Below are 57,026 nucleotides of genomic sequence, written 5' to 3' on the forward strand. Positions count from 1 at the left end.
GGCACCAGCCGGAAACCGGACGACACGATCAACAAGGGCGAATATCTGGATTTCAAATTCGGCAACCGTCACGGCCTCGTGACCGGGGCCACCGGCACCGGCAAGACCGTGACGCTGCAGATTCTGGCGGAGAGCTTTTCCAATGCCGGCGTGCCTGTTTTCTGTGCTGACGTGAAAGGCGACCTGTCCGGCATCGGCGCCATCGGCGAACCGAAGGACTGGGTGACCAAGCGGGCCGAACAGATCGGCTTCACCGATTTTGCCTTCCAGGAATTCCCGGTGATCTTCTGGGATCTCTATGGTGAAAAAGGCCACCGCGTGCGCACCACCATGTCGGAGATGGGGCCTTTGCTGCTCTCCCGGCTGATGAACGCCACCGATGCCCAGGAGGGCGTTATCAACATCGCCTTCAAGATCGCCGACGAAGGCGGGCTGCCGCTCTTGGATCTCAAGGATTTCCAGGCGATGCTCAACTACATGGCCGAAAATGCCTCGGCACTTTCGGGCAAATACGGGCTGATCTCCAAGGCCTCGGTCGGCTCCATCCAGCGCGAACTGCTGATCCTCGAGCAGCAGGGCGCCAAGAATTTTTTCGGCGAACCGGCGCTCAAGGTGTCCGATATCATGCGCACCACCCGCGACGGCCGCGGCGCCATCTCGGTTCTGGCTGCCGACAAGCTGATGATGAACCCGCGCCTCTACGGCACATTCCTGCTCTGGCTGATGTCGGAACTGTTCGAGGAACTGCCCGAGATCGGCGATCCCGACAAGCCGAGACTGGTTTTCTTCTTCGACGAAGCGCATCTGCTGTTCAACGATGCACCGAAGGTTCTGCTGGAGCGCATCGAGCAGGTCGTGCGCCTGATCCGTTCCAAGGGCGTCGGCATCTATTTCGTCACCCAGAACCCGCTCGACGTGCCGGAAACCGTGCTGGCGCAGCTCGGTAACCGCATCCAGCATGCGCTGCGCGCCTATACTCCGCGCGAACAGAAGGCCGTGAAGACGGCGGCTGACACCTTCCGTCCCAACCCGGATTTCGACTGCGCCACGGTCATCACCAACCTTGGCACCGGCGAGGCTTTGGTCTCGACGCTCGAAGGCAAAGGCTCGCCATCAATGGTCGAGCGCACGCTGATCCGCCCGCCGTCGAGCCGAGCCGGCCCGCTGACCGAGGCCGAACGCGCCAACATCATGAGCATCAGTCCCGTCGCGGGCCAGTATGACAAGGATGTCGACCGGGAATCGGCCTATGAGCTTTTGGCCCAGCGCGCCGCCAAGGCAACACAGCAGGCGGAGGATACTCGGGAGACTTCGGAAGCTCCGCCGCCAGCCGCCCCCGGCGGCAGCCGCTGGACCCTGCCCGGCTTCGGCGATGACGATGCGCAGGCGCCGTCACAACCCAAGCCGAAGCCCCGCGCCGGTTATCAGCGCGAAACCGTCGCGGAAGCGGCAATGAAATCGGTTGCCCGCACCGTCGCCTCCTCACTCGGAAGGGCTTTGGTGCGCGGCATTTTGGGAAGCTTGAGGCGATAAACGCCGCATCGGCTTGGAACGCAAAACGGCGGCCCCGATGTGGCCGCCGTTTTTTATTTGTCCGATCCTGCCTCGCGTTAGGCGAGCTTGGCCGAGATTTCGGTCGAGGTGCGGAGCGCATGGCTGTAGGGGCAAACGATATGGGCTGCAGCGACGAGCTTTTCGCCGACTTCGCGATCGACGCCCGGCAGGCTGACGGAGATCGACGGGCTGATGTAGAAGCCGGTGCCGTCTTCGCGCGGACCGATGCCGACCGTTGCGGTGACCGTTGCGTCTTCCGGAATCTTGACCTTTTCCTTGCCGGCGACAAATTTCAGCGCGCCGAGGAAGCAGGCGGAATAGCCGGCTGCAAACAGCTGTTCAGGATTGGTGCCGGTCGCGCCATCGCCGCCGAGTTCCTTCGGAACGGTGAGCGTCACATCGAGAACACCGTCTTCACTGACGGCATGGCCGGCGCGGCCACCGGTTGCGGAAGCTTTGGTTGTGTAGAGAATAGGCATGTCTGTCTCCTTACTGTCTCAGCGGGTTGATGGCGGGGCAAAGTGTTGCCTGATTTTTAAATAGCGCATAATTTAATTGTACGCAATATAATTTTGCAAATTGCAAAATGGTGCACGAACTGCGAAAATGGCATTATGACCAATGATCAAGACATGCGTAAGGACGATCTGAAAGAGGGCGATGCTCTGGCGCTTGGCCAGCAGCTCTGTTTTGCCGTCTACTCGGTGGCCCATGCCTTCAACCGGACCTACAAGCCTCTGCTTGAAAAGTTCGGCCTGACCTACCCGCAATATCTGGTGCTTCTGGCGCTCTGGCAGCAGGATCGGATGACGGTAAAGGGGATAGGCGAGGAACTGGGGCTGGATTCAGGCACGCTCTCGCCGTTGCTGAAGCGGCTGGAAACCGCCGGATTCGTCAGCCGTATTCGCGATAAAGGCGACGAGCGTCAGGTGATCGTGACGCTGACCCCAAAGGGCCAGGCGCTGAAGACCGATGCTTTCGGCATCCTGACGGAAATCGGCAAGGCGACGGGATGCAGCATGGCGGAAGCCGCAGCCCTGCGGTCAGCGCTGCATGGCCTCAGCAATCATCTTGGTTAAAACCAGCAATCCTGAGACGGCAATCCGCCACCGTGCAGGATTTTCAGATCACCAGGATCGGTGCCTTGTCGCGCACGCGATCATAGAGATCGATGACATCCTGGTTGATCAGACGGACGCAGCCGGACGATACGGCCTTGCCGATCGACTGCCATTCCGGCGACCCGTGCAGGCGGTAAAGCGTGTCTTCGCCGTTCTGGAAGATATACATCGCCCGCGCGCCGAGCGGGTTGTCGAGCCCCGGCGCCATGCCACCGTTGGCAATCGAGTATTTTTCCAGATGCGGCTGACGCGCCACCATCTCGTTCGGCGGCTTCCAGCGCGGCCATTTCTGCTTCCACTGGAGGACGCCCCTGCCCGACCAGGCAAAGCCCTCGCGACCGATACCGACGCCGTAGCGCATCGCCGAGCCGTTGGAGAGGATGAGGTAAAGAAAACGCTCGCCGGTATCGACGATGATTGTGCCGGGCTTCTCGCCGAACGTGTTGTCGACCTGCTGACGGTAGAAGCGGGCATCGATCTGTTCGTAAGGCACCGCCGGGATATTGAAGCCACCATCGAATTTGGGGCCGTACATTTCGGCATAATAGGCCGATTGCAGAGGCAGGCCCGTCGGGGTCATGCCATTGCCAACCGGACCTTCCAGCTCGGCGCCGTAGCGCGGATCGGCAAAACGGCCCTCCTGGGACGGGTCGCGAAAATAGGGCGCTGTTTCGGCGCGGAAACGGTCGGTGTTCATCGAAGATGCACAGCCCGCAAGGCCAGCGGACGCGACCGCAAGCCCGGACATATTGAGGAACTGCCGGCGGGAGAGAGCTTTTGAAAGGGTCATTGAACTCTGTAATTCCGTTGACGCATATGGCGAAGACGCGGCCGGTGGCCACGCAGGCATTCTATCCCGGCAGCAAATACCGATCTCTTGCCACAAGTATGGCAATTGCGGCTGGATCGGGGCTTGCGGCCGCTCGATGCCATCACGACTGCGAGAGGAAACGCCTGCGATGCAAAAACGCCACAGGAACCCCCGCCGGGTCTACTTCGCCAACAGGGAAACAAAGGCCGCCGGAGCGACCGGGCGGCTGAAGAAATAGCCCTGAATATCGTCGCAGCCGCTGGCCGCCAGGAAATCCACCTGGTCCTGCGTTTCCACACCTTCGGCAATGACCTGCATCTGCAGCTTCTGCGCCAGCGAGATAATCGCGCCGGTAATCGCCCGGTCGTCGGCGTCACCCGGAATATCCTGGACGAAGGAGCGGTCTATCTTCAGGCGGCGGACGGGAAAGCGCTTCAGCGCACTGAGGCTGGAATATCCGGTGCCGAAATCATCGATGGCCAGATGGACGCCAAGCGCTTCCAGCTCGTGCATGGTGGCAACCGCAGAGGCGACATCCTGCATGATCAGGCTCTCGGTCAATTCCAGCTCAAGATAACAAGCCTCCAGTCCGCTCTCCTCCAGCGCTTCGGCGACCTTCGACACCCAGTTGCGCTCCTTGAACTGACGCGCGGACACATTGACGCTGACGACAATTGGCGGAAGGCCGGCATCCTGCCAGGCCTTGTTCTGCCGGCAGGCTTCGTTCAGCACCCATTCGCCGATCGGCACGATCAGGCCGGTTTCCTCGGCCAGCGGAATGAAGTCGCCCGGCGAAATCAGGCCGCGCTCGGGGTGCTGCCAGCGCAGCAGCGATTCCGCGGCAAAAACGCTGCCGGTCTTCAGGTTCATCTGCGGCTGATAGTGCAGCACGAATTCGGCGCGGACGACCGCGTCGCGCAGCTCTTCGTGACGCCGCAGGCTCTCATGCGCCTTGGCCGCCATCTGGGCGTCGAACACCTGCAAATTGTTACGGCCGACCTCCTTGGCCCGGTACATGGCGGAATCGGCATTGGCGAGCAATTCGGCCGCGATCGCACCATGTTCGGGATAACAGACGACGCCCATCGAACAACTGACCTGCAGGCTGCGCCCGGCGAGCACGACCGGCGCACCGATCGCTGCGCGGATCGCCTCCAGACGGGATAGGACCACCGCGTTTTCCGGTGGGAGACCATTGAGTAGAATGATGAACTCGTCGCCACCCACCCGCACGATCATGTCCGACTTGCGCACGCAGGACAGCATCCGCCGCGCGACCACCTGCAAAAGTTCATCCCCGGCGTGGTGGCCGAGCGTATCATTGATCAGCTTGAAATTATCCAGGTCGAGAAAGGCCAGCGCCACCCACTGGCCCGTCATGCGGGCCTGCTCCAGGGCTCTGGCGACGCGCTCATCGAACATCGCCCGGTTCGGCAAGCCGGTCAGGGCGTCGTGATGCGCCATGAACTGGATGCGCTCTTCCGATTGCTGCCGTTCAATGGCAATGCCGGCAAGATGCGCCGCCATCGAAATGAGGTCAGTCTGCTCTGCCGAAGGCGTTCCGGGTTGATGCGAATAGAGGGCGAACGTGCCGAGCACCTTCCCCTGGTAGGAGAGGATCGGCATCGACCAGCAGGACCGATATGCGAATGGCCGGACCATGTCTGCATAATCTTCCCAGAGCGGATCCGACTGGATGTCGGAGACGAACACCGCCTCGCCACGAAAAGCTGCCGTGCCGCAGGAGCCGACTTTCGGACCAATGGCGATGCCATGGATCGCGGCGCAGTAGGCATTGTCAAGCCCCGGCGCTGCGCCGGTCAAAAGATGCCGCTGGTCTGGAGACAAAAGCAGGATCGAGCCGATAATGCCGGGCAAATGCGCTTCGATCATCAGGATCAGTTCGTTGAAGAACTCGGAGAGCGGCGTGCTGGTGGCAATCAGCTCCAGAAGACGCGCCTGGCCGAGGAGAAGACGTTCTGCCCGCTTGCGATCGGTGATATCGCGCGAAATACCGACAATGCCGATGGTTTTCCCCTGCTTGTCGCGCAGCGGTACCTTCGATGTCATCAGCCAGCGCTCATCCTTGCTGACCGCATTCAGCTCCTCGATGCCGAACATCGGTTCGCCGGTTTCGATCACCCGCCGCTCGGCCTGCTCAAAATGGCGGGCATTGTCCAAAGTATGGATATCGTAGTCGGTCTTGCCGACGATCTCATGGGCTTCGCGAAACCCGTTTTCGGTAACGGTTGCCCGATTGGCTACAAGAAAGCGGCCGTCGAGATCCTTGGCATAGATGTAGTCAGGGATGTGATTCATCATCGTTTCGAGCCAGTAATGGCGATCGGCGATGTCAGGTTCGGGGCCGAACATGCGCGAGACCTCTGCCGCAAGCCGCTGGCTTGCCGCGATCAATCGCTGGGTGTCATCATTACTGGCAATTCGTGCTCCGCCGTCCCTTCGATAGCGGTCCAAACCCTTCGTCACGCAAGCCTCCAAGGACGGATGCACCGTTCCAGCCGTCTCTTCCCTGTTCCCCAACCCGATTTCTACCAGCCATAAGTTATTCTTCCCTAAACACAACTTTCTAAAATAAACGCATCACGCCCCAAACTCCTCCGGCGCTCAACCAGAAAGAGTGAGAATACGGCAGCAGCCGTGCCATTTCGACACACTCCGCGCTGGCATGCTCTATGCATGGAGCGTGGAAAGGATTCGCCATGCTCACCAGACGCCTGCTCCTGTCTTCGATCGCCTCCCTGGCCTGCCTGGAGGCCATCGCCGCCGCCCTCAAGCCGGCTCAGACTGGCCTGCGAGGCACCATCGATATTTCCGGATATGGGGTCAGGCCGGGCAAAACCGGAGATCAAAGCAAGGCGCTCGACCGGCTCTTCAAAGAGGCTGCCGAAAAGGGATTGCCGGTTTTTTTGCCCGCTGGTGATTACCATCTGTCGGGGGTCTCCCTGCCCGACAACCTGTGGCTCAGCGGTGTCCCGGGCCAGACCCGGCTGATCCATGCCGGCGGCGGCAGCTTCATCTCCGGTGAAGCTCTCACGAGGATTACCCTGTCGGACCTTGCTTTCGACGGTGGCGGTAAATCCCTTGGGGACGACGTGCAGGGGCTTCTCAATTTGCGCGGCGTCACCGATCTCAAAATCGAGAACTGCACGATCACCGGCTCCGCCAGACACGGCATCAACGCCGAGCGCTGCGGTGGCCGCATCACCGGCAACAGCATTTCACAGGCGGCCTTTTCCGGCCTCTACGCGGTGGAAAGCGAACGGCTGGCGATCACCGCCAACACGGTATCGGACTGCGGCAATGGCGGCATTCTCGTGCATCGCTGGGAGCTGGGCGAAGACAACACGATCGTCAGCGGCAACCGCGTGTTCAAGATTGGTGCAAAGGATGGCGGCACCGGCGAAAATGGCAATGGGATCAGTGTTTTTCGCGCCGGCAATGTGATGATCATGGACAATCACATCTCTGACTGTGCCTTCTCCGCCATACGCGCCAACGCCGCCACCAATGTGCAGATTTCCAACAACAAGTGCCTGCGTTCCGGTGAGACAGCGATCTATTCCGAGTTCGGTTTTCAGGGCGCCATCGTCTCCGGCAATCTGGTCGATGGCGCCGCCAACGGCATCCTGATCGTCAATTTCGACGAGGGTGGCAGGCTTGCGACTGTCAGCGACAATATCATCCGCAACCTGCATCCCGATGGGCCCTACATTCACGATGGTGCCGGTTTCGGTTTCGGCATTGCGGCGGAGGCGGACACGGTGATTTCGGGTAACGTCATCGAAAACGCACCGAAATGGGGCCTGATGCTCGGTTGGGGGCCCTATATGCGCGGCATCGTCGCGACCGGCAATCTGGTGCGCGACGCCGGTGGCGGCTGCGCGGTTACGGTGGTCGAAGGGGCCGGCACCGCGCTCATCGCCAACAACCTGTTCCTGGACGTCAAGGACGGCGCGGTGTTCGGCTACCGCTGGAACGAGAAATCCACCGGTGATCTTCTGGTGGGGGGAAGCGAGGCCTTCGCGCACCTGACCCTCACCGGTAACCGCATGGCCTAAAACCGCTCACATCAAAAGATTTCATGTCAGATATCACCGCTCTGCGCTTCAAGCCCCGATCCGCTTGGAATAGTTTGCTACGAAAATCAAACGGAGGGACAGACATGCTGACAATCTACGGCGTTTACTGCTCGCGGGCCTCGCGCAACTACTGGATGGCGGAGGAACTCGGCATTCCCTTTCAGTCCGTGCCGGTGATCCAGGCACGCAGGCTGGCCGATCCGCTGGCCGCAGACGCGCAGATGAATACGAAGTCGCCCTCCTTCCTCGCCGTCAACCCGATGGGGCTGATCCCGGCGATCGAGGATGAGGGACTGGTCCTGGCTGAATCGCTTGCCAACAATCTCTATCTCGCCCGCAAGCACGGCGGCCCGCTGGCCGGAGCAACCGTGCGCGAAGAGGGCGAAATGACCGCCTGGACCCTGTGGGCGGCAACCGAGGTCGAACCGCATACGGTGAAGATCGTGCTGACCTACGACAACAATCAGGAAAACACCCCGGCCGGCAAGGCACTGATCGAATCCTGCGTGAAGGGGCTGGAGCGTCCACTTGCACGGCTCGAACAGCACCTGCTGACAGCGAACTATGTCGTCGGCAACCGTTTCACCGTCGCCGATCTCAATCTGGCAGAAGTGCTGCGTTATGCGATGAGCGAGACCTACCTGTTCGATAGATACCCCGCCGTCAGGGCCTGGCTTACCCGCTGCCATGCACGGCCGGCATTCGAGGCAATGATGGCCGGACGGCGCAGAGAAACGCAGGCCGCCTGACACCTATTCGAAACCCAGACGCCGCATGCTTCCGGCAATTTCGTCACGTACCCATTGCTTGAAGGCCAAAACCGTCTTGGTTTCGCGGCGCGAGGGCGGCGTGACAAAATAATGCGCGAACCCTGTTGCCGCCCGCAGGGGAAAAGGCATGACCAGCCGCTTTTCGATCAGGGAATAGGCGGCCAGCGTCTGCCAGGCAAGCATTACCCCCTGCCCGGCAATCGCCGCATCAAGGCAGAGAGACGCATCGTTGAAGACATGCCGCGTCACCATCTGCTCTCCCGAGAGCCCCACCTCGCGCAGCCACATCTCCCAACTGAGGGTGGAATGACCATCGATGATGGCCGGAATTTTCAGAATATCCGCCGGCTCCTTCAGTTTTTCTGCAATGGCGGGAGAGCAGACGGGAAAGACCTCCTGTGCCAACAGAAGCTCAGCCTTGACGCCCGGCCAATCGCCGGCGCCGACGCGGATGCCGATATCAACGCCGGCGCTTTCCAGATTGACCAGCGCTGTCGTCGCATCGATGCGCAGCCGGATATCCGGGTGCTTTTCGGTAAACCGGTCCAGACGGTGGACCAGCCACCGAGCGGCGAAAACCGGAGCGACCGAGATCGTCAGGATCGTCTCGTCCCGCCGCCTTGCCGAGGCGACGGCCTGATCCAGCACTTCGAAGCCGCTGGTCAGGCTGGGCAGAAAACTTTCCCCAAACGGGGTGGCTACCAGGCCGCGCGGGCTGCGCTCGAAAAGGATGCGGCCAAGCTGTTTCTCGGTCTTGATGATCTGCTGGCTAACGGCACCGATGGTGACGCCAAGTTCGTCCGCGGCCGCCTGCAGCGAGCCGAGGCGGCCGGTCGCCTCAACCGCCCGCAATCCATTCAGGTGAATGCTGTTGAGGTCCTTCATATAGTTTTCCTATAACCACTGCGGCACAATCTCAATTGAAATTGCTGAGAACAAGGAGGATCATTGCACCATTGAACAAGGATGGTGATGCCATGTTGAAGATTTTCTCGATACTTGAGCACCTGCTTCCGGCACCGGCAGACGATGACGCACAGGCAAGCTGGGGTCGCGACCTGCTGCGTCATCCGGACATTGCCCGGATGGATACGCGTGAACTGGGCGACCTGCCCTTTCCGGGCAATCCCGTGCGGTTATCACCGAAGCTGCCCTGCGAGGCATGCCGGGCCTGAGCCACATCTGGAGGCTTGAACCGTGTGCGGTTTCAGCAGACAGTGATCTGTCCCGGCGGGCAGGATCATGACCGGCAATCAGGACACGGATTTCGAACGCGTAACGCGGCTCGCCACGGCGGCGGGCCTGCCAGAGATTGCGCCGGGGACCTCCTATGGAACGCCAGCACTTCTGGTGCGGGGCAAGATGTTCGTGCGCATCAAGGAAGCAGGCATCCTGGTCGTCATGTGCGCGACTGAGGAAAAGGCCATGCTGATGGAGTTGGCGCCGGAATTCTACTTCGAAACCGATCACTACAAGGGCTGGCCGGCCATGCTGGTCCGGCTTGACGTCATCGGCGACCGGGATTTGACGCAGCGACTGATCAGCGCCTGGCGGCAGAAGGCGCCGAAGCCCTTGCCGCCAGTTTTACTGCGCCTGCGGCGCCTTGGCCTAACCGCCAGTGACGGATAGAACCTTTTTCACGGCAGGACGTTCAGCCATGCGCAGGCTGTGTTCGTAGACTTTCGGGAAGCGCCTGGGATCGACACCGTCGCCTTCCAGCCAGCTCGTAAAGGTAAACAGGTATGGGTCAGCGATCGAAAAGGTTTCCCCCATCACCCAAGGCCCGGAAAACATGGTGGTTTCGATCAGATCGAAGCACTCACTCATATTGCTGGCCACCTTCAACGTCATAGCCTCTATGACCGCCGGATCATCGGCCCAGCGGCTGCCACGGCGCTTGTGAGCGTGCGCGACATGCACAGTCGAGCACAGATAGGCATTGAAGGACTGAATGCGCGCAAACTCGAATGGATCCTGCGGGACACCGATCGGCGTACCTGCAAAGCTTTGGCCTATATAGGCAAGGATGGCGGGAGATTCAGTAATGACACCGCGATCCGTCACAAGGGCCGGAACGCGGCCCTTCGGATTGAGGCGCAGGAATTCGGGTGCGCGCTGCTGCTGCTTGCCGAAATCGATCCTTTCGGCCTCATAAACCGCGCCGGCTTCTTCCAGGGCAATATGCGATGCCTGCGAGCAGCTTCCGGGCGAAAAATACAGCTTCAACATGCAGGCTCTCCATTCATCCACCGGCGGCAGGCCGGTATGCTCCAGCGGGAAACATACCAACCACGCCGAATGTTCGCCAGTCATTTGCCAGTGATCATGCCCGTATGGTCACGGCACAGCCCGGAACATCCTCGAGCCGGAAATAGACCGGAATGCCGCGCTCGCGGGCAATCCGCACGTCATTGTCGGCACCCTTGCTTTCGCCCGGCAGGCGCAGGACAGCCTCGCACAGCTGCAGAAGCCGTCCGGCGACGGGATGGAATATCTCCTCGTAGAGTTCGTCGCCAACTTCACGTCCGCCCGCCGCATGCCAGATCGGCAACGCCACCCATTCACCGATCATCGGCACGTGGCCCGCCTGAAACAGCGCATGCGACGGCGCTTCCAGACGCCTGAGGTTTGCCGCCATCTTTTCCGGATCGTCGCCGGTGCCGGACCGGTAGGGACCCGCAATCAAGATCAGCATGATCATCTCCATAAATTGCACGATATTTCCATATTATTCTGGATATTTCACGATAAATCATGCAATATCGTGCATAGTCAAGATATGATTTGGAGACAAAAATGCTGACGTCCCAACGGCGGGCACTGATCTCGGCACGGCTGGCCAGCGACGGGCAGATCGTAGCCGGCGAACTGGCGCAAGAACTCGAGCTGTCGGAAGACACGATCCGGCGCGACTTGCGTGACATGGCGGCGGCCGGTCTGTTGAAGCGGGTGCATGGTGGCGCTTTACCGGTGACGCCGCCGCTGCCGGATATCGAAACCCGCCAGACGATGTCTCCCGACATCAAGAAACGGCTGGGGCGCAAGGCAGCGGAACTGGTGCGGGCGGGGCAACTGGTCTTCATCGATGGCGGCACGACCAATGCCGAACTGGTGCGCGCCCTGCCGCGTGAAATGCCGCTGACAATCGCGACGCACAGCCCGGCAATCGCAGCGCTTTTGGAAAAGAACCGGGCCGAGGTGATCCTGATCGGCGGCCGGCTCTACAAGCACTCGATGGTCTCGACGGGCGCGACGGCCCTTGCGGCAATCGGCATGATGCGCCCCGACATCTTCTTCCTCGGCGCGACGGCCATCCATCCGGCGCGCGGCCTTTCGACCGGCGATTACGAGGAAGCCGCCGTCAAACGCGCCATTGCGGCACGCTCGGCAGAAACGGTGGCATTGCTGACGGAGGAAAAACTCGGCACCGTCTCACCGCACCACATCACCGGCATCGAGGACATGTCGGCCCTCATCATACCCGCCGGCATGGCACCCGAGACCAGCGCGCCCTACCGGCAGACGGCGATGCGGATCATTGAGGCGTGAGGTTCAGGCAAAAGCGCCGGTGACCCTGACATCGCCGACATGGATGCCGTTCCAGTTTTTCATCGAATGGTTGGCCTGCGCCATCAGGCTTTGGTGCAATTCCGGTTCATCGTTGAAGAAGCGCGCGAGCGTGGCGGCGACCATCGCTTCGGCGGCGCGGGTGGTGCCATCCTCGCATTTCAGCGCGATCGCGATGCCCTTTTCCGGGATGGCGGCGCAGAACACGCCTTCGGCACCGGTCTTGGCGAAGATGCGACCGGGTGCCGTCTGCATCAGTCTTGTGCAGGCGCGCTTGCTGCCCGCGACATAGAAGGGCTCAGCCATGCAGGCTTCGATCAGGCGCTTTGAGGCTTTGGCGCGCAGCGGTTCAAGGCCAGTGCCCGTTGCCATTTTGGCAAAGCCATGGGCAAGGCCCTTCAAAGGCACGGCGTAGGTCGGGATCGAGCAGCCATCGGTGCCGCAATTGTCATGGGCAAGGACCGCGCCCGTCAGGCTTTCCATGACACCGCGGATTTCGCGCTGCAGGGGATGATCATAGGTGACGTAGCCGGTGGGCTCCTCGCCGCTATGGCAGCAGGCACAGATGAAGCCGGCATGTTTGCCGGAGCAATTGTTGTGCAGCGCCGAAGGATGTTCCAGCGCCCGCGCCTGGCTGATGATGGTGTCCTGATTGAACGACCAGTGGGCGCCGCATTCGAGCGTCGAGACGTCCCTGCCCGCTGCCGACAGCATTTCTGCGGCGAGCGCCACGTGTTCCGGCTCGCCATTGTGCGAGGAGCAGGAGAGCGCCAAGGCCCGCTTGTCGAAACCGTAGGCATCGGCTGCCCCCGTTTCCATCAGCGGCAGCGCCTGCATGGCCTTGCAGGCCGAGCGCGGGAAGACGCCAACGTCGGTATCGCCGAGCGAAAACACGGTCTTGCCATCCCCATCGACGACGATGACCATGCCGCGATGGCGGCTTTCGACCAGATTACCACGCGTGACTTCAACAAGAACCGGGTTCGACATGGTTGTGCCCTCAAAAATCCAACATCTGCCCTGTCTTTAGACCAAGACAGAGCAACGCAAAACCCGGACGGACCCATGAAATTTTTCCGCAAGCTGTTTCTTGCCATCCTGTTCGTCTATCTGCTGCCGGCGCTCGCCTCCGCAGGCTGGTGGTATGTCAAGGAAAGGCCGGAAAACTGGCGCGAGGCGGACTGGACCTCCGCCCATATCCTGCCGAAACCGCAGGACGATCCGGATGCGGCGATCTATATCTTTTCCGCCACGACAGGCGGCATGAAGGGGGCAGTTGCCAGCCATTCCTGGATCGTCACCAAGGGACGCGACGATACGGCCTATAATCGTTACGACAAGGTCGGCTGGGGCTCGCCGATCCGCCGCAACGGCTATCCGGCCGATGCGCGTTGGTACTCCAACACGCCGAACCTGGTGACCAGCGTCAGAGGCGACGAGGCCACCCGCCTGATTTCGAAGGTCGAGCAGGCAATCCAGTCCTACCCCTATGCGACATCAGGCGCCTACCGGATCTGGCCGGGACCGAACTCCAACACGTTCGTCGCCCATGTGCTGCGCTCTGTGCCTGAACTCGGCGCGGTTCTACCGCCGGATGCAGTCGGCCGCGACTACCTGCCGGAGGGCAAGCTATTTTCGATCGATGCCGACGGAATGGACATGCATGCGACGCTGTACGGACTGCTCGGCGTTTCAGCCGGCGTTCGGAGCGGGCTTGAGGTCCATTTCATGGGATTGGTGGCGGGGATTGATGTAATGCGCCCGGCCGTGAAGATACCGGCACTGGGGCGGTTCGGGGTTTAGAAGACAAACAAAAAGGGCCGCTTCACAGCGGCCCTCCATGAGTTTTGGCCAGGTAAAAGGCCCGGACCGTATCTTCTCAGAGACACGACCCGCAGGAAGGCGGGTTCAGATCGAGGGCTGCCTCGTTCCGATCACTACAACTCCCATGCCCTTTACGAGGTTTAAAATCTCATTAGACACTGGATCACCTTCCTTTCGTTCAATTGAAGATAAGTTAAAGGTAGTCCGATTCTTGCCGATTGCAAGAGCAGTCCGGATAAGACTTTAGAAGGTCATGACGATCTTGCCGATATGATCGCCGGCCTCCATCAAACGATGTGCTTCCGCGACCTTGGTGAACGGCACGATCGCGTGCATCACCGGCGCAATGTCGCCGTCTTCCAGAAGCGGCCAGACATTGTCTTCAAGATCGTCGCGGATCGATTCCTTCTCGGAGGCCGTGCGTGGACGCATGGCCGAGCCCATGATGTGCAGGCGCTTGCCAAGAATGGCGGCGATGTTGGCTTTTTCGACGGTGGCACCTCCAAGAAAAGCGATGATCGACAGGCGGCCATCCTTGGCGAGTGAGCCGATGTTACGATCAAAATAGGGACCACCGACCATGTCGAGAATGACATCGACGCCCATGCCGCCGGTTTCCTCAAGAATGACCGCCTTGAAATCCTGCTCGCGGTAATTGATCGCCCGCTTGGCACCCAGCGAAACGCAGGCATCGCATTTGTCCTTGCTGCCGGCCGTCACGAAGACTTCGGCGCCGAAGGCGCGGGCAAGCTGGATGGCGGTGGTGCCGATGCCACTCGAGCCGCCGTGAATGAGAATCTTTTCGCCTTCGACCAGATCGGCCATCTGGAAGACGTTGGCCCAGACGGTGAAGAAGGTTTCCGGCAGGGCCGCCGCGCGCGCCGCATCGTAGCCTTTCGGCCAGGGCATCGCCTGCGTTGCCGGAAGGGCGCAGAATTCGGCATAACCGCCGCCATTGGCAAGGCCACAGACCTTATCACCGACGATGAACCCTTCGGCGCCCTCGCCCATGGCCACGACTTCACCGGCCACTTCCAGCCCAAGGATCGGGCTTGCGCCCGGCGGCGGCGGATAATTTCCGAGCCGCTGCAGCACATCCGGCCGATTGACCCCTGCCGCCTCGACACGGATCAGGATGTCGCCGGGCTTCAGATCCGGCAATGGACCGCGGGCCAGAACCATCTTTTCCGGTCCACCGGGGGACGGAAGGTCGACATAGGTCATTTCGCTCGGCAGGGTCACGGTGTTCTCCTTGATAGATGCTGACCGGTTATCTAGCGCGCCGGTTAAAAACGGCAAAGCAATTCAAACTGCTGACAAACGCATTTTCTACGGCAAAGCCGCTGTCTTGGCATCCGCTATCCACATCGCTCCGACTTGAGGGGCATTGAGCGTCAAACGCTGCGCTGCATCGTGGCAAAATTAAGCCTGCCACTCCCCTGCAAACATTAAGTTTCTTTAATTTGAAACCACCCAAAACCCGGCTTAGCCTCGCAGCCGAACCGGGAGCCACCGGCGGTCCCCACCGCGACGCGACGGACTTCTGACGGTTTGCGATGACCGGTCCCGATGCAGGGACCAAATAAGGACGACACCATGCGTGCCCTTCTGACCTCGTTGACGATCCTTTCCGCCATCTCCCTGTCTTCTACCGCCTTTGCGGCAAGCACCACGACCGGCACCATCCGCGCCTATGACATGAAGGCGATGACCGTGACCTTGAAGAACGGCACCCAATACATGCTACCTGCGTCATTCAAGAATCCGGGGCTCAAGGTCGGTGAAAAGGTGACAATCGCCTATGAGACGATGGGCAAGAAGCATCAGGCAACATCAGTGACGCCTGTCATGAAGTGACGCCTACACCGTCCGCATGAGCGTACCCGATCGCGGCTAGACGCTTCGGGATCATGCAGAAGCGGGCTGGAACCCATGATGGGTTTCAGCCCGTTTTTTCGTTTTCAGATGATGAAGGAAAGAGGATCAGGCCGCCTCGCCGAACAGATCGAAAACCAGGCCGTCATCGCTTTCCTTGGCCCGGCTCTTGATTTCGGCAATACGGGCGCTGACGGCCTGGGCGTCGGAAAAGACAAAGCCTTCCGGCAGGATCAGCACGGCGACCGAGCAGCGCATCAACGGAAAGATGGTGGGCTCGCCGCTGCGTCCATGGCCGGTCATGTAACCCGCCTGCTGGTGCTCTGCCGAATAGAGTTGGCGCACGTCGCTGCGGAATTCCGCAAGAACACGAGAGAGAACGGTCGCAACCTCCTCGCGCGTCCAGCCGCTGACGCCGATGAAGAAATCGTCGCCGCCGACATGGCCGAGAAATTTTTCCTCGCCAATGAAGTGGCGGCGCATCAGGGCGGCAAACAGCGAGATCGCCAGATCGCCCTTCTGGAAGCCGTAGTGATCGTTGAACGGTTTGAAGCTGTCGAAATCGCAGTAACAGAAATAGCGCGCCTCGTCGGCGTCAAGCACGGCGCCCTGGACATAATCGCGAATGGCGCGATTTCCCGGCAGGCCGGTCAAGGGGTTTTGTTCCTGCGCTGTCTTCAGCTGCTTTTCGCTGATGATCTTCAACAGCGACGCCGCCGACAGGATGCCGGCATAGCGCATGTTCTCGGTCAGGATCACGCAATCGCTGCCATCCATGCCGGCAAAGATCTTCAGCATCTCATCGGCCGGCGTCTCGAGATCGGCGATCGGCGCCGGGCTGACGAAATGCGAGATATGACGCTGATAGAGATGGTTCTTCAGCAGATCGCGTCCGAAGGGGTGATAGATCATCTCCTTGACGTGATATTCATGCAGCACACCGCGCGGCTCGCCATTGGCATTCAGCACCGGAAAGAAGCTGCGCTGTGGCGAGCGGCGGAACAGCTCGAACACAGAATCCAGATCGTCGTTTTCGCGCAAAGCCGGCACCTGCTCCACCTGCTTGCGGATGAGGATGCTATCGAGCGAGCTCGACTGACGCCGGGTGCCGGCGGTCTGTTCCAGATGCGGATAGGCCGGCTGCAGATCGGCAAAATGTACGGTTGGGCGGGCAACGAAATAGCCCTGGACGAGATCGCAACCCAGATCGCGGCAGGTGGCGAACTCGGCCTCGGTCTCCACGCCTTCGGCGATCACCCGTGTGCCGAGCACATGGGCAGTGTTGACCGTGTGGCGGACCATGTGGCGCTTGCGGGGACTGGATTCGATGCCCGAAATGAAATGCCGGTCGATCTTCAGATAGTCGACCGGCTGATCGCAGAGCAGTTTCAGGCCGTTGAAGCCAACGCCGAAATCATCGATCGCCAGTTTGAAACCCGCCAGCCGCAGGCGTTTCACCAAGCCGGAATAATCCGGCATCTTGCCGCTGTCGAACCGCTCCGACAGTTCGAAGCAGATCGACGATGGCGGAATGTTCGATCGCTTCAGGTGCTTGCCGAGCCGCTCGACAAGATCGCCTTCGTGGCCGATCAACCGGCTATCGAAATTGACGAACAAGGTTCGTGCAGAAAAATCCGGCAGGCTGGCAAAGCCGGCAAAGGCGCGGGTATTGACCATGTGCTCCAGCGCCAGAAGCTGCCCCGCCTCTTCTGCCTTGTCGAGCAGCTCGATCGGCGACTTGAAACCCAGCCGCTCGAAACCGCGCATCAGCGTTTCGTAGCCGAACACGGCCCCGGTGGCGATCTCGGCGATCGGCTGGAAGGCATTTTCGATCGCAAGCTTGGCCAGCGTGACGATCTGGTCGTCACCGAAACGGCGCAGGGACAGCATTTCGGCGGGGGCAGCGGACATGGGGACTCCGGAGGCGATATCAGATCGCGCGGAGGATCGTCCCGGAAGCCTGAATTTTCCGTTTCCCCAACATGACAGTTTCATGAAAGTTCAATGACTGCCGGGAGTTAGCAGCATCTCACAACCGCCTTCCTGCCAACAGAAAACCAGTCGCTACCCTTTGGCAAGCACGCCGAAGGCGATCAGGGCGAGGCCCTGCATGACCAGATCGATCGCCAGGAACAAGCCGAGGATCCAGAGGCTATTGACCGGCCAGCCGGCGGCGATGATCAGGCCCGCGAGCAACGTGACAAGACCGCCAAGAGCGATCCATCCCCAGCCTGCCAGCGGCCGCAGCTTGAACGCCGTCCATATCCGAAGAACACCGGCAACGATCAGGGCAACGGCCATCATCAATGTCAAGGCGGCAGAGGCAAGCATTGGATTGAGAAAGGCAAAGACGCCGGCGATGGTGTAGCAGGCACCACTGAGGATCCAGTAGAACACACTTTCCCATTTCTTGACCCGGAAGGCCTGCGCCAGATGCAGTATGCCACCGATCAACATGAGCATGCCGACAAAATAGACCGAGGCCGCAGTCGCTGCCATGACATTGCCGAAGGCGATACCGCCAACCATGATCAGCGCCACGCCAAGCGCAACAAACCAGCCCCATTTTTCGCCGAGCGGCGGCCTGAGAGCAATGCCGGAATTCTGAACCATGATACAACCCTCAATTCAACAATGTGAACATTATGTAATCCAAGATAGAATAACAACATTTTAACATGTGAGATCCCGGTTGCGAACCTGCTCTAGATTTTCAGCGCCAGCAGCACCGCACCGCCACCGACCATGCAGACACCAAGCCAATGGGCTGGAGAAAGCCGCTCGCCGAGAAAAAACACGGCGAAAAGGGCGACCAGCACGACGCTCAGCTTATCGACCGGCGCAACCTGGGCCGCATTTCCCATTTTCAGCGCCCGGAAGTAGCACAGCCAGGACGCGCCGGTCGCCAGCCCCGAAAGCACGAGAAACAGCCAGCTCTTGCCCGACACCGACGCCGGCGCCTGCCAGTTGCCCGTCAGGAACAGCATCAGGCCGATCGCAAGCAGGATGACGATCGTACGGACGAAGGTCGCAAAATCCGAATTGACGTTCTCGATGCCGATCTTGGCGAAGATGGCCGTGAGTGCCGCAAACGCAGCGGACAGAAGTGCCCATGCCTGCCAGGAGGAAAACAGATATTTCATAGGCATGGTCCTCTTGCTCTGCCGCGTTCAGCAGCCACTGCCAGTTGAAGCCGAGGCTCGTTTCGATGGCAAGAAAATCCTTTGGCCACAGCCTTCGTTTTTTATTGATTGATGGATCAATCAAAAATACACTGCCGACAACAGGGGAGGAATGATGCCAAAAGTCGGAATGGAACCGGTGCGCCGCAAAGCGCTTGTGGACGCGGCGCTGCATGTGATCGGCGATCAGGGCACGCTGTCGGTCACCATGTCCGACATCGCGCGGCAGGCCGGGGTTTCGGCGGCGCTGGCGCATCATTATTTCGGCAGCAAGGAACAGTTGCTGGTCGAGACCGTACGTTCCCTTCTGAAACAGTTGCGTGACGATACGGTGAAGGCCCTCATGGCCGCTGCAACGCCCCGCGAAAAACTGTCGGCGCTCGTGCGGGTCAGCTTCCAGGCGGATCAATTCGCGCCGGAAACCATCGCGGCCTGGCTGGCCTTCTACTCCGAGGCGCAGCGCTCGGAGGAGACGCGCCGCTTCCTGGTGATCTATGCACGCCGGCTGCATTCCAATCTCGTCGCCAACCTGAAGCAGCTCTGTGTCGCAGATGATGCGCAGCGTATCGCAGAGGGCACCGCAGCAATGATCGACGGGCTTTATATTCGCCGGGCGCTCGGCTCCTCGCCGGTGACGGCGGGCGCCTCGATCGCGCTGACCGACGACTACATCACGCTCAATCTCCATGCCCGCCAGCCACAGGAACATGCCGCATGACCCGGCCGAACATCCTCATCATCATGGTCGACCAGCTGAACGGAAAGTTCTTTCCGGATGGCCCGGCAGAGTTTCTGCACGCGCCGCATATGAAGGCGCTGGCCAAGCGTTCGGCGCGCTTCCGCAACAATTACACCTCCTCGCCGCTCTGCGCCCCTGCCCGCGCCTCGCTGATGGCCGGACAATTGCCGAGCCGGACGCAGGTCTATGACAATGCCGCCGAATATGTCTCGTCGATCCCGACCTATGCCCACCACCTGCGCCGCGCCGGTTATTACACGGCCCTGTCGGGCAAAATGCACTTCGTCGGCCCGGACCAGTTGCATGGTTTCGAGGAGCGGCTGACGACGGATATCTATCCGGCCGATTTCGGCTGGACACCGGATTACCGCAAGCCGGGTGAGCGGATCGACTGGTGGTATCACAATCTCGGCTCCGTCACCGGTGCCGGCGTGGCTGAAATCACCAACCAGATGGAATATGACGACGAGGTGGCGTTTCTGGCCAACCAGAAGCTCTATCACCTCAGCCGCGAACACGGCGATGAGGCCCGCCGTCCTTGGGCGCTCACCGTCTCGTTCACCCATCCGCACGACCCCTATGTCGCACGCCGCAAGTTCTGGGATCTCTACAACGATTGCGATCAGCTTCTGCCGGAAGTCGGCGATATCCCGCTTGCGGAGCAGGACCCGCATTCGCAGCGGCTGATCCATGCCTGCGACTACCAGAATTTCTCCGTCACCGAGGAGAACGTCCGCCGATCGCGGCAGGCCTATTTCGCCAATATTTCCTATCTCGACGAAAAAGTCGGCGAACTCGTCGATACGCTGACCCGCACCCGCATGCTGGACGACACGCTGATCCTGTTCTGCTCGGATCATGGCGACATGCTTGGCGAGCGCGGCCTCTGGTTCAAGATGAACTTCTTCGAGGGCTCGGCCCGCGTGCCGCTGATGGTGGCCGGCCCAGGCATCCCCGCCGGCCTGCATCTGGCACCGACCTCCAATCTCGACCTCACCCCGACGCTCTGCGATCTCGCCGGGATCTCGATGGACGAGATCATGCCCTGGACCGACGGCGAAAGCCTGGTACCGGTGATCAACGGCACTGAGCGCATCGCGCCGGTGCTGATGGAATATGCCGCAGAAGGCTCCTATGCGCCGCTGGTCGGCATCCGCGAAGGCAAGTGGAAGTACGTTCACTGCGCGCTCGATCCGGACCAGCTCTACGATCTCGACGCCGACCCTCTGGAACTCAATAATCTTGCAACGGTTGCCGCCCATGCGCCGACGCTGCGCGCTTTCCAGGCGATGCGCGACAGCCGTTGGGACATGGACGCCTTTGATTCCGCCGTGCGCGAAAGCCAGGCGCGCCGCTGGGTGGTCTACGAGGCGCTCAGGAACGGCGCCTATTATCCGTGGGATCATCAGCCGCTGCAAAAGGCATCCGAGCGCTACATGCGCAACCACATGAATCTCGACAATCTCGAAGAATCCAAACGCTTTCCGCGAGGGGAATGACATGAAAGCCCAACCGCCAGCCTCCCATTTCATCGACGGCGAATATGTCGAGGATATCAACGGCGCTGCCTTCGACAGCATTTACCCGGCGACCGGCGAAGTCATCGCCCGGCTGCATGCCGCCACCCCGGCCATCGTCGACAAGGCGATCGCCAGCGCCAAGCGCGCGCAGGGCGAATGGGCGGCGATGAGCCCGACGGCCCGCGGCCGTATCCTCAAGCGCGCCGCCGATATCATGCGGACACGCAACCGCGAACTGTCGGAGCTTGAAACGCTCGATACCGGCAAGCCGATTCAGGAAACCATCGTCGCCGATCCGACCTCGGGTGCCGATGCGTTCGAATTCTTCGGCGGGGTTGCCGCAGCCGCGCTGAACGGCGACTATATTCCGCTCGGTGGCGATTTTGCCTTTACCAAGCGCGTGCCGCTCGGCGTCTGCGTCGGCATCGGCGCCTGGAACTATCCGCAGCAGATCGCCTGCTGGAAGGGCGCTCCGGCGCTGATTGCCGGCAATGCCATGGTCTTTAAGCCGTCCGAGAACACCCCGCTCGGCGCGCTGAAGATCGCCGAGATCCTGTTTGAGGCCGGCCTGCCGAAGGGGCTTTACAACGTCATCCAGGGCGACCGCACGACCGGGCCGCTGCTGGTCAATCACAAGGACGTCGCCAAGGTTTCGCTGACCGGCTCGGTCGAGACCGGCCGCAAGGTGGCGGGGGCTGCAGCCTCGAGCCTGAAGCACGTGACGATGGAGCTTGGCGGCAAGTCGCCGCTGATCGTCTTTGACGACGCCGATCTGGAAAGCGCCATCGGCGGCGCCATGCTCGGCAATTTCTATTCGACTGGCCAGGTCTGTTCGAACGGCACCCGCGTCTTCGTGCAGAAGGGCATCAAGGACAAGTTCCTTGCCCGTCTCAAGGAGCGCACCGAAAAGATCATCATCGGCGACCCAATGGCCGAGGAAACCCAACTTGGGCCGATGGTCTCGCGCGCCCAACTCGACAAGGTGTTTGCCTATATCGAAAAAGGCAAGGCTGAGGGGGCGACGCTTCTGACCGGCGGCGGCATTCCCAATTCAGTGTCTGCCGAGGGCACCTACATCCAGCCGACCGTGTTTGCCGATGTCACCGACACCATGACCATCGCCCGCGAAGAAATCTTCGGGCCGGTCATGTGCGTACTTGATTTCGACCACGAGGACGACGTGATCGCCCGAGCCAATGGCACCGAGTTCGGGCTTTCGGCCGGTGTCTTCACGGCGGACCTTACTCGTGCGCACCGTGTGGTGGACCGGCTGGAGGCAGGCACGCTGTGGATCAACACCTACAATCTCGCCCCGGTGGAAGTGCCGTTCGGCGGATCGAAGCAATCCGGCTTCGGGCGGGAGAACTCGCTGGCGGCGCTCAATCACTACACGGAACTGAAGAGCGTCTATGTGGCGATGGGACCGGTGCAGTCGCCGTATTAATTTAAGAGGTGTTTCGTGTCAGTCGTAGTGTCGAGGTATCGGGCGTTTATTCGCCGCCCTGCGCAGGCGTTCATTGTAGCGCGCAAGGAAGATGCCGATGGGGACGCATACGGCACACCAGAGTGTCAGAGACCAGCCTGTTTGGAAGTGCAGGAATATCGCAGAAAAGAGAGCAGCCCCAAAAAAGAGCTTCTTCCTGTTTTGTCGTTTGAAAGGCTCGAGAATTTTCCCGTTTTCGTTGTCCCGCATATCGCGGTAGACATTGACGGTACTGGCAAACTTCTCTTCCCGACTGTTTTCCGCCTGCTGGCGACTATTCCTCGCGCGCTCAAGACGCTTGAACATTCTACGACTAAAAGTCTCGGAAGCCACGTTTCGTAAACCTCTAATATCCCTCACCAACGATGTGTCACTTATTGTGGCGTTGCTCAAGACGATACAACCATTCCGGTTAATAAACCCAACTATAACTGTCGGATCGCCCCATGCAGAACGCAGCAGACTTCGTCATCATCGGCTCGGGCTCCGCAGGCTCCGCACTCGCCTACCGCCTGTCGGAGGACGGCAAGAATACAGTGCTGGTGCTGGAATTCGGCGGCAGCGATTTCGGGCCGTTTATCCAGATGCCGGCGGCGCTGGCATGGCCGATGAGCATGAGCCGTTACAACTGGGGTTATCTCTCCGAGCCCGAGCCGAACCTCAACAACCGGCGGATCACCGCGCCGCGCGGCAAGGTGATCGGCGGGTCGTCGTCGATCAACGGCATGGTCTATGTGCGCGGCTCGGCTGAGGATTATACCCGCTGGGAAGACGACGGCGCCAAGGGATGGGGTTATGCCGATGTGCTGCCCTACTTCAAGCGGATGGAACATTCGCATGGCGGCGAAGAGGGCTGGCGCGGCACCGACGGGCCGCTGCATGTGCGGCGCGGGCCAAACAAGAACCCGCTGTTCCATGCCTTTGTCGAGGCCGGAAAACAGGCAGGCTTCGAGCTGACCGACGACTATAACGGCTCCAAGCAGGAAGGTTTCGGCCTGATGGAGCAAACGGTGCACAACGGCAAGCGCTGGTCGGCGGCATCCGCCTACCTGAAGCCTGCGCTGAAGCGCCCGAATGTCGACCTGATCCGCTGCTATGCGCGAAAAATCGTCATCGAGAATGGCCGGGCTGTTGGCGTCGAGATCGAGCGCGGCGGCAAGATCGAGGTGGTGAAGGCCAACCGCGAGGTGATCGTCTCGGCCTCGTCGTTCAACTCGCCGAAGCTTTTGATGCTGTCGGGCATCGGTCCGGGCGCGCATCTGAAGGAGATGGGCATCGAGGTGAAGGCCGACCGGCCGGGCGTCGGCGCCAATCTACAGGACCATATGGAATTCTATTTCCAGCAGGTCTCGACCAAGCCGGTGTCGCTCTATTCCTGGCTGCCCTGGTTCTGGCAGGGGGTTGCCGGCGCGCAGTGGATGTTCACCAAATCCGGGCTTGGCACCTCCAACCAGTTCGAGGCCTGCGCATTCCTGCGATCGGCGCCGGGCGTCAAGCAGCCGGATATTCAATATCACTTCCTGCCGGTGGCGATTTCCTATGATGGCAAGGCGGCGGCAAAGAGCCACGGCTTCCAGGTGCATGTCGGCTACAATCACTCGAAATCACGTGGCGCGGTGACGCTGCGCTCGCCGGACGTGAAAGCCGATCCGGTCATCCAGTTCAACTATATGAGCCATCCGGAAGACTGGGAGAAATTCCGCCACTGCGTCCGCCTCACCCGCGAGATCTTTGGCCAGCAGGCATTCGATCAGTATCGCGGCCCAGAGATCCAGCCCGGCGAGAACGTCCAGACCGACGACCAGATCGACGCCTTCCTGCGAGAACATCTGGAAAGCGCCTATCACCCCTGCGGCACCTGCCGGATGGGCGATGCCCGCGATCCGACGGCGGTGGTCGATCCCGAAACCCGCGTGATCGGCGTCGACGGATTGCGCGTTGCGGATTCATCGATCTTCCCGCATGTCACCTACGGCAATCTCAACGGCCCCTCGATCATGACCGGCGAAAAGGCTGCCGACCACATTCTCGGCAAGCAGCCCCTGCCCCGCTCGAACCAGGAGCCGTGGATCAATCCACGCTGGGCGGTCAGCGACCGGTAAACCCTGGCAGCAAGCTGCACCCCGCGGCAAAACGGCTTGGCCTTCAAACCTCCGGCGCGGCTTTCCTGCGCCGGACGAGATTGCACAAATCGGGGCTTTCTGGCTACGAAACGTGCATAATCCTAAAGTACAACTTATAATTTAAGCATTTTTAATCTTCGATTGTTAATTTTGTTGACAGAGCGGACACTTGGCGGCGGCCCATGATGGGACATCGCCCTCTGTTTCCGGTGTCGCGCCCGATCGTCATACCCACCTTGCCAAGGCCAGTCGTTGACGAATGCCGTCGCTTTCTTGCGCCGTCATCGCATGCGGACGCGTGCCTTGCCGGCAACCGAGAAGTAGATTCATGACAATCAAATCACGCCTGCTCACCTGCCTGTTTCTGGTCGCTCTTTCCATGGTCGTCTTGATCGCGACGGCTTTCAGCGCGATGAACTCCATTTCCAAGCGCACCGAATCGATCGTCGCCGACCGGCTGGTACCGGTGGCGCAGCTGAAGACCGTTGCCGACATGTATGCCGTCAATATCGTCGATACCGCCCACAAGGTGCGCAGCGGCGCACTCGACTGGAATACCGGCGCCAAGGCCGTTACGGATGCCCTTTTGACCATCGAGGTGAAATGGTTTGCCTATGAGGCAACCAAGCTGACGGAAGCGGAAAAATTGCTGGCCGATGCGTTCGATACCGCACGCGCCGCCAGTGCCGCTGCAATACAGAACCTGCTTGATATCATGCAGCGGCGCGACGGCCCGGCGTTCGAACATTTCATCGACAAGGAACTCTACACCGTTATCGACCCGCTTAGCCTGCGGATCGGCGAACTGATCGAACTGCAGCTAACAGAGGCCAACCGCGAACTGCTGGCTGCCAAGGCGGAGAAGGACAGTCTCGTCCTGTCGAAAGCGGCCATTGCCGCCTTCGCGATGGCGGTGCTGGCGGCGACCGTCTGGTTCGTTATTGCCGGGGTCTTCAAACCGTTGACGCGGTTGCGCGAAGCCATGCGCCAGCTGGCAGGCGGCAATCTTGGCGTGGCGATCTTCGGCGAAGGCCGCCGTGACGAGATTGGCCAGATGGCTGGCGCCATCGCGGTCTTCCGCGACAATGCCCTTGATCGCCAGCGCCTTGAAGAAGAAGCCGAGAGCAACCGGTCGCTGTCCGAGCGTGACCGGCAGGAGCGCGAAGCCCAGAAGGCGGCCGAAGCGGCAGAGGTGCAATCGGCCGTCTCCGCGCTTGCCTTCGGCCTCGACAAGCTGGCGGAAGGCGACCTCACCTACCGGATCGATACGGCCCTTGCCGCCCATCTCGATGCGCTGCGCAGCAACTTCAACAGTTCGGTCGGCAATCTCGAGGATGCGCTGCGATCGGTCGGCGAGACCGCCCGCGGCATCAGCGCCGGGGCAACGGAAATCCGCTCGGCTGCTGCCGATCTGTCCAAGCGCACCGAACAGCAAGCAGCTTCCGTCGAGGAGACAGCGGCAGCGCTCGACCAGATCTCGGTCACCGTGTCGGATGCCAGCAAGCGGGCGGAGGAAGCAGGCTCACTGGTGGGCCGCACCCGCAACGCTGCGGAACGGTCCGGCGAGATCGTCGGCAATGCCATTGATGCGATGAGCGGCATCGAAGCCTCGTCGCGGGAAATCTCCAACATTATCGGCGTCATTGATGACATCGCCTTCCAGACTAACCTTCTTGCCTTGAATGCCGGCGTCGAGGCCGCGCGGGCGGGTGAAGCCGGAAAGGGCTTTGCCGTCGTCGCCCAGGAGGTGCGCGAGCTTGCCCAGCGCTCCGCCCAGGCGGCCCGGGAGATCAAGACCCTGATCGCCGCCTCCAGCAACCAGGTCCGCTCCGGCGTCTCGCTGGTGCGCGAGACCGGAACGGCGCTGGAAGGCATCATCGCCGAAGTCCAGGAGATCAGCATCCATGTAACGGCGATCGTTGAAAGTGCGCGCGAACAATCCTCCGGCATCAAGCAGATCAACACCGCCGTCAACACGATCGACCAGGGCACGCAGCAGAATGCCGCCATGGTTGAAGAATCGACAGCCGCCAGCCACAGCCTTGCCAGTGAGGCTGGCGCACTGACGCAACTGTTGACCCGCTTCAAAACGGGCAGAGGAAACCAAGCCGGCCGCGAGATGAAAGCGTCGATGCCAGATCGCAGTTATACCAATGGCTTACGCCAGTTTGGTGTAGCATCCTGACCGCTTGCCCGGTGATGGACGACTAAAGGGAGCCGGGCTTATCGTCCGGCTTCCTTTCCGCTTCACGCCCCTTAACAACATGTCCGGCAATCCCGCCGCCCCATCGTGCAATTGTTGAATCCGGCGAACGTCTTAGGCGCATATCCTTGGAAACAGATTCAGCCGTCCATTCGATCAGCCCGGCAGACGGTTCAGCTGCTCGCCATGCGCATGCGCGTTCACAGCCGCAGTGTCAGGAATTTGACCAAGCCTGACCCGGCGCACGCGTGCATTCATCCAGTGGCGCACGGCATTCCGATAGAGAAACCGGCGAAACCACCCCACCCCCTGCCGGTGCAGCGCATAGAAATCGTCCGGGCTATCGAATAGCCCAAGGTCGGCATTGATGCCGGTTTTCTGAATGTAAGTATCCTGGCCGGTCCAATCGACCGGTGGCGCATTCAAGCAATCGGTCCCGGCGCCAAAACCGCAGAGATCATTGCCCGCCCCGCCAAATTTCTCCTGAAGAGCGGACAGGAACGGCCGGTCGAGAATGAAGCCTTCGAGATTGATCCAGCGGCCGTCATGATAGATTTCGACCCAGCTGTGAAGGACGTTATCGGGAACAAGACCGTAGACCAGTTCCGGCACCACGCCGCGCTGCAATGCCTTGTGGATCGTGAAACCGTGAAGGCGGCACGGTATTCCGAGCGCCCTCAGCAGAGCCATCAGCAGCGTTGCCTTGGTGTTGCACTGGCCATATCCATCGCCAAGGACGGCCGATGCCGGGATATTATCGTCGCGATTGTATCCGAATGCGATCTGATCGCGCACGAAGGTGTAGGCGGCACCGATCCGCTCGAACGCATCAAGCCGTTGCCAGCCTTTCGTGACGATCAAGGCGGGAATCACGCCTGCGCCAAAATCCAGTAGCGGTGTCTGCGTCAGGTATGTGTCGCTCATTTTCCGTTTCCCCCTCTCTATGGAAACGCCTTGTAATTCCTCTAGCGGCTAGAGGGTCAACAGCTATACCGCAGTCTTTTCCGCCATCGGCTGTTGTGCCGGTATCGTCCAGATGCCGATGACAGTCTTCGTCAGCGACTGACAATAACGGGAAACAGGACCTTGAACCGAGGTTCGCTCAACCGCAATAAGCTATAAAAATCATAGATTTTATGCTTAAAATCACGGATTTTGACGCTATTCTGCGTTTTTTGCCGATCGGAGAGATATTTGCTCTGATCCGCCAACATTAGAAATCCGTTTTTCTGTCTTTTGTCACCCACGGCTGCGATATTCCCTGCCAACAGAACAGGATATCCTCCCATGACATCCGCATCGCTTGAAAACCGCGCCACAGCGCTCAACAGCCAACTGGAAAAACTCGATCTTTCCGGCCGGCTGGCGCTGATTGCTTCGCTTGACGGGAAGTCAGTTTTCACCACCAGCCTCGGCATCGAAGACCAGGTCATCACTGCCGCCATCGGCACCGGCAAGCACGGCATCGAGGTTTCGACGCTTGAAACCGGCCGCCTCTTCAACGAGACCGTGGCGCTGATCGACAAAACCGAAGAGACCTACGGCATCCTGATCAGGCGCTTCTATCCCGAACAGGACGATATCGACGCCTATGCCGCCAAGTATGGTGCGAACGGATTTTACGACAGCGTTGAAGCCAGGCATGCCTGTTGTGGCGCGCGCAAGCTGAAGCCTCTTGCGCGTGCACTCGAAGGGGCATCCTTCTGGATCACCGGCCTGCGCCGCGGCCAATCCGGCAACCGCGCGGAAACGCCGTTTGCCGAAGCCGACTCCGAACGGGGCCTGATCAAGATCAACGTACTGGCCGACTGGGACATCGAGACGATCCGTGCGCATGTTGCGGCAGAGGCGATCCCGGTCAATCCGCTGCACACCCGTGGTTACCCGTCGATCGGCTGCGAGCCCTGCACGCGCGCGATCAAGCCGGGCGAACCCGAGCGCGCCGGCCGCTGGTGGTGGGAGAATGACGAGAAGCGCGAATGCGGCCTCCATGTCGCAGACGCCGCCTCGGCGATCCCGCAAGCATCCTCGATCTCAAACAGCCCCGTTTCCAGCAGCATTGCGCGATAACCCGCGCAGGCTCGCACCACAGACACTCCCGGAGACTTGAAATGCCCAGTACTCTTCCGGAAACGGAACTGCACAATCCGCAGACAGCAAAGACCCCGCTCGACCCGCATTTGAAGGCGCTCGAGAACGAAGCGATCCACATCTTCCGTGAAGTGGCAGCCGAGTTCGACAAGCCGGTGATGCTCTATTCGATCGGCAAGGATAGTTCCGTCCTTCTTCATCTGGCGCGAAAAGCCTTTTATCCCGGCCGCGTGCCCTTCCCGCTGCTGCACGTCAATACGGGCTGGAAGTTCCCGGAAATGATCGATTTCCGTGACGCCGTTGCCAAGGAATATGATCTCGACCTGATCGAGCACAAGAACCCGCGCGGCGCGACAGAAAACATCACGCCGTTCAGCCACGGTTCGGCGCTCTATACCGACATCATGAAAACGGAAGCGCTGCGTCAGGCACTGGATGCCGGTGGATATGATGCAGCCTTTGGCGGCGCCCGCCGTGACGAGGAAGCCAGCCGCGCCAAGGAACGCATCTATTCCTTCCGCACGCCGGACCACCGCTGGGATCCGCGCAACCAGCGCCCGGAACTCTGGAACGTCTATAACGGCATGATCCGCAAGGGCGAAAGTGTGCGCGCCTTCCCGCTCTCCAACTGGACCGAAGTGGATATCTGGCGCTACATCCAGGCAGAAAACATTCCGCTTGTACCGCTCTACTACGCCAAGCCGCGCAAATACGTAGACCGCGACGGTATGCTGGTCTGGGCCGAGGATCCGCGCTTCGAGGCGCTGCCGGGCGAACAGATACAGGAAGGCATGCTGCGCTTCCGCACGCTCGGCTGCTGGCCGCTGACCGGCGGTATCCGCTCCACGGCCACCACCCTTGAAGAGGTCATTGCCGAACTGGAAATCGCCACGGTTTCCGAACGGCAGGGACGCGCCATCGACCGCGATCAGTCCGGCTCGATGGAAAAGAAGAAGCGTGAAGGATATTTTTGATGACCGTTTCCGCAATCGCACAAGCCGCCAGCGCTGACGTAACGACCGGCACGGTAACCGCCTTTCCGGCCACGGAGGCTACGCGCGCCGTCCGCGATACACGCCCGCTGCGGCTGATCACCTGCGGATCGGTCGATGATGGCAAGTCGACGCTGATCGGCCGCCTGCTCTGGGACACAAAGGCTGTCAAGGAAGACCAGGCGGCAACGCTGCGCCGTGACAGTGGCAAGCAGAACGATCTCGGCCTGCCCGATTTCGCGCTGCTGCTTGACGGTCTGCAGGCGGAGCGCGAACAGGGCATCACCATCGATGTCGCCTATCGCTATTTCGCCACCGACAAGCGCTCCTTCATCGTCGCCGATACGCCCGGCCATGAGCAATATACCCGCAACATGGCAACCGGCGCCTCGACTGCCGATCTCGCCGTGCTGCTCGTTGATGCCCGCACCGGCCTGCTCGAACAGACCCGCCGCCATGCGACGATTGCCTCGCTGATGGGCATCAAGCAGTTCGTGCTGGCCGTCAACAAGTTCGACCTCGTCGGTTATGACCGCGCCCGTTTCGAGCAGATCACCCACGAATTCCGCGAGCTTGCCTTGTCGCTCGGCGTGCGCCAGATCACCGCCATCCCGATGTCGGCGCTGAAGGGCGAAAACGTCGTCTATGACGGCAAGGCGTCGATGCCCTGGTATGACGGCCAGACGCTGGTCGAGGTGCTGGAGCTGGCAACGGTCCGCTCCGCCCAGACCGTCGGCTTCCGCCTGCCGGTGCAGCGCGTTTCGCGTCCTGGCGAGAGTTTCCGCGGCTATCAGGGCACCGTTGCCGGTGGCTCGGTCAAGCCCGGCGATTCCGTCATCATTCTGCCGTCCGGCATGGTTGCCAACGTCACCAAGATCATCACCTTCGATCTCGTGCGCAACGCAGCCGTTGCCGGTGATGCGATCACGCTGGTGCTCGATCGCCAGGTCGATGTCGCCCGCGGCGACATGATCGTCTCGATCGACAGCCAGCCGCAGGTCGGCCTCGACTTCGATGCCCAGATCGTTGCCCTGCAGGCCGAAGGCATTCAGCCGGGCCGGCGTTATTGGTTGAAGAGCGGCTCGCGGCGCCAGCGCGTTACTGCAAACCCCTACAGCCAGCTGGACCTCCAGACCGGCAGCTGGAACCAGCGGACGGGCGTACTGCCGATGAACGGCATCGGTAAGGTCCACCTCTCCTTCGATGAGAACGCCGTTTTTGACGCCTATGAACAGAACCGCACAACAGGCGCCTTCATCCTGATCGATCCGGATACCAACAACACGGTTGCCGGCGGCATGATCACCGCCAAGCGCTCGTCGCTGACCGATCTGCGTTCGGACGAGGCCCGCGTGATCCTCTCTCTGCCGGCTGACCTTGCCGAGCAACTGATGGCGACGGAACTGTTTTCGCGCCGCCGCGACGAAACCGACCTGCGCCGCATGACTGCCGGCGAAGCATCGCAAATCTTCAAGGATGCCGCCGTCGACATCTGACATGGCTTAGCCCGGCAAGCGCCACCTCCGAAAGACCGGAGGTGGCGCTTGTTGTCATGTCATTGAAAATGTCCGGCATACTCATGCGCCTGGCGGCGCGTGAACCGATCCCGGTCCGCCGCAATCAGGCCGCGTTGGCGGTAACGATGGCCTTCAACCGCTCCAGATCCACCACTTTCAGCGCATCCGGTTCCATGTCCCGCAAGGGCTTGAACCATGCGGCCGCCTCGCTCAACGCTCCCGCATAGGGAGGCGGATAACCACCGAGACCCAGCACCCATTCGCGCACAGTTTCACGCTCCATGCGGCCTGCCTTGTAGCGGTCGTGGATGCTGGCCGCGGAAGCGATCAGGTCGTCAATCTTTTTCAAATCAAGCCCTTAGCGTAGGAGCAATGCGGTCCCGTACATGCCGGCCGCAAAGACCGTGTGCGAGACGAAATTGAGGAAACGCACCTTATTGGCGTTTGGCAGCTTGGAGGCGGCCCAGCCGATGCCCAGGCCCGGCTGCAGCAGGAACCAGCCGGCACCGATGGTGACGATACCAACGATCCAGGCAGGCAGGAATGTCGGTGCAGCAAGCCATGCAGAGCCGGTGACGGCGACGAGCAGGATGCCGTAGGCAATGCCGACAGCATAATGGCTGATCCAGCCAAGCGCCTGCTCGTGGGCATAGGGCTCCGCCTTGCCGATATCGTCATGAAAAACCTTACCGGTGCGCAAATGCCAGAACCATCGCCCGACCGGCGCCCAGTTCGGCTTGCTCTGGCCAGCCAGCAACCACAACAGGACCGCCCAGAGATCCATCAGCACGGTTCCGCCCACGCCGATTGCCACGCTGCGCCAGAAAATATCGAACATGAAGTGAAAATCCTGTTGACCGGAGTGCGGCGCGACGCAGCCGTTTTCTTATAGTTCAGGCCGGTTTTTGTGGTCAAGCACCACCGCCGGTGAAGTCAGCGGCGGTTTCAGCGCTTGGCTTCCAGCTCGAGAAAGCTAGCGGGTTTCTTCTGACGCACGATCACCTCGTAATCGCCGGCGGGATAATCATCGATGACGACATCTTCAATGGTAATCGTCATCTCGCTGTACTCGCCGGTCTCGAGGTGGATGCCCGCCACATGTTCGGCGAGCCTGTTGGCATAGGCCTCGATATCGCTGGGGATGAGATGTGCCGGTGTGAAGTGAGGTATATTCATTCCAGTATCCCGAAAGGGGCCGCCGGGCTGGCCGGTTTTCAAGGCAATGATAGACCGGAGAATCACTGTGTTGCAAATGGGATTTGAGCAGCAGGCAGCCTCAAATCAGCCTTCCCGGGTCAATCGGCCGGGCCGCCACGGCTCCGGCTGACGGTTAGGTTCCGGCGGGTAGCTGCAGGTTTGCCATCGCCCGCTCTCCAGCGGCATTTTTGCAAACAGCAGGTCCAGCACCGCTATATAGAGATGGCAGTTTCAAAAAATTCAGCGCTTCAGGGAAATAGAGCTGGTCGGAGTGAGAGGATTCGAACCTCCGACCCCGTCGTCCCGAACGACGTGCGCTACCAGGCTGCGCTACACTCCGTGACCAGCGGCGCCTCTATAGAACAGCATTTTCCTTTCCACAAGGCGCAAATTTGAAAAATCCGCATGTAGCTTGAAAACAATAGGATAAGTCCCGCCACACCACCGGAAAAGCCTGCAGCCAAGCTGCTCAGCCAGGCCAGAAACGGCGCTAAAAATTGCAGCCGACAGCGGGTTTTTCCCACCAAACTGTTCCCTTGCTGGGGCCTTTCGGCAACGCTTGCAAATTTATGCGTACAGCCGCGTTTATAAGCCGTTGCGGAGATTTTCTTTCAATCGGTTTAGCGCTAGAGGCTGGGGCGACAAGCCTTGGCTGCCAGCGCTTTGCGCCGCCGGGGCGGGCGATCTTTCAGAACGAAAACCAAAGGGACGTGACCAGATGAATTTCCGCTTGATGACCGTGGCCGGCCTTGCGCTGGCGCTTGCCGGCTGCACCACCGTGGGCCCGGCCCGCAATGCCGTCGAGGCCCGCTGGAAGGGACAGCCCGCTGGCGTCTTCTTCGCCGCGTTTGGCCCGCCACAGTCGGACGTTTCCAGCGGTGACATGACCGTCTATTCCTGGAAGGGCGGCTACAAGAAGCGGACGATCCCGGCGCAGTACGCCGAAGGTGAAAACGGCAAGAAGGGCAAGAAGATCGCCTCCGCCCGCACCGAATTCCTGTCCTGCTCTGTCCAGCTCAACGTCTCGTCCGACTACGTCATCCGCTCGATCACGGTGCTCGGCGATGTCAAAAAGTCTTCCGGTCCGAGCTGGTGCGAGGAGTTTCTGGCTGGCGATCAGGCGAAGTAAGGTTTTTGGGCACAGATGTGCTGATGTGAATGGACCCGCCGGTTTTCACCGGCGGGTCTTGTTTATGGCGTTTGCTCAGGTGGTGCTGTTGTCTTCGACGGGCGCACCGGGGCCATTTTTCTTGATGGAATCGATGGCATTCTGAGCGCTCGACTTGCTGGAATAGCCTTCCGTCGAGAACATCACTTCGTTGTTGTATTTGAAGCGAACCCGGAATTCGCCAGCCTTGTCTTTGTAGATTTCAAACTTGTGAGCCATCAGCTCCCCCTCTTGTCAGCGTGAATCAAGCCTCTTCAACGTGGCAGTTGCTGCCGGCGTTGGCAAGTTTGCCCCTGATGTAAAGCGACTAGCCAGCTGGTGAAAATCGGTGGGGAGTTCTTTTTGGGCCGCCAGACCGACGCGCAATCTTCTGCAACGTTTCGGAGGATCGGATCATAAGCCGCCCAATGTCATGCAGACGACCCACAAAGCCGCCTACCGAGGGACTTTTGAGGTGATCAACTGAACATGACGAGAAATGAAGTGGCTGGGGCGCCTGGATTCGAACCAGGGGTGCCGGTACCAAAAACCAGTGCCTTACCGCTTGGCTACGCCCCACCATTTGGCGCGAACAGATTGCCCTGCCAAATCGAGTGCCGGTTTAGCAAAGCCGAACGCATGCGACAATGTCTAAGTTTGGGTTTTGCGCGGATTTTTCAAGGGGGCGATTTTGAGAAGGCTGCGGGCGGGCGCGGCATGCGTAACGGCCCTTCATCCGGCCTGTCGGCCACCTTCTCCCCGCAGGCGGGGCGAAGGGAGATGCGGCAACCTCTGTTGTCCCCTCTCCCCGCGTGCGGGGAGAAGGTTAGGGTGAGGGGCAATGGCGCGGGGACAATCGCTTGTAGCGCCAGCACTCAAAAGACATCAGCCAGTATTGGAAATACATTTCTGTCATCGGCATTCTAGGCTAGGGTCTCCACCCAAACCCGGAGACTTCCATGAGCATTTTTCGTGCCCGCCCGCCCGCCAAACCCACTGTTCTTCTCGATGATGATGTAGTGAGAATCACCCGCTGGGATTTTGAGCCGGGGGCCGATACCGGGCATCATGTGCATGGCATGGGCTATGTGGTCATCCCGATGACCGATTGCCAGTTTCTGCTGGAAGAGCCCGGCGGTGAGCGGCGGGTGGATATTGCCAAGGGGCAGGCCTACCGGCGCGAGGCCGGCGTCGAGCACAATGTCGTCAATGCCGGCAAGGAATTCATGTCGTTCATCGAAGTCGAGTACAAGTGAAGAGACGGCGCGTGGACGGTCCAGATTTCGACCTTGACTTCAAGCCAGCCCATGGCGAAGCGGTGACAGTGGCGGACGGGGTGCAGCGCATCACCGTCAACAATCCCGGTCCCTTCACCTTCCATGGCACCAACAGCTATATCGTCGGCGATAAATCGGTTGCGGTGATCGATCCCGGGCCGGAGGACGAAGCGCATTTCCAGGCGCTGATGGCGGCGCTGAAAGGCCGCGAGGTCACGCATATTGCCGTCAGCCACACGCATCGCGACCACTCGCCGCTTGCCCGGCGGCTGAAGGTTGAGACCGGCGCGCTTGTTGTTGCCGAGGGGCCCCACCGGGCGGCACGGCTGCTGCATGCCGGCGAGATCAACCCGTTTGCCGAAAGCTCGGACAAGGATTTTTCGCCCGATATCGCGCTTGCCGATGGCGACCGGGTCGAGGGCGATGGCTGGTCGCTGACCACGCTTTTAACGCCCGGCCATACCGCCAACCACGCGGCATTTGCGCTTGGCAGTCCGAACGAGACCGGCATCGTCTTTTCCGCCGATCATGTGATGGCCTGGGCAACCTCGATCGTCGCGCCGCCGGATGGGTCGATGACCGATTACATGGCCTCGCTGGAAAAGCTGCTTTCCCGCGACGATCGGCTCTACCTGCCCGGCCATGGCGGCCCGGTCAACGCGCCTGCTGCGTTCCTGCGCGGCCTGCGCGCCCACCGGCGGATGCGCGAGCGCGCCGTACTGGAGCGGGTGCGGGCCGGTGACACGTTCATCCCCGACATGGTGAAGGTGATCTATGCGACTACCGATCCGCGCTTGCATGGCGCCGCGGCGCTGTCGGTGTTTGCTCATCTGGAGGACCTTTTGGAGCGCGGCCAGGTCGAGACCGATGGAGCCCCCTCGCTCACCGGCGCCTTTCGCCTGGCGCCCGGCGGGGCAAGCTGATGCAGTTGAGATCAGCCTATAGTTACCGCAGCGATCCGGCGGTGCCTGCCTTTGCCGACGACCATCCCATCATCGTCTTTGATGGCGCATGCATCTTCTGCTCCGGCTGGGTGAATTTCGTCCTGCGCCACGACAAGCAGGGCCGCTACCATTTCATCACGGCGCAATCGCCCCTTGGCGAAGCGCTCTACCGTCACTATAGCCTCGACAGCCGCGACTATGAGACCAATATCCTGATCGAGAATGGCATCGCCTATCTGAGATCGGAGGGGTCGCTGCGCATGGCGGCCGGGCTCGGCCTTCCCTGGAACCTTGCAAACGTCTTCCGCGCGCTGCCGAGACGCGTCCGCGATCCACTCTATGAACTTGTGGCGCGCAATCGCTACCGGATCGCCGGCCGCCGCAACAGCTGCTTCGTCCCGGCGCCAGAACATCGCGCCCGGTTCCTTGCATGAGCGTCGAACGGCTACGCATCCTGATCCTTGGCGGTTATGGCACGTTTGGTGGCAGGCTGGTGCGGCTCCTGGCCGACGAACCGCGCCTGACGCTGCTGGTGGCCGGACGATCACATGACAAGGCGCGGGCCTTTGTTGACGGCATCTCGGCCAAGGCCGTGCTTGAGCCTGTCGCGATGGACCGCAACGGCGATGTGGACGCCGTGCTCACTGGATTGAAACCGGATCTGGTGGTCGATGCCTCCGGGCCATTTCAGGATACTGGACCTGATCCCTACCGGCTGGTCAAGGCCTGCATCGCGCATGGCATCTGCTATCTCGATCTAGCCGATGCGACCGCGTTCGTGGCGGGCCTGTCCAGCCTCAACGGCATGGCTGTGGATCGCGATGTGTTTGCCCTTTCCGGCTGCAGCAGTTTTCCCGCGCTTTCCTTTGCGGCGCTCAATGCGTTGAAACCGGAATTTGCCGGCATCACCACGGTGACATCCGGTATCGCTCCCTCGCCCAAAGTCCGCATGGGCCTCAACGTCGTCAAGGCCGTGTCGAGCTATGCCGGCAAGCCGGTGGCGCGTCTGCACAACGGCAAGCAGACAGTTGGTTACGGTTTGATGGATTGCGTCCGCCGTACGATCGCGCCACCGGGTGGCATTTCGTTGAACAGCCGAAGGTTCGCGCTTGCCGATGCGCCGGATCTGGCGCTGCTACCAGGCACTCTACCCGGCCTCCAATCCACCTTCACGGGCGCTGGAACCGAACCGCAAATCCTGCAACGCCTGCTGGGCGTTGGCGGCTGGCTGGTGCGGCTGCGGCTGCTTGCGTCCCTTTCACCGTTTGCTGCGCTGTTTCACTGGGCGTCGCATCGCTTCGCCTTCGGCGAACATCGCGGCGGCATGTTCGTCGCCGTCACCGGCTGGACCGGAGATGGCAAGCCGCATGCGAAATCCTGGCATCTGGTGGCTGAGGGAGACGACGGCCCCTTCATCCCGGCAATGGCAGCAGAGGCAATCGTTCGCGGCTGGCTTGCGGGACGCAAACCAAGGCTTGGCGCTCGTCCGGCTGCGGGCGAACTGACACTTGCCGATTTCGAGCCGCTGTTTGACCGTTTCGCCATCCGCACCGGCATCCGTGACGACAGTCTTTGTGCACCAAACACACCGCTCTATCGGCACATGCTGGCAAGCGCGTGGGAGAGCCTATCGCCCGCCGTTGCCACCATGCATGACAGTACCATCTCGCGGACCGTTGAAGGACGGGCCAAAATCGAGCGAGGCACCGGCCTTCTGGCCCGGATGACGGCCGCCATCATCGGCTTTCCCGCGGACAGTCCCGACGTGCCGGTCACGGTCCGTTTCGCATGCGGCGATGGCCGCGAGACCTGGGTCCGCACCTTCGGCACACAATCCTTCCACAGCGTGCAATCCGCCATCGCCGGTCCCGATGCCGGCCTGCTGGCCGAGGATTTCGGGCCGTTTCGCGTGCTGATCGCTCTGCTGCCGGATCAGGGACGCTTGCGGCTGGTGATCCGCGGCTGGCGTTTTTTCGGTCTGCCTCTGCCCTTGTTTCTGGCGCCCCGCGGCGAGACATTCGAGGAAGAAGTAAACGGCATCTTCCGGTTTCATGTCGAGATCACCAGTCCGCTGACCGGGCTGATCGTCCGTTATACCGGCTGGCTTCGTCCAAGGGCCGGTTGAACCGTTCGGCGCTGCCGTCGCCACGGAACGGCTTGCGGCCAATGTCGTATTGCAGGGTGAGGAGCAGAATGACGTCCATCCAGAGTTTGAGGATCGCGCCCATCGCATCGTCCTTCCAAAACTATCGATGCGCCAAGGATGCGCCCCTTGCCCATGGCTGACAAACGAGCTTATTGTCGTCTTCGGATGACTTGAGGTTATGCGATGAAACGCGGACGTTTACCCTTGACCGCCCTGCGCAGTTTTGAAGCGGCTGGAAGGCTCGAGAGTTTTACACTGGCCGCCGAAGAACTGTTCGTCTCGCAAGCCGCGATCAGCCGGCAGGTACGCGAGCTGGAAGCGCTCCTGGGGACAGCGCTGTTTACGCGGCATCACCGCAAGGTGCGTCTGAGCGCAGCAGGGTCGAGACTGCTTGAAACACTGGCCACCGCCTTCGATACGATCGATGCCCGGCTTGAGGAAGTGCGGGCGGCCAAACCCGCGACGCTTTTGACGGTCAATGCCGAACCCGGCTTTGCCGGTTGCTGGCTCGTGCCGCATCTGCAACGTTTTCGCGAAGAGCACCCGCAAATCGACGTATCCGTGGAATCCGAAGCTAGACTTGTCGATTTTCGCGGCGATGTGGCGGAGCTTGCCATCCGCCATAGCGCAAAGGCAAGCAGCTGGCCTCGCACCCAGGCCCTCCATCTCTGCGACGTCGCCATGGTTCCGGCCCTGTCGCCGGCGATCATCAGGGATGAGGCTCCCCTTGAGATGCCGGAAGACCTGCTCTCCTACACTCTGCTGCATGAAGAAAATCGCGACGTCTGGGCGCGCTGGTTTGCAGCAGCCGGGCTCGCGCCGGGTGCCGAGATTATGCGCGGGCCGATCTTCACCGATGGCGCACTGGCATTGCAGGCCCTGCTGCGCGGCCATGGCGTCGCACTTGTCGATGCAGTCCTTTCTCGTGACGACCTCGACGCCGGGCGTTTTATCCAGCCATTCGACCTGAAAGTCCCGCATGGCGCCTATTTCCTGGTGGCACGCGACTTCAATCAGTTATCACCGCAAGCCTTGGCCTTTGTTACCTGGATCACCGGTTGCTTTGCAGGCTTATCCGGCTGAAGGCTCAGGATCAATCGCCCGCGATCCCCAGCAATTCGGCATCGAGCGCATGCAGGAACTGGTCGGCAAAGGCGGCACCGAGGCCAAGATCATGGCCGCCATAACGCGAGGCGACCCGCATATCGACGAAGGTGGTTTCAGCCTCTTCGCGCAGCCTGATCAGCACGTCGAAGCGCAGGCCAACGATCAAAGTGCGCCATTCGCCCTGCAGCAAAATATCGGAGGAGCGCCGTCCCGGCGGCATCTCACCCGTGGCGATCTCGGGGCGCGACAGCGGGATCGGCACGTCATCAGGATCGCTATCGGCCGGGGCAGCGTCGGCCGGCTTGACGGCCATGTCTTCCAGATCGGCTTCGGCATTTTCGACGCCCGCCTGCGCAACGATGGTAATGCCGGTCTGTTCCGCAACGGTCTTTACCCCCTGAAACACGCGGTCAAGCGCACCGTCGTAACGGCGGCCGGTCAGCGCCGGATAGGCAAGAACCTGCGCTTCGCGATCCGCCGGCGTCACCTCGGCCGCGCGCTTCAGCCAGCCCCGTTGTGCATTCGGGGTCTTGATCCAGGGCGGCGGCGTGACCGTATCGGTGCTGACATCGTAGATCGCAGGCTTGGAAAAATATTCGCCGATCACAAAGCCTGCGGCCGCGATCGGAACGGCCGCATAGACCAGCGCCACGAACGAGGCGACGCCGCCCATGGCTGCGACCTGCCAGAACCGGACGAAACCGGCAATTGCAAGCACCACTGCAAGCGCCGCCAGACCTGCCGACAGAACCACCAGCACCACGAAATGCGGGGTGACCAGCGGGCCGAAGCGATGCGCCAGCAAGGCCCCGATAAAGAGACCGAAGGCAAAGCGGGCGATCCGGCGCGCCCAACGGGCTGCAACGGATGTAGGGCGCTCATACTTGATCATCATCTGGCAGAATCAATCCCTTGGCCTGACACGGCAACACATCTCCTGTTTAGAGCATGATGACGAAAGCTGTGAAGTGGTTTTCGCCGGGACGAGGATGGAGGCGCGGATGGCGGGCGAACATCTACACTTCCTAACATGCCGCAAATTTGCCATTCTCCTTGATCATGTCTTAATGATGGGGATCAGCCGTGTTTCCCGGTTCATGCGGCGTAGGACCGGTTTGCACACACATCGGAATTTCCAGGTGCACGGGAAGAGATGTCTTTCTTGTGGCTTGAAAGGAGAGTGAGCATGCTATCATCCGAGATGGCCACATCGGCCACCCAGACCTTAATTCCGGCGCCCGACGCCAACCTGACCATCGAACTGCTTGAACTCGAACTCTCGCTGGACGGTTTCACCGCCGGCCCGGACGGCTTTTCCGCCCATGTCCGCGCCGCCGCTGCAGCCATCGACGGCGCCCTGCTGTTCGAATTGCCCGCCTCCGGGCTGGTGGCCGATTGTGATCGCATCGCGGTCCTGCGCATTCCCAAGGATGGCAGCGCTGTCATGGCAACGATCTTCGCCTGCCTGGAAACCGGTGGCAACACGATCCGCCTCGAAGCACCCGACGAAAGCACCGCGGACCTCAAGAATTTTGCCGAAGCCTTTGTGGATGTGCTGCAACGTATCTGATAGACAGAGTGAGATCTGCAATCGTTTCAAGGTCTCAGCATGTCCATCGGGAAGATTCTGTCGCTTGTCGCGCTCGGCGCAATCCTTGGCGGTTGCACCACACTGACGCCGCAAGAACGCCGCGCCGCAGACGAAAAAACCTGCTTGTCCTACGGCTTCCGCCGCGGCACTGATGCGCTCGCCACCTGCCTGCAACGCATCGACCTCGACCGCCGTGCCGAGTCGCGCTCATTGCGCTATGGCAACGACCCGATGATGTGGGGCTGGAACCGCCCGGTTATCGTCCGGTAATCGCGTAGCACCTTCACTTTCCGCAAGGAAATTTCCGATTCGGCGCGAAATGGCGCTGACTTTTGCTTTGGCAACGGCAATTGCCGCCTATGATGGCGCGTCAACGATCGGGAGATTTCTCATGAAAGCCGTGCTGAAAGTACTCTGCGCCCTCTTCCTCTTCGCCGCCGCGCCGGCAGTGGCCGCTGAACGGTGGCAGCAACTGCCTGCCCCCGCCCCGATGTCGAAGGCGGATAAAACCGGCACGGCGCCGGTCAACGGCATCGACATGTACTACGCCGTCTACGGCTCCGGCCCGCCGGTGCTGCTCATCCACGGCGGCCTCGGCTATGCCGACATCTGGGGCGCACAGATTGCCGATCTTTCCAAGGATCATACCGTCATCGTTGCCGAAAGCCGCGGGCATGGGCGCTCGACCCGCAATGCCGATCCCTATAGCTACGACCTGATGTCTTCGGATTATCTGGCGCTGCTTGATTACCTGAAGATCGGCAAGACGGCGATTGTCGGCTGGAGCGATGGCGGCATTATCGGCCTCGATATCGCCATCCATCACCCGGAACGGCTGACCAAACTGTTTGCTCAGGCCGCCAATTCCAAGATCGACGGCGTCATCCCGACCGTGATGGAAAACAAGACCTTCGCCACCTACATCGAAAAGGCCGGCGAGGTCTACAAGAAGATTTCGCCGACACCGGCCGAATATGACGCTTTCGTCACCCAGATCAGCAACATGTGGGCAAGCCAGCCCAACTGGAGCGACGACGACCTGAAGAAGATCACGACGCCGACCACCATCGTTCTCGGCGACCACGACGAGGCGATCAGCCGGGAGCATACGGATTACCTGGCAAAAACCATCCCCGGCGCCGAACTGATCATCCTCAAGGACGCCAGCCATTTCGCCATGCTGCAGGACCCGGAAGGGTACAACAAGGCGGTGCGGGATTTCATCGACCGGTAGGAAACGAACTGTCCGGCGAGCCCCCGCTTGCCGGACAGTTTAAACCGTAGCACTCACCCCTTGCCATTGATCGCCGCCTGGGCGGCTGCCAGTCTTGCGATCGGCACGCGGAAGGGCGAACAGGAGACATAGTCGAGGCCAGCGTCCTCGCAGAAACGGATAGAGGCCGGGTCGCCGCCGTGCTCGCCGCAGATACCGAGTTTCAAGCCGTTCTTGGTGCGGCGGCCGCGTTCAGCGGCAATCTGGATCAGTTCACCGACCCCATCGAAATCGAGCGAGACGAACGGATCTTTCTCGACAATGCCCTTCTGGATGTAGGTATTGAGGAATTGGGCCGCATCGTCACGCGAAATGCCGAATGTGGTCTGCGTCAAGTCGTTGGTCCCGAAGGAAAAGAAGTCGGCGCTTTCGGCGATGACATGGGCGCGAAGGGCTGCACGCGGCAACTCGATCATCGTACCGACAAGATATTCGATCTCGATACCGGACTCGCCAATAACCTCCCTGGCCACCGCATCGATGCAGGCCTTGACGTAGTCCAACTCGGATTTCAGCCCGACCAGCGGTACCATGATTTCCGGCACGACGGGCGCGCCGGTTTCGCGGGCAGCCTCAACCGCCGCCTCGAAAATCGCACGGGCCTGCATCTCCGCGATCTCCGGATGGGAAATCGCCAGACGGCAGCCGCGATGGCCGAGCATCGGGTTGAACTCGTGCAGCGCATCGACGCGCTGGCGCAGTTCGGCCGGGTCCATGCCGAGAACGGCCGAAACATCGGCGATCTCCTCGTCGGTCTTCGGCAGGAACTCGTGCAGCGGCGGATCGAGCAGGCGGATGGTGACCGGCAGGCCGTGCATGATCGAGAACAGTTCGGTGAAGTCGGAGCGCTGCATCGGCAAAAGCTTGGCGAGCGACACCCGCCGCCCCGCCTCGTCTGCAGCCAGGATCATTTCGCGCATGACATTGATGCGCTCACCCTCGAAGAACATATGCTCGGTACGGCAGAGCCCGATCCCCTCGGCACCGAAGGAGCGGGCAGCGCGGGCATCGGCCGGGGTTTCGGCATTGGTGCGCACCGTCATGCGGCGGCTGGCATCGGCCCAGGCCATGATCTTGCCGAAGTCGCCGGACAGTTCCGGCTGCAGCATAGGGATTTCGCCCTTCAATACCTGGCCGGAGGAGCCGTCAATGGTGATCACCTCACCCTTGGCGAGCGTCATGCCAGCGGCGATCAAAAGTTCGTTGCGGGTATCGACGCGCAGGTTCCCGGCACCGGAGACGCAAGGAATGCCCATGCCGCGCGCGACCACCGCCGCATGGCTGGTCATGCCGCCGCGGCAGGTCAGAATGCCTTCAGCCGCATGCATGCCGTGAATGTCTTCCGGGCTGGTTTCGACGCGGACCAGAATGACCTTGCGGCCTTCCTTGTTGGCCAGCACCGCCTCTTCGGAGGTGAAGACGATCTCACCCGTCGCGGCACCCGGCGAAGCCGGCAGACCGGAACCGATGATATCGCGGCGGGCGCGCGGGTCGATGGTCGGATGCAGCAATTGATCGAGCGAGGCGGGATCGATGCGGGCAACCGCCTGGTCCTGCGTGATCGTGCGGGCTTCGGCCATATCGACTGCGATCCTCAGCGCCGCCTTGGCGGTGCGTTTGCCGGAGCGGGTCTGCAGCATCCAGAGTTTGCCGCGCTCGATGGTGAATTCGAGGTCCTGCATGTCGCGGTAATGGCCTTCCAGCCGGTTGCAGATCGCCTGGAATTCCTCGAACGCTTCCGGCATCAGCTTTTCCAGCGACGGCTTGTCGGAACCCGAAGCGATGCGGGCGGCCTCCGTGATGTTTTGCGGCGTGCGGATGCCGGCGACGACATCCTCGCCTTGCGCATTGACGAGGAATTCGCCGTAAAGTTCGTTTTCGCCGGTCGAGGGATTGCGGGTGAAGGCAACGCCGGTCGCGGACGTATTGCCGAGATTGCCGAACACCATCGCCTGGACATTGACGGCGGTACCCCAGGCGGCGGGTATGTTGTGCAGATGCCGGTAGGTGATGGCGCGTGGGTTCATCCAGCTGGAAAAGACAGCACCGATCGCCCCCCAGAGCTGAACCTCGGGATCCTGCGGAAAGGCCTCGCCGAGTTCCTCCTCGATCACCCGCTTGTAGTGCGCGATGATGTGCTGCCATTCGACGGCGGAAATCTCGGTATCCTGCTCATGCCCGAGACGGCCTTTTTCGTCTTCAAGGATTTCCTCGAAGACCTCGTGGTCGAGCCCCATGACAACATCGGCATACATCTGGATGAAACGGCGATAACTGTCCCAGGCAAACCGGGCATCGCCCGCATCATGGCCGAGCGCCTGTACCGTTGCGTCATTGAGACCGAGATTGAGCACGGTATCCATCATGCCCGGCATCGAGGCGCGGGCGCCGGAGCGGACCGACAGCAGCAGAGGACGCTCGATATCGCCGAACACGCGCCCGGTGATCGCCTGCATCCTCTCAAGACCGGCCGAGACCTGTGTCTTCAACTCTTCGGGAATAATGCGGCCATCGGCATAATATTTGCCGCAGGCCTCGGTGATGATCGTCAGGCCGGGTGGCACCGGCAGGCCGAGATTGCACATCTCTGCCAGATTGGCGCCCTTGCCCCCTAACAGATCACGATCGCCCACATTTCCTTCGGCTTCTCCCCCACCGAAGGTATAAACCCACTTTGTCATGCCATTTCTCCACCCATACGGCTCCCACCGGAGGCTACAGTATCCTTTTCAGCTTTAAAATGCACCGGTGGTGGAATTATGCTGCATCGCAGCAAAAACACGAAAAAACTGTCACAAAAGCGGAAGGAAGGGTCAGGCCGCGGCGGCGCTACGGCGCCACGTGCTTTTGCCGGAGGCTTTCGCCTGATAAAGCGCGCTATCGGCGGCGCTCATCAATTCGTCGGGATCAAAGCCGTTTTCGGGCGCCACCGCGATGCCGATGCTGACGCTGATGCCGATCTGACTGTTGGCAATGCCGAAGGGTTTTCCCAGAGCCAGGATGCAGCGGTCGGCGATATCGGCGCCATCAGCGGCAGAGGCATGTTGCAGAATGGCAAACTCATCACCCCCGAGCCTGGCCACCAGATCACCGCTCAGCAGCACCGACTTCAATCGCTCGGCAACCTGCTTCAGCAGCATATCGCCAGTCGCATGGCCGAAGGTGTCATTGACCGGCTTGAAGCCATCGAGATCAAGATAGTGAACCGCCAGTTCCCTCCCGTCCCGGGCTGCTCTTTCCAGCGCGAATTCAAGCTTCTGGCGAAACTGCATGCGGTTCGGCAGGCCCGTCAGCGGATCGTGGTGGGCAAGATGGGTGGCATGCGCCTCGGCGCGGATGCGGTCGCTGACATCGGCGATCGTCAAAAGCAGCCGCCGCGACGGCCCCTCGTTGATGATGCGCACATAGATCAGCACATGGTGCTCGGTGCCATCTGCCGCCTTCTGATGCCAGACAGTGCGCGCCTCGCAATCGCCCTCCAGGCTGCGCAGCATGGTGCCCAACCGCTCGCCCTCACCGCCGGTATGAAAATCAATGACACGCTTTTGCCGCATCGCTTCGGCCGGAAAACCGTAAAGCCTGACTGCTGCGTTGTTGACAGCCAGAATATCAAGGTTCGCGGCATCGCAGACCATCATCGGCATCGGGTTGGCATCAAACAGCAGCCGGAAGGATTCCTCGCGGCGCTTGAGTTCGGTGATATCGATGCGCATGCCGATGGCGCCCCCATCCGGCGTGCGCCTGTCGTCGTGGCGCAGCCAACGCCCGTCCCGCAGCATCTGCTCCTCCTGCGAGACCGGCAGCCTGTGCTTCTTCATCCGCTCCTCGATCCAGTCTTCCGGATCCGCGACTATTTCCGGCATATCGCCACTGGCCAGGCTGATCTCGAGAATCTCCCTGAACGGCACTCCCGGGCGCAGGTGGCCAGCGATTTCCGGATACAGTGCCGCATATTTCTCGTTCCAGAGAATGTAGCGGTCCTCTGCATCAAAAACGCAAGCCGCCTGCGGCAGCATGTCGATGAAGAAGCCGAGACGCCGGTGGGCAGCCCTTGCCTCAAGCAGCGCCTCATCGTTTTGCCGCTCCAGCTCAAGACGCATCGATTCCATCGACCGCTCATCGATGAGATCGCGGATGACGATGCCCGTCAAAACATCACTGAACCGCACGACCGAAAGCTCGACGGGTATGACACTTCCATCGCCGCGCAAAAGCAGCGTTTCGCGGCGAAAGGATTTGGCAGTGGCGTTCGAGACGGCGTGCCATTCCGGCAGAAGCCGAGATACCGGCGTGCGCGCAAGAACAAAGCTGGCTCCGGACATGGCCGCCGCGGCCTCATTGGCAAAGACAATCAGGCCGCCAGCATTCACGCACACGGACGCCACGGGAACGGCCCTCAAAAGCATCAACGCATCTGCGCCCGTGAAATCCGTCAAGCTTCATACCCTCCGGCAATCCGGCATAGCTCTTTACAGGCTTGCCGGTGAAATTGTGCGCCCAGATATGAAAGATTTTCTTACCAGCCAGCTTGCCAACGGATTAGGCAACGCGACCCGACTACCATCTTTGCGCACGACTTAGGTAATGCTAATATTAATGCGTTAACGGGGATATACCGGATTGAGAGCCGCTCCGAGCAGGCCGCGAATTTTTCCATCACATCATGCGTTCCAGTTTGTAACAGCCGGGAGTGATCACGATGAGAATTTGCCTGGTATGCCTGTCCGTTCTGGTTCTTGCTTTCACTGCACCGCTTGATGCGACCGCCACGGAAACGGGGAAGCGGCTCGCGCTTGTCATCGGAAACGGACAATACGAAGCTGCCGGAACGTTGCCTAACGCAGTACGGGACGCGCGCGAATTCGGAGCCTTTCTTTCCACCCGTGGGTTTGATGCCGATATGGTGATCGACGCCGATCGCAGCCACCTGGCGGAGGCGGTGTCGCGGTTTGTCCGCAAGATCAACAATGACGACGTGGCGCTTTTCTATTTCGCCGGTCATGGCATGCAACTGCGTGGCGAGAACTATCTCGTTGGAACAGATGCGCGGCTGGCGAGCGAATTCGATGTTGCTGCCGAGACGCTGGCACTTGCCGATGTCATTGCGACAATTGAGAAAAAGTCGAAGATCGCCCTCTTCTTTCTCGATGCGTGCCGCAACAACCCGCTCGCCAACCGTCTCAACCAGGAGATCGAAGGTACCACCAGAAGCATCGCGACACGCGGACTGGCGCCGGTCGAAACGGAAAGCGCAGGCACCATGGTGGCGTTCGCTGCAGCACCTGGACAGGTGGCCTCTGACGGGAGTGGCAAGAACTCGCCGTTCACTACTGCCCTGATCAGCCACCTAGCAGGGCCGGGCCTTGAAATCGGCACCGCCTTCAAGCGGGTCATCCGTGACGTTCGAAAGGCAACCGATGGCAAGCAGTCGCCGCAGATCCTGTCGTCGCTGTCGTTGGAATTCTATTTCGACCCCTCTTTGCCAAAGGAAGAACGGGCGGTATCCACACCGGCGATCGATCCTGAAGCAATCGAGATCGAGGCCGATTTCCGCAAGGCATTGCGGATCAACACACCGCGTATCTGGGGGCTGTTTCTGAAAAAACACCCGACAGGCGAACAGGCAATTCTTGCGCGGCAATTGCTGTCTCAGTTTTTACCGGTTCCGGCGCCGGGGAGCGGCACGAACGCTGAAATACGGGAATCCGGGCTGGGTTTGAGCCGGACCCAAAGGCACGATATCCAGGTGGCGCTGACCGGGCGAGGTTTTGCCGCCGGCACACCCGATGGTGCTTTTGGCCAGCAGACTCGGCGGGCCCTTACCGATTACCAGGCGTCTATCGGCGTCGCCAGATCAGGCTACGTCGACGAGGACACAGCCAAAAGCCTCGGAATGTCCGTCCAAGCCTATGGGAACGGTCTGTATTCCTCGCCGCTAGCACGCGTTTACAATCCGAAGGATTTTGAAGGGCTCGAAACCGATCCGCGCGTTCTGAAGGCAATTGCCTGCAATCCTTATTACGAAAGGACCTACGGGTCATTCAACGGACATCTTTACGTCCTGATGCGGGCCGGCTTGATCACACGGAAATCGGCTGCGTCGGTTTCAAAACAGTGTGGCGGCTATCTCGCGACGATTACGTCCGATGCCGAAAACAGCTTCATCGCTTCGCTTCTGAACAAGGATCAGAGACTATTTCTGACGGGCTACGATCCCCGCGGCCACGTTTCCTACAAGATGGGCGCCTGGGTCGGTCTTATCCAGGATCCATCGGGCAAGGAACCACGCGGCGGCTGGAAGTGGGAGAATGGCGAACCGATGACCTATTCGAAATGGTTCAGGGATATGCCGAACGAAGACAAACCCGGCGACGATTATGGCATGTATTATGCTCACAGGCAGGGAAAGGCGGATACAAAGACGCAATATGTCGACACTTGGGACGACATGGGTGAAAGCGACGGCGGCTATTCCTTCGTCTTGGAACTGGAATAAAGAATTTAGACCGCTTCCCGCATTTGCTCGGCCGTCTGCAGATCGACGGAGACGAGTTGCGAAACACCCTGCTCGGCCATGGTGACGCCGAACAGGCGGTTCATGCGGGCCATGGTGATCGGATTGTGGGTAATGATGACGAAACGGGTCTCGGTCGAGGCGGCCATTTCGTCCATCAGGTTGCAATAGCGCTCGACATTATGGTCGTCGAGCGGCGCATCGACTTCGTCGAGCACGCAGATCGGCGCGGGATTGGTGAGGAACACCGCAAAGATCAGCGCCATGGCCGTCAACGCCTGTTCGCCACCCGACAATAGCGTCATCGTCTGCGGCTTTTTACCCGGCGGCCGGGCGAGGATTTCAAGACCAGCGTCGAGCGGATCGTCACTCTCGATCAACTGCAGTTCCGCCGTGCCGCCACCGAACAGATGGGTAAACAGCCGCTGGAACTGGACGTTGACCACGTCGAATGCGGCCAGCAGGCGTTCGCGGCCTTCGCGGTTGAGATTCTGGATCGCCGAACGCAGCTTGCGGATCGCGTCGATGACGTCCTCGCGTTCCTTCAGCATGGCATCGAGCTTGTCGGACAGTTCCTTCTGCTCTTCTTCGGCTCTGAGGTTGACGGCGCCAAGACGCTCACGCTCGATTTTCAGGCGGTCCAGTTCACGCTCGATCTGGCGGACATCCGGCAGCTCGGCATCGACAGCAAGGCCGGTCAGCCGCATCACCTCGTGCGGGGCGCAATTGAGCACTTCACGGATGCGGGCTTCACCCTCGAGCCGCTTTTCGCGGGCGGACACCAGCCGTTCTTCGGCGCGGCCGCGCTTTTCCCGCGTCTCGGCCAGTTCCGAGAGCGCGGTGACAGCGATCCGGTCGGCATCGCGCTGGCGTGTTTCGGCAACGGCCAAAACATCCGCGGCTTCACGGCGCGCCTCTTCGGCCTTCGACAGCTCGCTCGTCAGCGCCCGGCGCTTCTCGTCGAATTCGTCGGGCGCCTCGAGCAGTTCCTCGACCTCCTCGCGCGTCTCGCTTTCGCGCTCGCGCAAAGTCTCGATGTGCTCCTGCGCACTCGCAGCCCGGGTGTTCCAGGTCTGCCGCTCGGCCGCGATGGCGCGGATGCGGCGTTCGCGGCCTTCGTTTTCGCGCGCCAGGCCATCGTTGATGGCGCGCGCTTCGGCCACCAGCGCCCGGTCTGTCGCGACGGTCGTCATCTGGCTGTTGAGCTTCTGCTCCAGCCCGGCAACGTCGGGGGCATCTTCCAGCGCCTCGCGGGCAGATTCCATCTGCTCGCCGATCTCTTCGACCTGCAGCGAAAGCTGGCTTGCGGTTTCGGCCAGAACCGCCCGGCGGCGGACGAGATCACCGGATGCGCGCTCTGCCGCGGCCAACGCTTCGCGGGCTTCGGCAAGCTTGCGCACCACCATGCGCTGGGTTTCGCGCGACAAGCGCAGGCGCTCGTCTTCGGCACGGATGCGCGCGGCAGCAGCAGCAAGTTCGGCTTCGCGCGCGGCCAATTGGTCGCGGGCGTCGATGAGTTCGCCTTCGAGTTCGGCAAGCCGGTTCTTTTGCGCCAGCCGCAAAGCTGCGGCACTCGGCGCATCGGCACCGATGACATGGCCGTCCCAGCGCCAGACAGCACCGTCGCGCGTCACCAGCCTTTGCCCTGCCTTCAACAGCGGCTGCAGACGCTCCGCCGTCGCGTCGTCGGCAACGATACCAATCTGGCGCAGGCCGCGATCCAGCGCTTTTGGCGCGCGCACATACTGCATCAGCGGAGTTGCGTCATCGGGCAATTGCGGATCGCCGGACGCATCGCCCGGTGCGCGCCAATGGGCGGGCGCATTCGGGTCGAGCGGCGATTCCAGATCTTCGCCAAGTGCTGCACCCAAGGCCGTCTCGAAACCACGATCGACCTTCATGTCATCGACCACAGCCGGGGCGGCGCCTTGAACGGCGGAGGCTTCCAGCATCCGCCGGATAGTGCGGGCTTCAGTCTCGATGCCGTTCACCTGCGATCGCGCAGCGTCGACGGACGGGCGGGCGGCAACTTCGGCTTGCCGGGCAGCGGCCAGCGCCTCTTCGATATCGGCAACGGCATTTTCCGCCTGCTCCAGCCCGGATTCGGCGGCTTCGACTTCCTCCTGCTTCTCCGCAGGGTCCGGCAGCGTCGAAATCTGCCGGTCGAGTTCGTCGAGATCGCGGTTCTGGTCGGACAGCTGTCGGGCAAGACGCGCCTGCCGCTCAGTCAGATCGCGAATGGTCTTTTCGAGCTGGTTGCGCGAGGCCTGCGCCTCGGCCTTTTCGGCAGTCAACAAACCGAGCTGGCGTTCGCTTTCGGACAGTTTCTCGCTTGCATCCGCCAGCCGCTCGCGGGCTTCTTCGGCGCGCTCGCCCGCCTCGGCGAGCATATCGGCAAGCTCGCTCTCTTCCTCGTCCAGCCGCGCCAGAATACCGGCATTGTCGGCAACCATCCGCTCTTCGCGAATAATATCCTCGCGCAACTGCGACAGGCGGCGCTGCAATTCATCACGGCGGCGCAGGATGCGGCCAGCGTCTTCTTCAAGCTGCGACTTGGCGATCTGCAGGCGCTGCAGGGCGGCCGCAGCCCTTGCTTCGGATTCGCGCAATTCCGGCAGTTTCAGGCTGGCGATGGCCTGTGCCTTGGCCGCTTCCATCTGGGCTTGCGCCTTTTCGGCGACCAGCGATGTTGCCTGGTTCAGATGGCTATCGGCTTCAGCTTCTGCCTCCTTGGCTTGCACCCAGCGGATATGCAAAAGCATCGCTTCGTGGCGGCGGATATCGGCCGACAGCATCTTGAAGCGATTGGCCTGGCGCGACTGGCGCTTCAGGCTCTCGATCTGGCTTTCGAGCTGCGAGGTGACGTCCTCCAGCCGCTCGAGATTGGTCTCGGCGCCCTTCAGGCGAAGTTCTGCCTCATGGCGGCGCGAATGCAGCCCGGAAATCCCGGCGGCCTCTTCGAGCAACTGGCGCCGTGCCTGGGGCTTGGCCGCAATCAGCTCGCCGATCCGGCCCTGGCCGACCATCGACGGCGAACGCGCGCCGGTCGAGGCATCGGCAAACAGAAGCTGCACATCCTTGGCGCGGGCTTCCTTGCCGTTGATGCGGTAGACGGAACCATTTTCCCGCTCGATCCGCCGCGTCACCTGGATTTCGTCGCTATCGTTGAAGGCGGCAGGCGCGGTGCGGTCGGTATTGTCGAGGTAAAGGCCGACCTCGGCCGTGTTGCGGGCGGGACGGTTGCCGGACCCGGAAAAAATCACGTCGTCCATGCCCGACGCGCGCATGTTCTTGTAGGAATTTTCCCCCATCACCCAGCGCAGCGCCTCGACCAGGTTCGACTTGCCACAGCCGTTCGGCCCGACAACACCGGTCAGCCCGCGTTCGATAACGAATTCGGAGGGTTCGACGAAGGACTTGAAGCCGAGAAGTCGGAGCTTGGTGAATTTCATGCGGTTTGCCCCCTCTTCTCCCCAGCGGGGAGAAGGTGGCCCGAAGGGCCGGATGAGGGGGTGGTTCCGCGCCCGGGGTTCCCCCTCATCGCCTCGCTATGCTCGGCACTTCTCCCCGCAGGGGAGAAGAAAAAAAGAAAAACGGGCGCACGAATGCGCCCGCGGGCCGTTTGGTCAAAACGCTGGGAATCAGAGCATCGAGTCGATAAGGGCCGACATGGTGTCAACCGACATTTCTCCAGAATACTTCTTGCCATTGACGAAGAAGGTCGGGGTGGCCTTGACGCCGAACTCCTTGTCGCCCCTCTGCATCGTTGCCTGCACATCATCCAGAAGTTTCTGGTTCGTCAAGCAGGCCTCGAAGCTCTCCTGTGTAAAACCGGCGAGTTTCGACATCTGCAGCAGCGCATCGCGGCCGTTTGGTGCAGCAGCCCAGGTTTCCTGCTGCTTGAACAGCATCGAAATCATCGGGAAATACTGGTCCGCCGGGGCGCAGCGCGCCAGCATGAAGGCGGCAGCCGCACGCGGGTCAAACGGGAATTCGCGCAGGACGAAACGGACCTGGCCGCTATCGACATACTTGGTCTTGATGGCGTCATAGGTTTCGTTGTGGAAACGGGCGCAATGCGGGCAGGTCATCGACATGTATTCGATGATCGTCACCTTGGCATCGGCCTTGCCGACCGACATTTCCGGCAGCGGACCAGGCGCCATCAGCTTGGCGATATCGACCTCGCCTTCCGACTGCGGAACCTCGACCTTGGCTGCGGGGGCAGCGGCCTGCGCCACCTGCGTCTGGGCAGCGTCAGCGGTTGCCGGCGTTGCAGCCGACGACATGGTGGAGGCTGTCGTCGTGCCATCCACCGGCTTCATCGCCGTGGCCGAGGACATCATCGAACCGCCGTCGGCGGGCTTGACCTCGGTCTTGGCGGCCGTGTCAGTGCTTTCCGTCGCAGGCGCGTTTGCGGCCGCGTCCTTCTTCTCGTCGCTGCAGGCGGCGAGCGTCACAGCGATGGCGGCCACGGCGACGCCGCTCAGGAGGCGCTTGAAAGGGCTCAGTTCAGAAAGGGACATGGTTTCACCTGTGTAAGGGGATGAACGAAATCGGTCGAAAATTCGATAACTTGCCTTGTTCGGGGCGACAAGGGGCTGTCGCTCACCAACGTTCAAACAATTGTGACCAGTTGATGGTGTCCGTCACTTTTTTCGCGGCGCCAGCACTGCGGTGCCGAGCCGTGTCAAAGCCGCCTTCAGGGCCTCACTCTCGATACCATCGACCAATGTCTCCAGATGCCTGGCACGTTCTCCGGTCAACGGCCTCGGTTTGCGATAGGGTTTTGGTGGCGGAGACACCGGCTTCTGGACGATGCGCATCTGGCTGATGGCCGGAAACCCGAAAAAACCGTTGATCCGCTGGATCAATTCGCCCTGCGCATGGGTGAGGAACAGGGCGCGCGCACCTTCGCAGGCGATCGTCAGCACGCCCGGTTGATAGCCGCCCTCGCCCGTCATCTCCGAAGCGCGGCGCGGCCAGGCAATCTTTTCCGGCCGGGTGCAATCTGCAAAATCCTCGCCGGCGATCTCATCCCACGACCCGAGCAACAGCGTATTGATACCGGCGCGCTTGGCAAGCACCGGATCGATCATGCCATTGGCGATCTCGCTGATCTGACGGCCGCCCTTGCGGGTATAAGGTTGTTTCAACAGATATCTTTCCGATTTCCGAATCCGCCTTGAAGGATGGCGAACACTCCGCCAAGTATAGGCCCCAACCAAACTTCCGGCAAATGATGCAGCAGATAATGAAAATGGCCGATGCGGCCGATGCGGCCAAACGGCTTCTTACCTGGTATGACCGCCATCACCGTGACCTGCCCTGGCGTGTCTCGCCGCCGATGGCACGCGACGGCGTCGTCGCCGACCCCTATCACGTCTGGCTGTCGGAAGTGATGCTGCAGCAGACCACCGTGCAGGCGGTCAAACCCTATTTCCACAAGTTCCTGGCACTCTGGCCGAAAGTCACCGATCTCGCATCGGCCGATACCGAAGAGGTGATGAAGGCCTGGGCCGGGCTGGGTTACTATGCCCGCGCGAGAAACCTGAAGAAATGCGCCGAGGCCGTGGCCAGCGAGCACTTTGGGGTTTTTCCCGACACAGAAGCGGGATTGAAGGCGCTGCCGGGTATCGGCGACTACACTGCCGCTGCCGTCTCCGCCATTGCCTTCAACCGGCAAAGCGCGGTGCTCGACGGCAATGTCGAGCGGGTGATTTCGCGGCTCCACGCGATCGAAACGCCGCTGCCATCCGCCAAGCCGCAGATGCGGGCATTGGTGGCCCAAATGACGCCGGCTGACCGTCCGGGGGATTTCGCGCAAGGGATGATGGACCTTGGCGCGACGATCTGCACACCGAAACGGCCGGCCTGCGCCCTCTGTCCGCTGAACGAAAACTGTCTGGCCTTGAAAACGGCAGATCCCGAAACCTTTCCACGCAAAGCGCCGAAGAAGGAGAAGCCTCTGCGCGTGGGCGCCGCCTTCGTCGCCAGCCGCACCGATGGTTCTGTCTATCTGCAGAAACGGGGCGAGACCGGCCTGCTCGGCGGCATGACGGAAGTGCCGGGCACGCCGTGGACATCGCGGGTCGATGGCGACAACACCATTTCCGCCCAGCCCTTTGCCGCAGCGTGGGAAGCCTGCGGAACAATCTCTCATGTTTTTACGCATTTTGAGTTGCGCTTGTCGGTGTATCGGGCCAAGGTCGAAAATGAGAACAAAACAGGAAACGGCTGGTGGGAACCGCTCGCTTCGCTCGAGGCCCAGGCCCTGCCGACCGTGATGAAAAAAGCAATCGCCCAGGCCTTACCGCACGCTTTCAAAAGCGGCCCGAACAGCCCGGGAAACTGAGGAATACCTGATGAGCAGCGTCGAAATCCGTCACATCGTCTTCGATATCGGCAAGGTGCTGATCCATTACGATCCGCATATCCCGTTCTCGCGAATCATTCCCGATGACGCGGAACGCAAATGGTTCTTCGCCAATGTCTGCACCCATGACTGGAACATCGAGCAGGATCGCGGCCGCGACTGGCGCGAAGCGGAAGACCTGCTGATTGCCGAACATCCTGACCATGTGGAAAGCATCCGTGCCTTCCGCAAATATTGGCACGAGATGGTGCCGCATGCCTATGTCGAATGCGTCTCGATCATGGAAAGCCTGATCGCCAAGGGCTATGACGTGACCATGCTGACCAATTTTGCCTCGGACACATTCAAGGAAGCGCAGAAAATGTTTCCCTTCCTGACACTGCCGCGCGGCGTGACGGTTTCGGGCGATATCCGGCTGATCAAGCCGGATATCGCGATCTACGAGACGCACGCCAAGTCCTTCGGGCTTGATCCGGCAGCCACCCTGTTCATCGATGACAGCGTGCCCAATGTCGAAGGCGCACGCGCAGCCGGATGGCATGCCGTTCACTTCACCGACCCGCAGACACTTCAATCAGACCTTCTGGCCTATGGGCTGGCAGCATGACGGCGGAGACCAGCAAGAACATGTCCTTTGATCCCGCTGCCGCCTCCGTGCGCTTTCATGCCGTGATCGGCGATCTCGATTTTGAAGCCATAGAGGCGTTCTTTGCCGATGACGCAACCTATTCCTCCGGCAAGGTCGGCGGGCTCAAGGGCCGCACCGATATCATGGCGGCGTTCCGGCGATATTTTACCGAATATCCCGACCAAGTGGCAGAGGACAGTCTGGTCGAACAGGTTTCCCCGCTCGCTGCCCGCGTGGTCTGGAGCCTCCGCGCAACCAGCGCTTCCACCGGTGAGCCCCTTGTTCGCCGGGGAGAAGAAACCATCACCTTCAATGATCAGGGCAAGATCATCGACGTCCATGTCACTGACTTCCAATAATATTAGGCTTTTTGAAACCTTCAAAACGCCGCAATTGGTTCAGCTGTCATTCACCTTCGCGGCGGCATGATCAGCCTCGAAATTAAGAATTGCTATTCACCGGAAAGGCGGAATTTCCATGGCACGGCTTATTATTGATGGCACCAATGGCAACAATCGCATTATCCAGGGCGATTACAGCGGCGGTCCGGTCGACATTTACGGTTATGGCGGCAACGACACCATCTATCTGAACGTGACCAGCAGGTATGGCGGCAACAACTATGTCGAAGCCGGCTCGGGCAACGACAAGGTCGTCAACTATTTCGAAGGCGGCAACGATATTTTCCTCGGTGACGGCAACGATCTCTACATCGCCGACATTCGTGCAGGTGACAGCAATGACTATGACGTCGTTTCCGGCGGCAACGGCAACGATCGCTTCGAAGTCGATACGGAAGCCAGCAAGTATTATGGCGATTCCGGCAACGACACCTTCCTGTCGTGGGGCGCCGACAACTATTTCAGCGGCGGCACCGGCACCGACACGATCAGCTACCAGTTGCAGGACGACTACAATTCCCAGCGCGGCAAGGGCGTTACCATCGACCTCGGCAAGGGATGGGCTTCGACGATGAACGGTCACCGGGAAACTGTGATCAGCATCGAGAATGCCATCGGCACCAACAGGGGCCATGACGACATCACCGGCAGTTCCGGCCGCAATATCCTGGAAGGTCTCGGTGGCAACGACATTCTTGAAGGTCTCGGCGGCAATGACGACCTTTATGGCGGCGCTGGCAACGACGATCTCTACGGCGGCACCGGCGACGACGATCTGGTTGGTGGCTCAGGCGATGACGACCTGGTCGGTGGTACCGGCAATGATTATCTCCTTGGCGGTTCTGGCTTCGATTTCCTCAGCGGCGGCGCTGGCGCAGATGTTTTCGATTTCGACTTTGCCAGCGAATCGGCCGTTGGCAGCAGACGCGATGTCATCAGTGATTTCCGTGCTT

At 60.7% G+C, this 57,026-nt stretch carries 54 protein-coding genes and 2 tRNA genes (2 of these 56 running past the window's edge); 32 read left to right on the forward strand and 24 right to left on the reverse strand.

The window, feature by feature from the left end:
* On the forward strand, positions 1-1,533 hold the 3' portion of the coding sequence (locus ASC96_RS14500; protein ID WP_060503750.1) for a helicase HerA-like C-terminal domain-containing protein. Its footprint begins 27 nt before the window's first position; the window shows 1,533 of its 1,560 coding nt (coding positions 28-1,560); its start codon lies beyond the left edge, outside the window; its stop codon occupies positions 1,531-1,533.
* Between the two features lie 77 nt (positions 1,534-1,610).
* Here ASC96_RS14500 and ASC96_RS14505 read toward each other — a convergent pair whose 3' ends face one another.
* Positions 1,611-2,033: an organic hydroperoxide resistance protein gene (locus ASC96_RS14505; protein WP_060503751.1), complete on the reverse strand. Its 423-nt coding sequence runs from the start codon at positions 2,031-2,033 to the stop codon at positions 1,611-1,613.
* Positions 2,034-2,168: 135 nt separating this feature from the next.
* Between ASC96_RS14505 and ASC96_RS14510 the strand changes: the two genes are divergently transcribed.
* Complete coding sequence (locus tag ASC96_RS14510; protein ID WP_060503752.1) at positions 2,169-2,633, forward strand: MarR family transcriptional regulator; 465 nt, start codon at positions 2,169-2,171, stop codon at positions 2,631-2,633.
* 43 nt (positions 2,634-2,676) lie between these two features.
* Here ASC96_RS14510 and ASC96_RS14515 read toward each other — a convergent pair whose 3' ends face one another.
* Both ASC96_RS14515 and ASC96_RS14520 read right to left on the reverse strand, forming a co-directional pair.
* Entirely contained in the window at positions 2,677-3,465 is a 789-nt protein-coding gene (locus tag ASC96_RS14515; RefSeq protein ID WP_060503753.1) for a L,D-transpeptidase family protein, read from the reverse strand.
* 201 nt (positions 3,466-3,666) lie between these two features.
* Positions 3,667-5,859, reverse strand: coding sequence for an EAL domain-containing protein (locus ASC96_RS14520; protein ID WP_082512074.1), 2,193 nt, complete (start codon positions 5,857-5,859; stop codon positions 3,667-3,669).
* A gap of 347 nt (positions 5,860-6,206) precedes the next feature.
* On the opposite strand from ASC96_RS14520, the gene ASC96_RS14525 reads away from it, so the two are divergent.
* Both ASC96_RS14525 and ASC96_RS14530 read left to right on the forward strand, forming a co-directional pair.
* Positions 6,207-7,565 carry a TIGR03808 family TAT-translocated repetitive protein gene (locus ASC96_RS14525; RefSeq protein WP_060503755.1) on the forward strand — a complete coding sequence of 453 codons (1,359 nt, stop codon included), beginning with the start codon at positions 6,207-6,209 and terminating at the stop codon, positions 7,563-7,565.
* 104 nt (positions 7,566-7,669) lie between these two features.
* Positions 7,670-8,335: a glutathione S-transferase family protein gene (locus ASC96_RS14530; RefSeq protein WP_060503756.1), complete on the forward strand. Its 666-nt coding sequence runs from the start codon at positions 7,670-7,672 to the stop codon at positions 8,333-8,335.
* Positions 8,336-8,338: 3 nt separating this feature from the next.
* Here the strand turns inward: ASC96_RS14530 and ASC96_RS14535 are convergent, their stop codons facing one another.
* Positions 8,339-9,241: a LysR substrate-binding domain-containing protein gene (locus ASC96_RS14535; protein WP_060503757.1), complete on the reverse strand. Its 903-nt coding sequence runs from the start codon at positions 9,239-9,241 to the stop codon at positions 8,339-8,341.
* Positions 9,242-9,333: 92 nt separating this feature from the next.
* Between ASC96_RS14535 and ASC96_RS14540 the strand changes: the two genes are divergently transcribed.
* Positions 9,334-9,531 carry a hypothetical protein gene (locus ASC96_RS14540; RefSeq protein ID WP_060503830.1) on the forward strand — a complete coding sequence of 66 codons (198 nt, stop codon included), beginning with the start codon at positions 9,334-9,336 and terminating at the stop codon, positions 9,529-9,531.
* 67 nt (positions 9,532-9,598) lie between these two features.
* Entirely contained in the window at positions 9,599-9,985 is a 387-nt protein-coding gene (locus ASC96_RS14545; RefSeq protein WP_060503758.1) for an MmcQ/YjbR family DNA-binding protein, read from the forward strand.
* Here the strand turns inward: ASC96_RS14545 and ASC96_RS14550 are convergent.
* Positions 9,965-10,585 (reverse strand): glutathione S-transferase family protein, encoded by a 621-nt coding sequence (locus tag ASC96_RS14550; RefSeq protein ID WP_060503759.1) that lies wholly within the window; start codon positions 10,583-10,585, stop codon positions 9,965-9,967. The genes ASC96_RS14545 and ASC96_RS14550 overlap by 21 nt on opposite strands.
* A 94-nt stretch (positions 10,586-10,679) precedes the next feature.
* Complete coding sequence (locus ASC96_RS14555) at positions 10,680-11,051, reverse strand: hypothetical protein (RefSeq protein ID WP_060503831.1); 372 nt, start codon at positions 11,049-11,051, stop codon at positions 10,680-10,682.
* A gap of 101 nt (positions 11,052-11,152) precedes the next feature.
* Here ASC96_RS14555 and ASC96_RS14560 point away from each other — a divergent pair, with 101 nt between their 5' ends.
* Positions 11,153-11,905: a DeoR/GlpR family DNA-binding transcription regulator gene (locus tag ASC96_RS14560; RefSeq protein WP_060503760.1), complete on the forward strand. Its 753-nt coding sequence runs from the start codon at positions 11,153-11,155 to the stop codon at positions 11,903-11,905.
* Between the two features lie 3 nt (positions 11,906-11,908).
* Here ASC96_RS14560 and ASC96_RS14565 read toward each other — a convergent pair whose 3' ends face one another.
* A complete protein-coding gene (locus ASC96_RS14565) occupies positions 11,909-12,913 on the reverse strand; it encodes an asparaginase (RefSeq protein ID WP_060503761.1) in 1,005 nt (334 codons plus the stop codon).
* A 75-nt stretch (positions 12,914-12,988) separates the two neighbouring features.
* On the opposite strand from ASC96_RS14565, the gene ASC96_RS14570 reads away from it, so the two are divergent.
* Positions 12,989-13,726, forward strand: a complete 738-nt coding sequence (locus tag ASC96_RS14570; RefSeq protein ID WP_060503762.1) for a DUF3750 domain-containing protein — start codon at positions 12,989-12,991, stop codon at positions 13,724-13,726.
* Positions 13,727-13,990: 264 nt separating this feature from the next.
* Here ASC96_RS14570 and ASC96_RS14575 read toward each other — a convergent pair whose 3' ends face one another.
* Positions 13,991-14,989: an NAD(P)H-quinone oxidoreductase gene (locus tag ASC96_RS14575; protein ID WP_060503763.1), complete on the reverse strand. Its 999-nt coding sequence runs from the start codon at positions 14,987-14,989 to the stop codon at positions 13,991-13,993.
* 354 nt (positions 14,990-15,343) lie between these two features.
* Between ASC96_RS14575 and ASC96_RS14580 the strand changes: the two genes are divergently transcribed.
* Positions 15,344-15,604 carry a DUF1344 domain-containing protein gene (locus ASC96_RS14580; protein WP_060508694.1) on the forward strand — a complete coding sequence of 87 codons (261 nt, stop codon included), beginning with the start codon at positions 15,344-15,346 and terminating at the stop codon, positions 15,602-15,604.
* 126 nt (positions 15,605-15,730) lie between these two features.
* On the opposite strand, the gene ASC96_RS14585 is transcribed toward ASC96_RS14580, so the two are convergent.
* The 3 genes from ASC96_RS14585 to ASC96_RS14595 all read right to left on the reverse strand — a co-directional run bounded on the left by ASC96_RS14585 (position 15,731) and on the right by ASC96_RS14595 (position 18,765).
* Positions 15,731-17,533 (reverse strand): EAL domain-containing protein, encoded by a 1,803-nt coding sequence (locus ASC96_RS14585; protein ID WP_060503765.1) that lies wholly within the window; start codon positions 17,531-17,533, stop codon positions 15,731-15,733.
* Between the two features lie 153 nt (positions 17,534-17,686).
* Complete coding sequence (locus tag ASC96_RS14590) at positions 17,687-18,235, reverse strand: HdeD family acid-resistance protein (protein WP_060503766.1); 549 nt, start codon at positions 18,233-18,235, stop codon at positions 17,687-17,689.
* 92 nt (positions 18,236-18,327) lie between these two features.
* Positions 18,328-18,765, reverse strand: a complete 438-nt coding sequence (locus ASC96_RS14595) for an EamA family transporter (RefSeq protein ID WP_060503832.1) — start codon at positions 18,763-18,765, stop codon at positions 18,328-18,330.
* A gap of 154 nt (positions 18,766-18,919) precedes the next feature.
* Between ASC96_RS14595 and betI the strand changes: the two genes are divergently transcribed.
* From betI to ASC96_RS31700, 6 genes are all read left to right on the forward strand, one after another.
* On the forward strand, positions 18,920-19,522 hold the full coding sequence (betI, locus tag ASC96_RS14600) for a transcriptional regulator BetI (RefSeq protein ID WP_060503833.1): 603 nt from the start codon (positions 18,920-18,922) through the stop codon (positions 19,520-19,522).
* Positions 19,519-21,042 carry a choline-sulfatase gene (gene betC, locus ASC96_RS14605; RefSeq protein WP_060503767.1) on the forward strand — a complete coding sequence of 508 codons (1,524 nt, stop codon included), beginning with the start codon at positions 19,519-19,521 and terminating at the stop codon, positions 21,040-21,042. The genes betI and betC overlap by 4 nt, the downstream gene beginning before the upstream one ends.
* A gap of 1 nt (position 21,043) precedes the next feature.
* Positions 21,044-22,507 carry a betaine-aldehyde dehydrogenase gene (betB, locus tag ASC96_RS14610; RefSeq protein WP_060503768.1) on the forward strand — a complete coding sequence of 488 codons (1,464 nt, stop codon included), beginning with the start codon at positions 21,044-21,046 and terminating at the stop codon, positions 22,505-22,507.
* A gap of 15 nt (positions 22,508-22,522) precedes the next feature.
* Positions 22,523-22,888: a hypothetical protein gene (locus ASC96_RS33520; protein WP_156393794.1), complete on the forward strand. Its 366-nt coding sequence runs from the start codon at positions 22,523-22,525 to the stop codon at positions 22,886-22,888.
* Between the two features lie 104 nt (positions 22,889-22,992).
* Positions 22,993-24,648, forward strand: coding sequence for a choline dehydrogenase (gene betA / locus ASC96_RS14620; protein WP_060503770.1), 1,656 nt, complete (start codon positions 22,993-22,995; stop codon positions 24,646-24,648).
* Positions 24,649-24,997: 349 nt separating this feature from the next.
* Complete coding sequence (locus ASC96_RS31700) at positions 24,998-26,854, forward strand: methyl-accepting chemotaxis protein (RefSeq protein ID WP_082512071.1); 1,857 nt, start codon at positions 24,998-25,000, stop codon at positions 26,852-26,854.
* 174 nt (positions 26,855-27,028) lie between these two features.
* Here the strand turns inward: ASC96_RS31700 and ASC96_RS14630 are convergent, their stop codons facing one another.
* Positions 27,029-27,796, reverse strand: a complete 768-nt coding sequence (locus ASC96_RS14630) for a transglutaminase family protein (protein WP_060503771.1) — start codon at positions 27,794-27,796, stop codon at positions 27,029-27,031.
* Between the two features lie 363 nt (positions 27,797-28,159).
* On the opposite strand from ASC96_RS14630, the gene ASC96_RS14640 reads away from it, so the two are divergent.
* From ASC96_RS14640 to cysN, 3 genes are read left to right on the forward strand one after another with little or no spacing between them, the layout of a single operon-like run.
* On the forward strand, positions 28,160-28,942 hold the full coding sequence (locus ASC96_RS14640) for a phosphoadenylyl-sulfate reductase (RefSeq protein ID WP_060503773.1): 783 nt from the start codon (positions 28,160-28,162) through the stop codon (positions 28,940-28,942).
* A 41-nt stretch (positions 28,943-28,983) separates the two neighbouring features.
* A complete protein-coding gene (gene cysD / locus ASC96_RS14645; RefSeq protein WP_060503774.1) occupies positions 28,984-29,937 on the forward strand; it encodes a sulfate adenylyltransferase subunit CysD in 954 nt (317 codons plus the stop codon).
* A gap of 14 nt (positions 29,938-29,951) precedes the next feature.
* Positions 29,952-31,451 carry a sulfate adenylyltransferase subunit CysN gene (gene cysN / locus ASC96_RS14650; protein ID WP_200954876.1) on the forward strand — a complete coding sequence of 500 codons (1,500 nt, stop codon included), beginning with the start codon at positions 29,952-29,954 and terminating at the stop codon, positions 31,449-31,451.
* Between the two features lie 124 nt (positions 31,452-31,575).
* Here cysN and ASC96_RS14655 read toward each other — a convergent pair whose 3' ends face one another.
* The 4 genes from ASC96_RS14655 to ASC96_RS14670 form a co-directional block, all read right to left on the reverse strand.
* Positions 31,576-31,821, reverse strand: a complete 246-nt coding sequence (locus ASC96_RS14655; protein ID WP_060503776.1) for a hypothetical protein — start codon at positions 31,819-31,821, stop codon at positions 31,576-31,578.
* Between the two features lie 9 nt (positions 31,822-31,830).
* Positions 31,831-32,310: a DUF2938 domain-containing protein gene (locus tag ASC96_RS14660; protein ID WP_060503777.1), complete on the reverse strand. Its 480-nt coding sequence runs from the start codon at positions 32,308-32,310 to the stop codon at positions 31,831-31,833.
* Between the two features lie 107 nt (positions 32,311-32,417).
* Entirely contained in the window at positions 32,418-32,648 is a 231-nt protein-coding gene (locus ASC96_RS14665) for a hypothetical protein (protein WP_060503778.1), read from the reverse strand.
* 284 nt (positions 32,649-32,932) lie between these two features.
* A tRNA-Pro gene (locus ASC96_RS14670) sits at positions 32,933-33,009 on the reverse strand.
* 378 nt (positions 33,010-33,387) lie between these two features.
* Here ASC96_RS14670 and ASC96_RS14675 point away from each other — a divergent pair.
* A complete protein-coding gene (locus tag ASC96_RS14675; protein WP_060503779.1) occupies positions 33,388-33,798 on the forward strand; it encodes a hypothetical protein in 411 nt (136 codons plus the stop codon).
* Positions 33,799-33,873: 75 nt separating this feature from the next.
* Here ASC96_RS14675 and ASC96_RS14680 read toward each other — a convergent pair whose 3' ends face one another.
* Positions 33,874-34,056 (reverse strand): YegP family protein, encoded by a 183-nt coding sequence (locus tag ASC96_RS14680; RefSeq protein ID WP_060503780.1) that lies wholly within the window; start codon positions 34,054-34,056, stop codon positions 33,874-33,876.
* Between the two features lie 265 nt (positions 34,057-34,321).
* Positions 34,322-34,395 (reverse strand) — tRNA-Gln (locus ASC96_RS14685).
* A 380-nt stretch (positions 34,396-34,775) separates the two neighbouring features.
* Here ASC96_RS14685 and ASC96_RS14690 point away from each other — a divergent pair.
* From ASC96_RS14690 to ASC96_RS14710, 5 genes are all read left to right on the forward strand, one after another.
* On the forward strand, positions 34,776-35,072 hold the full coding sequence (locus ASC96_RS14690) for a cupin domain-containing protein (protein ID WP_060503781.1): 297 nt from the start codon (positions 34,776-34,778) through the stop codon (positions 35,070-35,072).
* Between the two features lie 11 nt (positions 35,073-35,083).
* The gene (locus ASC96_RS14695) at positions 35,084-36,016 is read left to right on the forward strand and encodes an MBL fold metallo-hydrolase (protein WP_060503782.1); all 933 of its coding nucleotides are present in this window, start codon (positions 35,084-35,086) and stop codon (positions 36,014-36,016) included.
* Positions 36,016-36,471 carry a thiol-disulfide oxidoreductase DCC family protein gene (locus ASC96_RS14700; protein ID WP_060503783.1) on the forward strand — a complete coding sequence of 152 codons (456 nt, stop codon included), beginning with the start codon at positions 36,016-36,018 and terminating at the stop codon, positions 36,469-36,471. The genes ASC96_RS14695 and ASC96_RS14700 overlap by 1 nt, the downstream gene beginning before the upstream one ends.
* Entirely contained in the window at positions 36,468-38,162 is a 1,695-nt protein-coding gene (locus tag ASC96_RS14705; protein WP_060503784.1) for a DUF4166 domain-containing protein, read from the forward strand. Before ASC96_RS14700 ends, ASC96_RS14705 begins: the two co-directional genes overlap by 4 nt.
* Before the next feature lie 204 nt (positions 38,163-38,366).
* The gene (locus ASC96_RS14710; protein ID WP_060503785.1) at positions 38,367-39,266 is read left to right on the forward strand and encodes a LysR substrate-binding domain-containing protein; all 900 of its coding nucleotides are present in this window, start codon (positions 38,367-38,369) and stop codon (positions 39,264-39,266) included.
* A gap of 10 nt (positions 39,267-39,276) precedes the next feature.
* Here the strand turns inward: ASC96_RS14710 and ASC96_RS14715 are convergent, their stop codons facing one another.
* Positions 39,277-40,185 carry a DUF1499 domain-containing protein gene (locus tag ASC96_RS14715; protein ID WP_060503786.1) on the reverse strand — a complete coding sequence of 303 codons (909 nt, stop codon included), beginning with the start codon at positions 40,183-40,185 and terminating at the stop codon, positions 39,277-39,279.
* Positions 40,186-40,476: 291 nt separating this feature from the next.
* Here ASC96_RS14715 and ASC96_RS14720 point away from each other — a divergent pair, with 291 nt between their 5' ends.
* From ASC96_RS14720 to ASC96_RS14730, 3 genes are all read left to right on the forward strand, one after another.
* On the forward strand, positions 40,477-40,860 hold the full coding sequence (locus ASC96_RS14720) for a hypothetical protein (protein WP_060503787.1): 384 nt from the start codon (positions 40,477-40,479) through the stop codon (positions 40,858-40,860).
* Between the two features lie 39 nt (positions 40,861-40,899).
* Positions 40,900-41,151 (forward strand): hypothetical protein, encoded by a 252-nt coding sequence (locus ASC96_RS14725; RefSeq protein ID WP_060503788.1) that lies wholly within the window; start codon positions 40,900-40,902, stop codon positions 41,149-41,151.
* 121 nt (positions 41,152-41,272) lie between these two features.
* Positions 41,273-42,115, forward strand: a complete 843-nt coding sequence (locus ASC96_RS14730) for an alpha/beta hydrolase (protein WP_060503834.1) — start codon at positions 41,273-41,275, stop codon at positions 42,113-42,115.
* Between the two features lie 53 nt (positions 42,116-42,168).
* Here ASC96_RS14730 and ppdK read toward each other — a convergent pair whose 3' ends face one another.
* Both ppdK and ASC96_RS14740 read right to left on the reverse strand, forming a co-directional pair.
* The gene (gene ppdK / locus ASC96_RS14735; RefSeq protein WP_060503789.1) at positions 42,169-44,835 is read right to left on the reverse strand and encodes a pyruvate, phosphate dikinase; all 2,667 of its coding nucleotides are present in this window, start codon (positions 44,833-44,835) and stop codon (positions 42,169-42,171) included.
* A 132-nt stretch (positions 44,836-44,967) separates the two neighbouring features.
* Positions 44,968-46,590 carry a diguanylate cyclase gene (locus ASC96_RS14740; protein WP_244482045.1) on the reverse strand — a complete coding sequence of 541 codons (1,623 nt, stop codon included), beginning with the start codon at positions 46,588-46,590 and terminating at the stop codon, positions 44,968-44,970.
* A 263-nt stretch (positions 46,591-46,853) separates the two neighbouring features.
* On the opposite strand from ASC96_RS14740, the gene ASC96_RS14745 reads away from it, so the two are divergent.
* Positions 46,854-48,650, forward strand: a complete 1,797-nt coding sequence (locus ASC96_RS14745) for a caspase family protein (RefSeq protein ID WP_060503790.1) — start codon at positions 46,854-46,856, stop codon at positions 48,648-48,650.
* A 5-nt stretch (positions 48,651-48,655) separates the two neighbouring features.
* Here ASC96_RS14745 and ASC96_RS14750 read toward each other — a convergent pair whose 3' ends face one another.
* From ASC96_RS14750 to ASC96_RS14760, 3 genes are all read right to left on the reverse strand, one after another.
* Positions 48,656-52,120: a chromosome segregation SMC family protein gene (locus ASC96_RS14750; protein ID WP_060503791.1), complete on the reverse strand. Its 3,465-nt coding sequence runs from the start codon at positions 52,118-52,120 to the stop codon at positions 48,656-48,658.
* 189 nt (positions 52,121-52,309) lie between these two features.
* A complete protein-coding gene (locus tag ASC96_RS14755; protein ID WP_112834549.1) occupies positions 52,310-53,194 on the reverse strand; it encodes a DsbA family protein in 885 nt (294 codons plus the stop codon).
* Positions 53,195-53,317: 123 nt separating this feature from the next.
* Positions 53,318-53,824 (reverse strand): DUF721 domain-containing protein, encoded by a 507-nt coding sequence (locus tag ASC96_RS14760; RefSeq protein ID WP_060503792.1) that lies wholly within the window; start codon positions 53,822-53,824, stop codon positions 53,318-53,320.
* A gap of 83 nt (positions 53,825-53,907) precedes the next feature.
* Between ASC96_RS14760 and mutY the strand changes: the two genes are divergently transcribed.
* The 4 genes from mutY to ASC96_RS14780 form a co-directional block, all read left to right on the forward strand.
* Positions 53,908-55,023, forward strand: coding sequence for an A/G-specific adenine glycosylase (gene mutY / locus ASC96_RS14765; RefSeq protein ID WP_060503793.1), 1,116 nt, complete (start codon positions 53,908-53,910; stop codon positions 55,021-55,023).
* A gap of 10 nt (positions 55,024-55,033) precedes the next feature.
* The gene (locus ASC96_RS14770; protein WP_060503794.1) at positions 55,034-55,651 is read left to right on the forward strand and encodes an HAD family phosphatase; all 618 of its coding nucleotides are present in this window, start codon (positions 55,034-55,036) and stop codon (positions 55,649-55,651) included.
* Between the two features lie 20 nt (positions 55,652-55,671).
* Positions 55,672-56,031, forward strand: a complete 360-nt coding sequence (locus ASC96_RS14775; protein WP_060503837.1) for a nuclear transport factor 2 family protein — start codon at positions 55,672-55,674, stop codon at positions 56,029-56,031.
* A 118-nt stretch (positions 56,032-56,149) separates the two neighbouring features.
* On the forward strand, positions 56,150-57,026 hold the 5' portion of the coding sequence (locus ASC96_RS14780) for a calcium-binding protein (RefSeq protein WP_060503795.1). The gene runs 224 nt beyond the window's last position; 877 of the gene's 1,101 nt are visible here — the first part of the coding sequence; the start codon lies at positions 56,150-56,152; its stop codon lies off the right edge, out of view.

This window comes from Rhizobium sp. Root1204 (assembly GCF_001424965.1).
In the GTDB taxonomy this organism is placed as follows: Bacteria; Pseudomonadota; Alphaproteobacteria; order Rhizobiales; family Rhizobiaceae; genus Pararhizobium.

Coding starts and splice junctions, on each gene's coding strand:
- ASC96_RS14505 (WP_060503751.1), bottom strand. CDS start 2,033: ATGCCTATTCTCTACACAACCAAAGCTTCCGCAACCGGTGGCCGCGCC.
- ASC96_RS14510 (WP_060503752.1), top strand. CDS start 2,169: ATGACCAATGATCAAGACATGCGTAAGGACGATCTGAAAGAGGGCGAT.
- ASC96_RS14515 (WP_060503753.1), bottom strand. CDS start 3,465: ATGACCCTTTCAAAAGCTCTCTCCCGCCGGCAGTTCCTCAATATGTCC.
- ASC96_RS14520 (WP_082512074.1), bottom strand. CDS start 5,859: ATGTTCGGCCCCGAACCTGACATCGCCGATCGCCATTACTGGCTCGAA.
- ASC96_RS14525 (WP_060503755.1), top strand. CDS start 6,207: ATGCTCACCAGACGCCTGCTCCTGTCTTCGATCGCCTCCCTGGCCTGC.
- ASC96_RS14530 (WP_060503756.1), top strand. CDS start 7,670: ATGCTGACAATCTACGGCGTTTACTGCTCGCGGGCCTCGCGCAACTAC.
- ASC96_RS14535 (WP_060503757.1), bottom strand. CDS start 9,241: ATGAAGGACCTCAACAGCATTCACCTGAATGGATTGCGGGCGGTTGAG.
- ASC96_RS14540 (WP_060503830.1), top strand. CDS start 9,334: ATGTTGAAGATTTTCTCGATACTTGAGCACCTGCTTCCGGCACCGGCA.
- ASC96_RS14545 (WP_060503758.1), top strand. CDS start 9,599: ATGACCGGCAATCAGGACACGGATTTCGAACGCGTAACGCGGCTCGCC.
- ASC96_RS14550 (WP_060503759.1), bottom strand. CDS start 10,585: ATGTTGAAGCTGTATTTTTCGCCCGGAAGCTGCTCGCAGGCATCGCAT.
- ASC96_RS14555 (WP_060503831.1), bottom strand. CDS start 11,051: ATGCTGATCTTGATTGCGGGTCCCTACCGGTCCGGCACCGGCGACGAT.
- ASC96_RS14560 (WP_060503760.1), top strand. CDS start 11,153: ATGCTGACGTCCCAACGGCGGGCACTGATCTCGGCACGGCTGGCCAGC.
- ASC96_RS14565 (WP_060503761.1), bottom strand. CDS start 12,913: ATGTCGAACCCGGTTCTTGTTGAAGTCACGCGTGGTAATCTGGTCGAA.
- ASC96_RS14570 (WP_060503762.1), top strand. CDS start 12,989: ATGAAATTTTTCCGCAAGCTGTTTCTTGCCATCCTGTTCGTCTATCTG.
- ASC96_RS14580 (WP_060508694.1), top strand. CDS start 15,344: ATGCGTGCCCTTCTGACCTCGTTGACGATCCTTTCCGCCATCTCCCTG.
- ASC96_RS14585 (WP_060503765.1), bottom strand. CDS start 17,533: ATGTCCGCTGCCCCCGCCGAAATGCTGTCCCTGCGCCGTTTCGGTGAC.
- ASC96_RS14590 (WP_060503766.1), bottom strand. CDS start 18,235: ATGGTTCAGAATTCCGGCATTGCTCTCAGGCCGCCGCTCGGCGAAAAA.
- ASC96_RS14595 (WP_060503832.1), bottom strand. CDS start 18,765: ATGAAATATCTGTTTTCCTCCTGGCAGGCATGGGCACTTCTGTCCGCT.
- betI (WP_060503833.1), top strand. CDS start 18,920: ATGCCAAAAGTCGGAATGGAACCGGTGCGCCGCAAAGCGCTTGTGGAC.
- betC (WP_060503767.1), top strand. CDS start 19,519: ATGACCCGGCCGAACATCCTCATCATCATGGTCGACCAGCTGAACGGA.
- betB (WP_060503768.1), top strand. CDS start 21,044: ATGAAAGCCCAACCGCCAGCCTCCCATTTCATCGACGGCGAATATGTC.
- betA (WP_060503770.1), top strand. CDS start 22,993: ATGCAGAACGCAGCAGACTTCGTCATCATCGGCTCGGGCTCCGCAGGC.
- ASC96_RS31700 (WP_082512071.1), top strand. CDS start 24,998: ATGACAATCAAATCACGCCTGCTCACCTGCCTGTTTCTGGTCGCTCTT.
- ASC96_RS14630 (WP_060503771.1), bottom strand. CDS start 27,796: ATGAGCGACACATACCTGACGCAGACACCGCTACTGGATTTTGGCGCA.
- ASC96_RS14640 (WP_060503773.1), top strand. CDS start 28,160: ATGACATCCGCATCGCTTGAAAACCGCGCCACAGCGCTCAACAGCCAA.
- cysD (WP_060503774.1), top strand. CDS start 28,984: ATGCCCAGTACTCTTCCGGAAACGGAACTGCACAATCCGCAGACAGCA.
- ASC96_RS14660 (WP_060503777.1), bottom strand. CDS start 32,310: ATGTTCGATATTTTCTGGCGCAGCGTGGCAATCGGCGTGGGCGGAACC.
- ASC96_RS14665 (WP_060503778.1), bottom strand. CDS start 32,648: ATGAATATACCTCACTTCACACCGGCACATCTCATCCCCAGCGATATC.
- ASC96_RS14675 (WP_060503779.1), top strand. CDS start 33,388: ATGAATTTCCGCTTGATGACCGTGGCCGGCCTTGCGCTGGCGCTTGCC.
- ASC96_RS14680 (WP_060503780.1), bottom strand. CDS start 34,056: ATGGCTCACAAGTTTGAAATCTACAAAGACAAGGCTGGCGAATTCCGG.
- ASC96_RS14690 (WP_060503781.1), top strand. CDS start 34,776: ATGAGCATTTTTCGTGCCCGCCCGCCCGCCAAACCCACTGTTCTTCTC.
- ASC96_RS14700 (WP_060503783.1), top strand. CDS start 36,016: ATGCAGTTGAGATCAGCCTATAGTTACCGCAGCGATCCGGCGGTGCCT.
- ASC96_RS14705 (WP_060503784.1), top strand. CDS start 36,468: ATGAGCGTCGAACGGCTACGCATCCTGATCCTTGGCGGTTATGGCACG.
- ASC96_RS14710 (WP_060503785.1), top strand. CDS start 38,367: ATGAAACGCGGACGTTTACCCTTGACCGCCCTGCGCAGTTTTGAAGCG.
- ASC96_RS14715 (WP_060503786.1), bottom strand. CDS start 40,185: ATGATGATCAAGTATGAGCGCCCTACATCCGTTGCAGCCCGTTGGGCG.
- ASC96_RS14720 (WP_060503787.1), top strand. CDS start 40,477: ATGCTATCATCCGAGATGGCCACATCGGCCACCCAGACCTTAATTCCG.
- ASC96_RS14725 (WP_060503788.1), top strand. CDS start 40,900: ATGTCCATCGGGAAGATTCTGTCGCTTGTCGCGCTCGGCGCAATCCTT.
- ASC96_RS14730 (WP_060503834.1), top strand. CDS start 41,273: ATGAAAGCCGTGCTGAAAGTACTCTGCGCCCTCTTCCTCTTCGCCGCC.
- ppdK (WP_060503789.1), bottom strand. CDS start 44,835: ATGACAAAGTGGGTTTATACCTTCGGTGGGGGAGAAGCCGAAGGAAAT.
- ASC96_RS14745 (WP_060503790.1), top strand. CDS start 46,854: ATGAGAATTTGCCTGGTATGCCTGTCCGTTCTGGTTCTTGCTTTCACT.
- ASC96_RS14750 (WP_060503791.1), bottom strand. CDS start 52,120: ATGAAATTCACCAAGCTCCGACTTCTCGGCTTCAAGTCCTTCGTCGAA.
- ASC96_RS14755 (WP_112834549.1), bottom strand. CDS start 53,194: ATGTCCCTTTCTGAACTGAGCCCTTTCAAGCGCCTCCTGAGCGGCGTC.
- mutY (WP_060503793.1), top strand. CDS start 53,908: ATGATGCAGCAGATAATGAAAATGGCCGATGCGGCCGATGCGGCCAAA.
- ASC96_RS14770 (WP_060503794.1), top strand. CDS start 55,034: ATGAGCAGCGTCGAAATCCGTCACATCGTCTTCGATATCGGCAAGGTG.
- ASC96_RS14775 (WP_060503837.1), top strand. CDS start 55,672: ATGTCCTTTGATCCCGCTGCCGCCTCCGTGCGCTTTCATGCCGTGATC.